41 protein-coding genes (1 of these 41 running past the window's edge) are annotated in these 57,671 nt (G+C 69.4%); 12 read left to right on the plus strand and 29 right to left on the minus strand.

The window, feature by feature from the left end; genetic code table 11:
* Positions 1 to 355 (minus strand): hypothetical protein (locus tag IT359_03040; protein MCC6927947.1); only part of this gene is annotated, 355 nt, incomplete at its 3' end.
* A gap of 132 nt (positions 356 to 487) precedes the next feature.
* Positions 488 to 1,759: a dicarboxylate/amino acid:cation symporter gene (locus IT359_03045; GenBank protein ID MCC6927948.1), complete on the minus strand. Its 1,272-nt coding sequence runs from the start codon at positions 1,757 to 1,759 to the stop codon at positions 488 to 490.
* Positions 1,760 to 1,981: 222 nt separating this feature from the next.
* Between IT359_03045 and IT359_03050 the strand changes: the two genes are divergently transcribed.
* The gene (locus IT359_03050) at positions 1,982 to 4,426 is read left to right on the plus strand and encodes an EAL domain-containing protein (protein MCC6927949.1); all 2,445 of its coding nucleotides are present in this window, start codon (positions 1,982 to 1,984) and stop codon (positions 4,424 to 4,426) included.
* A 116-nt stretch (positions 4,427 to 4,542) separates the two neighbouring features.
* Here IT359_03050 and IT359_03055 read toward each other — a convergent pair whose 3' ends face one another.
* The 3 genes from IT359_03055 to IT359_03065 all read right to left on the minus strand — a co-directional run bounded on the left by IT359_03055 (position 4,543) and on the right by IT359_03065 (position 9,989).
* Positions 4,543 to 7,758: a hypothetical protein gene (locus IT359_03055; GenBank protein ID MCC6927950.1), complete on the minus strand. Its 3,216-nt coding sequence runs from the start codon at positions 7,756 to 7,758 to the stop codon at positions 4,543 to 4,545.
* 165 nt (positions 7,759 to 7,923) lie between these two features.
* Positions 7,924 to 9,069, minus strand: coding sequence for an N-methyl-L-tryptophan oxidase (gene solA / locus IT359_03060; GenBank protein MCC6927951.1), 1,146 nt, complete (start codon positions 9,067 to 9,069; stop codon positions 7,924 to 7,926).
* A gap of 41 nt (positions 9,070 to 9,110) precedes the next feature.
* Positions 9,111 to 9,989, minus strand: coding sequence for a M55 family metallopeptidase (locus IT359_03065; protein ID MCC6927952.1), 879 nt, complete (start codon positions 9,987 to 9,989; stop codon positions 9,111 to 9,113).
* A gap of 293 nt (positions 9,990 to 10,282) precedes the next feature.
* On the opposite strand from IT359_03065, the gene IT359_03070 reads away from it, so the two are divergent.
* Positions 10,283 to 12,145 (plus strand): EAL domain-containing protein, encoded by a 1,863-nt coding sequence (locus tag IT359_03070; protein ID MCC6927953.1) that lies wholly within the window; start codon positions 10,283 to 10,285, stop codon positions 12,143 to 12,145.
* Between the two features lie 3 nt (positions 12,146 to 12,148).
* Here IT359_03070 and IT359_03075 read toward each other — a convergent pair whose 3' ends face one another.
* The 3 genes from IT359_03075 to IT359_03085 form a co-directional block, all read right to left on the minus strand.
* Entirely contained in the window at positions 12,149 to 15,277 is a 3,129-nt protein-coding gene (locus tag IT359_03075) for an efflux RND transporter permease subunit (GenBank protein ID MCC6927954.1), read from the minus strand.
* Entirely contained in the window at positions 15,274 to 16,410 is a 1,137-nt protein-coding gene (locus IT359_03080) for an efflux RND transporter periplasmic adaptor subunit (protein MCC6927955.1), read from the minus strand. The genes IT359_03075 and IT359_03080 overlap by 4 nt, the downstream gene beginning before the upstream one ends.
* A 113-nt stretch (positions 16,411 to 16,523) precedes the next feature.
* Positions 16,524 to 17,990: a TolC family protein gene (locus IT359_03085; GenBank protein MCC6927956.1), complete on the minus strand. Its 1,467-nt coding sequence runs from the start codon at positions 17,988 to 17,990 to the stop codon at positions 16,524 to 16,526.
* Positions 17,991 to 18,175: 185 nt separating this feature from the next.
* On the opposite strand from IT359_03085, the gene IT359_03090 reads away from it, so the two are divergent.
* Together IT359_03090 and IT359_03095 are read left to right on the plus strand one after the other, a co-directional pair.
* Positions 18,176 to 18,835: a TetR/AcrR family transcriptional regulator gene (locus IT359_03090; GenBank protein ID MCC6927957.1), complete on the plus strand. Its 660-nt coding sequence runs from the start codon at positions 18,176 to 18,178 to the stop codon at positions 18,833 to 18,835.
* An 85-nt stretch (positions 18,836 to 18,920) separates the two neighbouring features.
* Entirely contained in the window at positions 18,921 to 19,346 is a 426-nt protein-coding gene (locus tag IT359_03095; GenBank protein MCC6927958.1) for a hypothetical protein, read from the plus strand.
* Between the two features lie 37 nt (positions 19,347 to 19,383).
* On the opposite strand, the gene IT359_03100 is transcribed toward IT359_03095, so the two are convergent.
* The 4 genes from IT359_03100 to rfbB form a co-directional block, all read right to left on the minus strand.
* The gene (locus IT359_03100; protein ID MCC6927959.1) at positions 19,384 to 21,219 is read right to left on the minus strand and encodes a glycosyltransferase family 61 protein; all 1,836 of its coding nucleotides are present in this window, start codon (positions 21,217 to 21,219) and stop codon (positions 19,384 to 19,386) included.
* A 99-nt stretch (positions 21,220 to 21,318) separates the two neighbouring features.
* Positions 21,319 to 21,540, minus strand: a complete 222-nt coding sequence (locus tag IT359_03105) for a hypothetical protein (protein ID MCC6927960.1) — start codon at positions 21,538 to 21,540, stop codon at positions 21,319 to 21,321.
* 15 nt (positions 21,541 to 21,555) lie between these two features.
* Positions 21,556 to 22,695 carry a DegT/DnrJ/EryC1/StrS family aminotransferase gene (locus tag IT359_03110; protein ID MCC6927961.1) on the minus strand — a complete coding sequence of 380 codons (1,140 nt, stop codon included), beginning with the start codon at positions 22,693 to 22,695 and terminating at the stop codon, positions 21,556 to 21,558.
* Positions 22,692 to 23,777: a dTDP-glucose 4,6-dehydratase gene (gene rfbB / locus IT359_03115; protein ID MCC6927962.1), complete on the minus strand. Its 1,086-nt coding sequence runs from the start codon at positions 23,775 to 23,777 to the stop codon at positions 22,692 to 22,694. Before rfbB ends, IT359_03110 begins: the two co-directional genes overlap by 4 nt.
* A gap of 354 nt (positions 23,778 to 24,131) precedes the next feature.
* Here rfbB and IT359_03120 point away from each other — a divergent pair, with 354 nt between their 5' ends.
* Both IT359_03120 and IT359_03125 read left to right on the plus strand, forming a co-directional pair.
* A complete protein-coding gene (locus tag IT359_03120; protein MCC6927963.1) occupies positions 24,132 to 26,018 on the plus strand; it encodes a diguanylate cyclase in 1,887 nt (628 codons plus the stop codon).
* A gap of 123 nt (positions 26,019 to 26,141) precedes the next feature.
* Positions 26,142 to 28,202 (plus strand): S9 family peptidase, encoded by a 2,061-nt coding sequence (locus IT359_03125; GenBank protein ID MCC6927964.1) that lies wholly within the window; start codon positions 26,142 to 26,144, stop codon positions 28,200 to 28,202.
* Positions 28,203 to 28,238: 36 nt separating this feature from the next.
* Here IT359_03125 and IT359_03130 read toward each other — a convergent pair whose 3' ends face one another.
* From IT359_03130 to IT359_03180, 11 genes are all read right to left on the minus strand, one after another.
* Positions 28,239 to 29,495, minus strand: coding sequence for a hypothetical protein (locus IT359_03130; protein ID MCC6927965.1), 1,257 nt, complete (start codon positions 29,493 to 29,495; stop codon positions 28,239 to 28,241).
* Positions 29,492 to 30,967, minus strand: coding sequence for an AMP-binding protein (locus IT359_03135; GenBank protein MCC6927966.1), 1,476 nt, complete (start codon positions 30,965 to 30,967; stop codon positions 29,492 to 29,494). The genes IT359_03130 and IT359_03135 overlap by 4 nt, the downstream gene beginning before the upstream one ends.
* Positions 30,968 to 31,107: 140 nt before the next feature.
* Positions 31,108 to 32,436: a polyphosphate kinase 2 gene (gene ppk2, locus IT359_03140; GenBank protein MCC6927967.1), complete on the minus strand. Its 1,329-nt coding sequence runs from the start codon at positions 32,434 to 32,436 to the stop codon at positions 31,108 to 31,110.
* A 282-nt stretch (positions 32,437 to 32,718) separates the two neighbouring features.
* The gene (locus tag IT359_03145) at positions 32,719 to 33,573 is read right to left on the minus strand and encodes an ABC transporter permease (GenBank protein MCC6927968.1); all 855 of its coding nucleotides are present in this window, start codon (positions 33,571 to 33,573) and stop codon (positions 32,719 to 32,721) included.
* The gene (locus IT359_03150; protein MCC6927969.1) at positions 33,570 to 34,517 is read right to left on the minus strand and encodes an ABC transporter permease; all 948 of its coding nucleotides are present in this window, start codon (positions 34,515 to 34,517) and stop codon (positions 33,570 to 33,572) included. The genes IT359_03145 and IT359_03150 overlap by 4 nt, the downstream gene beginning before the upstream one ends.
* A 90-nt stretch (positions 34,518 to 34,607) precedes the next feature.
* A complete protein-coding gene (locus IT359_03155; protein ID MCC6927970.1) occupies positions 34,608 to 35,366 on the minus strand; it encodes a hypothetical protein in 759 nt (252 codons plus the stop codon).
* The gene (locus IT359_03160) at positions 35,363 to 37,144 is read right to left on the minus strand and encodes a B12-binding domain-containing radical SAM protein (GenBank protein ID MCC6927971.1); all 1,782 of its coding nucleotides are present in this window, start codon (positions 37,142 to 37,144) and stop codon (positions 35,363 to 35,365) included. The genes IT359_03155 and IT359_03160 overlap by 4 nt, the downstream gene beginning before the upstream one ends.
* A 160-nt stretch (positions 37,145 to 37,304) precedes the next feature.
* Positions 37,305 to 38,957, minus strand: coding sequence for a peptide ABC transporter substrate-binding protein (locus IT359_03165; GenBank protein MCC6927972.1), 1,653 nt, complete (start codon positions 38,955 to 38,957; stop codon positions 37,305 to 37,307).
* A gap of 111 nt (positions 38,958 to 39,068) precedes the next feature.
* A complete protein-coding gene (locus tag IT359_03170; protein MCC6927973.1) occupies positions 39,069 to 40,889 on the minus strand; it encodes a DUF885 family protein in 1,821 nt (606 codons plus the stop codon).
* Positions 40,862 to 42,001: a Gfo/Idh/MocA family oxidoreductase gene (locus tag IT359_03175; protein MCC6927974.1), complete on the minus strand. Its 1,140-nt coding sequence runs from the start codon at positions 41,999 to 42,001 to the stop codon at positions 40,862 to 40,864. The genes IT359_03170 and IT359_03175 overlap by 28 nt, the downstream gene beginning before the upstream one ends.
* 122 nt (positions 42,002 to 42,123) lie before the next feature.
* Positions 42,124 to 43,431, minus strand: a complete 1,308-nt coding sequence (locus tag IT359_03180; protein ID MCC6927975.1) for a VanZ family protein — start codon at positions 43,429 to 43,431, stop codon at positions 42,124 to 42,126.
* Between the two features lie 282 nt (positions 43,432 to 43,713).
* Here IT359_03180 and xrt point away from each other — a divergent pair, with 282 nt between their 5' ends.
* From xrt to IT359_03200, 4 genes are all read left to right on the plus strand, one after another.
* Positions 43,714 to 44,598 (plus strand): exosortase, encoded by an 885-nt coding sequence (xrt, locus tag IT359_03185; protein ID MCC6927976.1) that lies wholly within the window; start codon positions 43,714 to 43,716, stop codon positions 44,596 to 44,598.
* Positions 44,591 to 45,289 (plus strand): EpsI family protein, encoded by a 699-nt coding sequence (locus IT359_03190; GenBank protein ID MCC6927977.1) that lies wholly within the window; start codon positions 44,591 to 44,593, stop codon positions 45,287 to 45,289. The genes xrt and IT359_03190 overlap by 8 nt, the downstream gene beginning before the upstream one ends.
* A gap of 37 nt (positions 45,290 to 45,326) precedes the next feature.
* Entirely contained in the window at positions 45,327 to 46,004 is a 678-nt protein-coding gene (locus IT359_03195; protein ID MCC6927978.1) for a PEP-CTERM sorting domain-containing protein, read from the plus strand.
* 199 nt (positions 46,005 to 46,203) lie between these two features.
* On the plus strand, positions 46,204 to 46,926 hold the full coding sequence (locus tag IT359_03200; protein MCC6927979.1) for a hypothetical protein: 723 nt from the start codon (positions 46,204 to 46,206) through the stop codon (positions 46,924 to 46,926).
* Here IT359_03200 and IT359_03205 read toward each other — a convergent pair.
* Together IT359_03205 and IT359_03210 are read right to left on the minus strand one after the other, a co-directional pair.
* The gene (locus IT359_03205; protein ID MCC6927980.1) at positions 46,907 to 47,710 is read right to left on the minus strand and encodes a hypothetical protein; all 804 of its coding nucleotides are present in this window, start codon (positions 47,708 to 47,710) and stop codon (positions 46,907 to 46,909) included. The two genes, IT359_03200 and IT359_03205, sit on opposite strands and share 20 nt — an antisense overlap.
* Before the next feature lie 150 nt (positions 47,711 to 47,860).
* Positions 47,861 to 50,752, minus strand: a complete 2,892-nt coding sequence (locus IT359_03210; GenBank protein MCC6927981.1) for a TonB-dependent receptor — start codon at positions 50,750 to 50,752, stop codon at positions 47,861 to 47,863.
* Between the two features lie 244 nt (positions 50,753 to 50,996).
* Here IT359_03210 and IT359_03215 point away from each other — a divergent pair, with 244 nt between their 5' ends.
* Positions 50,997 to 51,617 (plus strand): hypothetical protein, encoded by a 621-nt coding sequence (locus IT359_03215; GenBank protein ID MCC6927982.1) that lies wholly within the window; start codon positions 50,997 to 50,999, stop codon positions 51,615 to 51,617.
* On the opposite strand, the gene IT359_03220 is transcribed toward IT359_03215, so the two are convergent.
* Together IT359_03220 and IT359_03225 are read right to left on the minus strand one after the other, a co-directional pair.
* Positions 51,586 to 54,060 (minus strand): tetratricopeptide repeat protein, encoded by a 2,475-nt coding sequence (locus IT359_03220; protein MCC6927983.1) that lies wholly within the window; start codon positions 54,058 to 54,060, stop codon positions 51,586 to 51,588. The genes IT359_03215 and IT359_03220 overlap by 32 nt on opposite strands.
* Positions 54,061 to 54,063: 3 nt before the next feature.
* Entirely contained in the window at positions 54,064 to 54,912 is an 849-nt protein-coding gene (locus tag IT359_03225) for a c-type cytochrome (GenBank protein MCC6927984.1), read from the minus strand.
* Positions 54,913 to 54,961: 49 nt separating this feature from the next.
* Here IT359_03225 and IT359_03230 point away from each other — a divergent pair, with 49 nt between their 5' ends.
* Positions 54,962 to 56,728, plus strand: a complete 1,767-nt coding sequence (locus IT359_03230; protein MCC6927985.1) for an HDOD domain-containing protein — start codon at positions 54,962 to 54,964, stop codon at positions 56,726 to 56,728.
* Here IT359_03230 and IT359_03235 read toward each other — a convergent pair.
* On the minus strand, positions 56,725 to 57,447 hold the full coding sequence (locus IT359_03235) for a hypothetical protein (protein ID MCC6927986.1): 723 nt from the start codon (positions 57,445 to 57,447) through the stop codon (positions 56,725 to 56,727). The two genes, IT359_03230 and IT359_03235, sit on opposite strands and share 4 nt — an antisense overlap.
* A gap of 10 nt (positions 57,448 to 57,457) precedes the next feature.
* Positions 57,458 to 57,671: the final stretch of a S9 family peptidase gene (locus IT359_03240; protein ID MCC6927987.1), read on the minus strand. The gene runs 1,862 nt beyond the window's last position; the window shows 214 of its 2,076 coding nt (coding positions 1,863-2,076); the start codon falls outside the window, past its right edge; it ends in the stop codon at positions 57,458 to 57,460.

Below are 57,671 nucleotides of genomic sequence, written 5' to 3' on the forward strand. Positions count from 1 at the left end.
GGCGGGGGTTCGCGTAGGCGGAGGCCCGCACGGTCGCCACCCCGTTGGCCCCGGTGGTGTCGTACACGATCGTGCTGTCGAGCGCGGGGAACGACCAGGCGCTCACGGTCTCGTAGGCGTTGACCGCCGCCGTGCTGCTGTAGGCCCCGCTGGAGAAGTAGTGCACCGAGATCCCGCGATAGCGCCGGGTGCTGGCGGTGTCCTCGGGGGCGTCGTCCTTGAAGGTGTACGCGGTGGCCTGGCGCTGCTGCAGCACCGCCGTGCTCGACATCGTGCTGGTCGACGTCCGCTGCCCGCGCTTGTACTCCCGGCTGGTGCGCTTGAACGACGGCCACTTGGTCAGTGGCGACGGCACCGGGTCGTCATCGGCCTCGGCGACGGTGCGGAAGGTGGTTGCCCAATCACGAGCTGACCCGCGCGGCGGCGTTACCTACAGGAGGTGTGCTGGATACTTGTCGGGTATCCCGCAGATCCGCATGTCACCCGCTCACGCCGCCAACCCCAAGCGCTCCAGATGCTGCCGCTCCAGCGCTTCCGCTCGTTTGGCATCGTCGAATGCCTTCTCGCTGCGCGAGATGACCAGCGTCGCCACCCCGTTCCCGATGAGATTCGTGATGGCGCGCGCCTCGGACATGAACCGGTCCACCCCCAGCAGCAGCGCCAGCCCTTCCAACGGCACCACCCGCATGGCCGAGAGCGTGGACGCCAGCACGATGAACCCCGAGCCCGTCACGCCGGCCGCTCCCTTCGACGTGAGCATGAGGATGAGGAGAATCCCCACCTGCTGCCCAATCGTGAGATCGACGCGGAACACCTGGGCGATGAAGATCAGCGCCATCGACAAGTAGATCGACGTCCCGTCGAGGTTGAACGAGTAGCCGGTCGGGATCACCAGGCGCACCACCGACTTGTCGCAGCCGTAGCGCTCGAGCTTCTCCAGCATGCGGGGGAGTGCGGCCTCGCTCGATGACGTCCCCAGCACCAGGAGAATCTCCTCCTTGATGTACTTGATGAACTCCCACAGCGAGAAGCCGTACAGGCGGCAGATGACGTTGAGGACGACGAAGACGAAGAGGAACATCGTCAGGTACACGTCGAGCATCAGGCGCCCCAGCGGGAGGAGCGTCTTGAGGCCGAACGAGCCGACGGTGAAGGCCATCGCCCCAAAGGCCCCCAGCGGCGCCACGTGCATGATGATGCCGACGAGCTTGAAGAAGACCTGCGCCAAACGCTCGCAGCCGTCGGTGATGTTGCGACCGATCTCCCCCGACAGCGTGAGCGCCACACCAAACAACACGGCGAAGAAGACGACCTGCAGGATCTCTCCCTTGGCAAAGGCGTCGACCACGCTCGAGGGGACGATGTGCACGAGGAAGTCGACGAACGTCATCTGCTCCCCCGCCTGCGCGTACCGCGAGATGTCGCCCTTGGCCATCGACGAGGCGTCGAGTCCGGCCCCCGGCTTCGTCAGGTTCACCACGAGGAGCCCGATGGCCAGCGCGAAGGTGGTGACGACCTCGAAGTAGAGAAACGCCTTCCCGCCCACGCGCCCCACGTGTCGCAAGTCACCAATCGTCGCGATCCCGGCCACGATGGTGAGGAAGATGATGGGCGCAATCACCATCCGGACGAGGTTCACGAAGGTGTCGCCCAGCGGCTTGAGCGACTTGCCCACGTCCGGCCAGAGAATCCCGACCACGACTCCGAGGGCGACGGCGGTCAGGACGCGAACGGTAAGGTTGTTCCAGAGGCGGGGCACGGGCGCGGTGCGAGGGGCGGGGGAATGGAGGACGGCAGGGGTCCCAGCGAGCGCATGAGGCTACCGCACGGGGAGGGGGGGCGCTAGGAGAACACGCTCACGCGCCGCCGGTCACGATGCGTGACGCACTCCGGGGCCGGACGTCTTCTATGTACGCGCAGATACATCTCTTGCGCGCAGGCAGGTGCACCGCGGCACCCGCCTCCGTCCGAGCCCGGCCGCATGAGCGATCGCGTCCCCGCATACCAACAGACGTTCGACGCCGAGACCAGCACCGTCCTCGCCCAGGGATTCGCCGAGGCGGAGCGGCTGGTCAACGGTGTTCGCATCGCCGTGCTCGGCGTCCTGGCGATCGCCGCGACCTTCTACGCGCCCTACCTCTCCACCGGGCTGACGCTGGTCAACGTCTGCGTCCTTGCGCCAATGCTGGCGTGGGCCATTGGCCAGCACCTGTTCGCGCACCGCAGCGGCCGGGCGAGCGACGCGCTCTTCCTGGCCAACCTGGTCCTCGACATCACGGCGACGACGCTGCTGTTGCTGGGCTACGGCGTCTTCGGCGACGCGAACCTGGCCGTCAAGTCGCCGGTCTTCAGCATGTACTTCGTGGTGCTGGCCACGCGCCCCTTCACGGGCTCGCCTAACCGTGCCGTGCTCGCGGGGGTGTTGTCGGCGCTGCAATACTCGGCGCTGGTCGCCTTCCTCGTCAGCACGGGGCGATTGGCCATGCTCGGCGATCCGCTGCAGTCATCGGTGACCGCCGGGACGTCGCTGCTGGATGAGGCGTCGAAGGTGGTGATGCTGACGGTTGCCGGCGTGGTGTCGATGTATGCGACCGGGTGGATCCAGCGGACGCTCAAGCAGGGCATAGCAGCGCGGCGCCACGCGGACGCGCGATTCCGCGCCGTCTTCGAGCAATCGGGCGTTGGGGTCGCGATCCTGGGGACTGGGGGGACGATCGTCGAGGCCAACGAGGCGCTGGCGGAGTTCCTGGGGCGCAACGCGGAGGAACTCAAGGGGGAGCCGCTGCACGGCTTCTGTGCCTCCGACGATGCGGAGCAGGTGGCGCAGATGGAGGAGGACGTCTCGGAGCGGCGGCGCCTCACGGTGTCGGCCGAGACACGCTACCAACGTGTAGAGGGCGACGTGGCGTGGGGGAGCCTGACGCTGACCGGCTCGCACGATGCCAGCGACACGCGCCTCATTGCCGTGGTGCAGGACGTGACGCACCGCAAGTCGCTGGAGAAGGAGCTGCTGCGGCAGGCGTTCTACGACCAGCTGACGGGGCTGGCCAACCGCGGCCTCTTCCGCGACCGCGTGCACCATGCGCTATCGCGGGCCTCGCGCGACAACGAGGGCGTGGCGGTGATGTTCCTCGACCTCGACAACTTCAAGGGGATCAACGACACGCTGGGCCATGCGGCGGGGGACGACCTGCTGGCCACCGTGGCGGCGCGCCTGCTGAATGCCACGCGCGGCTGCGACACCGTGGCGCGCCTTGGCGGGGACGAGTTCGCGGTGCTGCTGGAGCACGTGCGGAGCGACGACGACGCGGTGATCGTCGCCGACCGCATCACCAACGCGCTGAGCCTGTCCGTGCAGCTGTCGGCTGGGGCGACGGTGCGCGTGGGGGCGAGCATCGGGATTGCGCGCGCGGCGCCGAAGGACGGCGTGGAGGAGCTGCTGCGCAACGCCGATGTGGCGATGTACGCGGCCAAGAGCGGGAGCCGCGGCGGCTACGTCTTCTTCGACGCCTCGATGCACGCCGCCCTCGTGGACCGCGTGAGCCTGGAGAGCGACCTGCGCCGTGCCCTGGAGGAAGGGGAGTTCTGGGTCGCGTACCAGCCGATCGTGGCGCTCGAGTCGCACGAGGTGCTGGGGATCGAGGCGCTGCTGCGCTGGAACCATCCCACCAAGGGGCTGGTCCCGCCTAACGCCTTCATCGCGGTGGCTGAGGAGACGGGGTTGATCGTCCCCATCGGCAACTGGGTGCTGCGCGAGGCCTGCCGTCGCACCGCGCAGTGGAACGCACGGCGCCCGGAGGGTCACGCGTTCTCGGTGACGGTGAACCTGTCGGTCCGCCAGTTGCAATCCCCGGGGCTCCTCACGGACGTGCAGGCGGCGCTGGATGCGGCGGGGCTCCCGCCGTCGCAGCTCGTCCTCGAGATCACCGAGAACGCGCTCATGCACCGCACGGAGGCGACGCTCGAACGGCTGCACGAGCTCAAGGCGATCGGCGTGCGCCTGGCAATCGACGACTTCGGCACCGGCTACTCGTCGCTCTCGTACCTGCAGCAGTTCCCGGTGGACATCCTCAAGATCGACCGATCGTTCACCGATGGCCTGATGCGCGGCTCGCACGACGATGCCCTGGCGCGGACGATCATCGCACTCGGCGACCTTCTCACCCTGCGGACCATCGCCGAGGGGGTGGAGCACGCGCGCCAGCACGCGCGCCTGCGCGACCTGGGGTGCGACTACGGGCAGGGCTACCTGTTCAGCCGGCCGCTGGCGCCAGGCGACGTGGACGACCTGCTGGCGCGCGGCGTGTTGGAGCTGGCGGGCGAGGAGCCCATCGTGCTCAGCGTGGCCGGGGTGCGCGAGTCGCCGGATGGGGGCGTTGACGAGGGGCGCGGCGCGCCTGCGGACGATCGCGATGAGGCGCTCTGACGCTCGCACCCCGTGACCACGCAGGATGCATGCACCATGCACGTCGGGCGGCCCTTCGCGGAGCCGCCCGACGGTCGTTCGATACCTGACGTCCGCTGCAACGTCGAGGCGTCGCCTCACATCACCGTCTTCGGCGGGAGGACGATCGCGCCCAGGCCAAGCTTCCGCAGCAGCTCGTTGAACGCGGGGACGTCCTTGTCCAGCACGGTGCGCAGCCGAGCGGAGAGCGGCGCCCACTCCTTCGTGAGGTCGTTCACCCGTTCCAGCGCCCCCTTGGTGGGGCGTCCCTTGGGGCCGCCGTAGATGTACGAGTCGTCGCCGGCCACGTTGGTGTAGAGTTCGATGAGCTGGTTGTCGATCTGCCCGGGGTGGCGGATCGGGTCCTGCCCACTCTCGCTCTTGACCTGGTTGAGCCGGACCTCGATGCCGCCTAACGAAGCTTCCAGGGCATCGGCGGCGGGCTTCACCTCGCTGGACCGGTTGATGCGCCCGGCCTGTTCCACGGCGCGTGTCGCCTGCTCGCGCACGGCGCGAATGGTCTCCATGGCCGCGCTCACCGCGTTGATCGAGTCGCGCACGGCAATGGACACGCGGAACTGCTCGTCATAGTCGGCGGCGGTCACGCGGGGCAGGCGCGGGTCGGCCAGGAGGCGGAAGGTGCGCGACTGCGTTGCGCCTGCCGACGTGAGGCGCACGCTGTATGTCCCGGGGGGCGCCTTGACCCCGCCCGTGTATCCCCAGATGACCTGCCCCTTGAGGAGGCGCGGCCCCGGCCAGGTCGCGTCCCAGGTGATGCGCTGCGCCCCCGCGGTGGCCTTGAGCGCGGCCTGCCCTAACGAGCGGGCGCGGGCGGTGTCGGTCGTGAAGCGGCGTACCACCTGGCCGCGCGCGTCGACCACCTCCAGCGCGGTGGCGCTGTCCGGCGCGCTGGCAAACCAGGCGTGGAGCATGGCCCCGTCGGGCTTGGGGTCGGGGGAGTTCTCCACGCCGCCGGCGCCGCCGCCCCCCACCTGCACGCGATAGGCGTCGCGCGGCGTGTACAGGTGCATCGTGGCCCCCGCGGCGATGTCGGCCTGCTGGTGGAGCGGCGTAAGGTCGTCGAGGAGCCAGAGCGAGCGCCCCTGCGTGGCCACTACCAGGTCGTTCTGGTGCACCTTGAGGTCGGCCACCGGGGTCACCGGGAGGTTCAGCTGCAACGATTGCCAGCGCTTCCCGCCGTCGAACGAGACGAAGAGCCCGTGCTCGGTCCCGGCGTACACCACGCCGTCCTTCACGGGGTCCTCGCGCACGGCACGCACCGGCGAGGTGGCCGGAATGCCGTTGGTGCCGTCGGCCACGCGCGTCCACGTCCGGCCGTAGTCGTCGGTTCTGAAGATGTAGGGGGTGAAGTCGTCCATGCGGTAGCGCTGCACGCCGATGTACGCCCGGCCATCGCGGTGCGCCGAGAGGTCGATGTTCTCCACGGTGCCGAACTTCGGCATCCCCGGCGGCGTCACCTCCTGCCACGAGGCGCCGCCGTCGCGCGTGATGTGCACGCGCCCGTCGTCGCTCCCCGCCCACAGCGTCCTGGCATCGCGGGCGTCCTCGCTGAGGGAGAAGAGGGTGTTGTAGATCTCGACCCCGGTCACGTCATGGTTGATCGGGCCGCCCGACGCCTCCTGGTGCGCGGGCGTGTTGGTCGTCAGGTCGGGCGAGATGGTTTCCCACGTCATCCCGCCGTCGCGCGTGCGGTGCACGTACTGCGAGCCGTGGTACACGACGTTCGGGTCGTGCCGCGAGACGAGGATCGGGGCCACCCACTGGAAGCGGTACCGCAGGTCCTTCGCCGCCTGTCCCAGTTGCAGCTGCGGATAGAGGACCACGTTGCGCCGGTCGTCGGTGGTCACGTCGAGGCGGTTGATCGCCCCGCCATAGCACCCGCCCCACAGCACGTCGGGACGGTCGGGGTGCAGCGCCACCGGCCCGGTCTCGCACCCGGCGGCATACCGCCACTCTGCCGTCGGGTGCAAGACGTTGGGGCCGTACCACGACGTGACCGAGATCGTCGTGTTGTCCTGCTGCGCGGAGTAGACGCGATAGGGGAAGCCGTTGTCCACCGCGACGTCATACAGCTCGGCCGTGGCCTGGTTGTTCATCGTCGACCAGGAGCGCCCGCGATTGAGCGTCACCTGCGCGCCGCCGTCGTCGCCGATGATCATCAGGCGGTTGTCGCGCGGGTTGATCCAGAGGTCATGCGTGTCGCCGTGCGGGACGTCGATGGGGGTGAACGTCGTCCCGCCATCGATCGAGCGGTAGATCGACGTGTTGAGCGCGTACACGGTGTTCTCGTCGCGCGGATCGGCCTCGACGCGCGTGTAGTACCAGGCGCGCTGCCGCAGGTTGTTGTCCTTGTTCACCCGCGTCCACGACTTCCCCGCATCGTCGGAGCGATAGAGCCCGCCGTTAGGCTCGGCCTCCACCAGCGCCCAGACGCGGTCGGGGTTGGCCGGCGAGACCGTGACGCCCACCTTGCCCACGAGCCCCGAGGGAAGGCCGCCCGCCAGCTTGGTCCACGTGTCACCACCGTCCACGCTCTTGTAGACGCCTCCCTCCAGCCCCCCCGAGATCATCGTCCAGGGCTTGCGCTCCCCGCGCCACATCCCGGCGTACAGGACGCGCGGGTTCTTCACGTTCATGGCGAGGTCGCTCGCCCCCGTGGAGTCGTTGACAAAGAGCACCTGCTCCCAATGCTTCCCGCCGTCCCTGGAGCGATAGACGCCGCGCTCGCGATTGCGGCCGAACATGTGGCCGAAGGCGGTGACGTAGACGAGATCGGGGTTGGTCGGATGCACCACGACGCGACGAATCGCCCCCGACTCGGGAAGGCCGATGAACTGCCACGTGGCGCCGGCGTCGACCGACTTCCACATCCCGCGCCCTTGTGACGAATTGCCGCGCACGTCGGCCGAGCCAGTGCCGACGTAGATCACGTTCGGGTCGCTGTCGGCGATGTCGATCGCGCCGATACTCCCGCCAAAGAAGCCGTCGGAGATGTTCTTCCACGAGTTCCCCGCGTCGTCGCTGCGCCACACGCCGCCGCCCGTGCTTCCCATGTAGAAGGTGTGCGGTTCCTCGGCGATCCCGGTCACCGCGGTCGATCGCCCGCCGCGAAAGGGGCCAAGCTGTCGAAAGCGCAGCGAGGCGAAGCGCGCGCTGTCGTACGCGGGCGACGCCGGCGCCGCGAGGGCGGGCGCGGCCGCGCGCGTGCGTTGAGCCAGCGCGCGCGGCGCGGGAATGGCGGCCAGCGTCGCGCACGACGCCAGCAGCGCCGCGCGAAAGGTTGGTCTTCGCATCGTCGTGCTACTCCGGGAGAGGTGAAAGTGGTTGCTCGTGCTACGCACGGGGCCAGCGCGCCGCTGTCGCGTGGGCGACGTCATTGGGGCGCTCGCGGCGCTCTCGCGTGGCGCTTGCCCCAGCGGCGCGACCGAGGCTGGGCGTGCCCTCGCGCCTCGCCAGGCTCACAGCGTGACGGGATGCGTCGGGAAACGCGACAGCCGGTGCAGCGCGATGTCGTGCGCGGTGGCGCCGTCGAGTGCAAGGTCGGCCGCAATCTCGCCGATCACGCTGCTGAACTTGAAGCCGTGCCCGGAGCAGGCATGGGCAACGGTCACCTGCGGCGCGTCGGGGAGGCGGTCGAGGATGAAATGCTCGTCGGGAGTGTTGGTGAACAGGCACGTCCTCGTGAGGAGCACTTCGGCGCTCACCGCGGGGAAGCATCGCTCCACGAGGGCGCGCAGGAGTGCCACGTCACGCGACGAGACGGCGCCGCGATCCATGCGATCCGGGTCGGCCACCTCGCGCAGGTGGTGATAGCACCCCAGCTTGAACCCCGGGACCCCAAACTCCGGAAAGCCGTACCAGTGCTCGCCCCCGAGGTCGAGGTTGAAGACCGGGAAGCGGGAAGGGGCGAACAGGTCGCGATCGCCCACCTCGAACCACCCCAGCACCTGTCGCTCGGGGACCAGGAGGTCGTGCAGCGCAGGGACCAGCGCGCCACTCCAGGCACCGGCAGCGACAACCAGGCGCGCCGCGGCATGACGGCCATGCGTGGTGCGCACGACCACACCATCGTCGCGCGCCTCCCACGAGAGGACGCGTTCATCCGTGTGCACCACCGCGCCGCGTGCCCGCGCCCCTGCCACATGCGCCTCGATGCACGCCTCCGGCACCAGGAAGCCGCCGCGTGGCTGGAAGACCGCCATCACGTCGTTTGGGAGGCGATAGCCGGGAAAGCGCTGTGCGATGTCGGCCGACGTGAGCACCTCGTGCGGGAGCGCGTGCAGGCGGCAAGACTCCAGCGAACCGCTGAAGGTGCGCGACTCACGCGTGCCGGCGTCGAGCGAACCGGTGATGTGCAGCAGCGCGCGACCGCTCTCGCGCTCCAGCTCCTCCCACAACTCGTACGCCCTCGCCAGCAGCGGGACATACGACGGATGCTCGAAGTAGGCGAGGCGGATGATGCGCGTATAGCCGTGCGACGACCCCTGGTCGTGCCCGATCCCGAACTGCTCCAGCACCAGGACGCGCGCGCCCCGCCGCGCCAGGTGCAACGCGGTCGCGCTCCCCATCGCCCCCGCGCCCAGCACGATCACGTCGTACGACATTGGCGTCCCGCGCTCCCTGGCGTGATGGATGCGGCTGGCGATCAGTCGCGCGAAAGCGACATCGCCACGCGCGCCACCTTGTAGATCGTCAGCGGATCGGGCGAGGTGTAGCTGACGGTACGCCCGCTGCGCCGGATTCCCGGCACCAGCGCCACCTGGTCGGCGTGCGACAGCTCGTCCAGCTCGATCTCCAGCGTGATGGGCGAGGCGAGCCTCACGGGCTGCCGCGCAATGCGCTTCATCAACGCGGCGCGCACGCCGTCGCGGATGCGGTCACGCGCGTCGAGCGGGTTCATCGTCCGCGCGGCGAAGTATCCGATCCCTTCCTTCACCGCCAGTCCGTCCACGCCCGGGATGAAGTCCTGCGCCATCTCCACCGCCGCCTTGTCGCCGGAGATGAAGACCACCGGAACGCCCCAGTAGCCGGCAATCATCGCGTTGAGACCGTACTCGCCAATCTCCTTGCCGTTCAGCCGCACGACCTTGAGCGCCCCGGAGAAGGTGTGCCCATGCACCGCGTTGGCGGTCGACCCGGGCGCGTGATAGCCGATGTACACGGCGGCGTCGAAGGTCGAGTCGAGCCCCTGCGTCATGCCTAACGGCTTGGGCTGGCCGGTGATCATCGTCGCGCGCCGGTCGATCTCATCGGGGCGCAGGTTGGTCTGCGGCCCGTGCGAGTCGTTCACCAGCACCTCGGTCGCCCCCCCCGCAAACGCCCCCTCGATGGCCGCATTCGTCTCGGCGATCATCTGCCGGCGCGCCCACTCGTAGTTCTGCCCCGACGGCGACGTCTGCGTGCTGGCCACCACGCCGGTGATCCCCTCCAGGTCGACCGAGATGTAGACCTTCTTCTTCGGCGCCTGCTGCCCGTGGAGGGTGGCCGGTGCGGCGATGGCGAGGAGGAGCAGGGCGAGCGCCACGCGTCGAACGGCGCTCGACCGAGGGTGCGAGGGACGGGCGGGGCGGGGAGGGCGGGGCATTGGCGTCGGGGCGGTGGGGGGAAGGCGGAGCGCTCTCGCGGTGCGTGGCAGGTCCGCCAGTGATACGCCCCCGGGCGGCGACACGCTAGGGCTCTGGGCGCCCCCCGAATCGCCCCCCGCCCCCCATCCGCGGACGAGAATGAGACGCGATCCGCCGAGACTAAGAGACATCTCACCGAATCGCCGTGGCGCGCCAGAGGACGGCCCGGCGTGAGTGACTCCCAACAATCGGCATGCGTCCTCACTTCGTGGCGGCGTCTCTTCTCCCCACCGATCCCCCGTTCTCGTCACCGGCGAGCACCGCCGAGCGCACGCTGCTCAGCGGGACCTTGGCCGCATCCATGGAACGGGTGGCGCGGCTGGCGGTGACGGTGCTGGGCGTTCCCGCTGCCACGCTCGCCCTGCTGGGGGCCGACCGCCGGACCTTTCGCGCCGGCGGATTCGCCCGCCCCTGGGTCTCGCACGACTCGGGGGTCCTGGTGCGCACCGGGCTCGTCACGCGCGCGCTCGACAACGGCGGCGTCCTCTCGCTCGACGATGCCAGCGCCCCGGGCGCCGACAAGTCGATGCGCCTGGCGGCGAGCGAGATGCAGATCCGGAGCCTCGCGCTGGCAGCGCTCACGCGCCCCGACGGGACGGTGCTGGGCACGCTGGTGGCGATGAGCGACGAGGCGCGCACCTGGTGCCAGGAGCAGCTACGCCTCCTGTCCGAGCTGGCGGAGACGGCGTCGACGGAGTTGCAGCTGCGGCATGCGCTGGCCGAGCGCGACATGCGCGAGCAGCAACTGCGCCACGACTCGCTGCACGACGGGCTCACCGGGCTGCCCAACCGGGCGCTGTTCATGAAGCGCCTGACGGACGCCTCGCTGCGCGCGCGGCGCACCGGCGATGGGCTTTTCGCCGTCCTCTTCCTCGACCTCGACGACTTCAAGCTGGTGAACGACAGCATGGGTCACCAGGTGGGCGACGAGGTGCTGGTGACGGTGGCGCGCCGCCTGGAGGAGTGCGTGCGCGGCGGCGACATCGTGGCGCGCCTGGGGGGCGACGAGTTCGCCATCCTCCTCGAGCGCGTGACCGATGCACGCGACACCGCGCTGGTGGCCGATCGCGTACAGCAGGCGCTCAAGGCGCCGATGAACATCGGCGGCTACGAATGGATCACCTCGGCGAGCATCGGCATCGTTCTGTCGAGTTCGGCCAGCGAGCGCCCGGAGTACCTCCTGCGCAGCGCCGACATGGCGATGTACCGGGCCAAGCACCAGGGGCGCGCCCGCTTCGAGTTGTTTGACCGCGCGATGCACGCCGAGGCGCTGTCGCGGTTGCAGCTGGAGACCGACCTGCGGCGCGCCGTCGAGCGACAGGAGTTCCTGCTGCACTACCAGCCCATCGTCTCGCTGGCGGACGGGCGGGTGCATGGGGTGGAGGCGCTGGTGCGCTGGAAGCACGCCGAGCGCGGGCTCATCCCGCCGGCCGAGTTCATCCCCGTGGCGGAAGAGACGGGGGCGATCGTCCCGCTGGGGCGGTGGGCACTGCGCGAAGCCTGCGCCGCCGTCACGGCGCTGCAGTCGCGCATTCCCACCGCCGAGGGGTTGCGCCTGTCGGTGAACCTCTCGGTGCGCGAGTTCGCGCAGCTCGACCTGGTGCGCGCGGTCTCGGCGATCCTCGAAGAGACCGGGCTGGCGCCGCGGCAGTTGCAGCTGGAAATCACGGAGAGCGCGATCATTGGCCAGCAACACCCCGCGCTGCAGACCATCGCCGAGCTGCGCGGACTGGGGGTGCGCATCCACCTCGACGACTTCGGGACGGGCTACTCGTCGTTGAGCTACCTGCACCGCCTCCCGCTCGACGCCATCAAGATCGATCGTGCCTTCACGACCTCGATGGAGCAGGAGGACCGCCCGCGGCACGTGGTGCAGGCGATCCTCTCGCTGGTGGGGGCGATCGGCCTCGAGGTCATCGCCGAGGGGGTCGCCACGGCCGACCAGTTGGCCATGCTGCGCCGCATGGGGTGCCCCTACGGCCAGGGCTACTTCTTCTCGCGCCCCATGCCCCTGGCGGAGATGGAAGAACTCCTGCAGCGCGATCCGCGCTGGTAGCGCCTAGGTCATCGCACCTCCCGCCTCGCCCGTCGACACCCCGGGGGGCAGCACCGCCGGCACCGCGCGATGCTCGGCCGTGTCGGCGTCCATCGCCGAGCCTAACGCGGGCGGCAGGAGCATGTACATCACCGGCGTCACCAGGCGCGACAGCAGCGTCGAGCTGATCAACCCGCCAATGATGACCAGCGCCAGCGGCGAGTAGAGCGACGAGCCCTGCGCCGCCAGCGGGAGCAACCCGCCGATGGCCGTCAACGTGGTGAGGACGATGGGGAGGAACCGGATCTTTCCCGCGGTCTCGATCGCCTGGTACAACGCCATCCCCTCCTCGCGCAGCTGGTTGGTGAAGTCCACGAGCAGGATCGAGTTCTTGATCTCGATCCCGATGAGCGCCACGAAGCCGATGACGGCGGTGAAGGAAAGCGTGTAGCCGCTGAGCAGGAGCGCGCCGATGCCGCCGATGATGCCTAACGGGATGACCGACGCAACGATCACCATCCCCTTGAAGGTGCGGAACTCGAGGATGAGGATGGCGAGGATGCCGAACGTGGCGAGGATGATCGCCGTGCCCAATCCGCCAAAGCTCTCCTGCCGCGACTCCAGCTCGCCGGCGGGGACCAGGCGATAGCCGCTGGGGAGGTCGAGGTCGGGGATGCGCGCCAGGACGGCCTTGGTAACGCGGTCGGTGTTGAAGCCGGTCTCGGTGTACGCGGTCACGGTCACGGCGCGCTCGGCGTCCTGGTGCACGATGCGCGGGGGCGACGATTCGAAGCGGACCGTTGCCACCTGGGAGAGCGGGACCTGCGCCCCTGAGAGCGAGGCGACGTGCACCTGGTCGAGCGCCGAGAGCACCTGGTGCTCGCCGCGCGGGAGGCGCACGGTGATGTCGTACTCCTCGCCGTCGTGGTCGCGGAACGAGCCGGCGCGCAGCCCGGCAATGCCGAGGCGCACCGTGCGGTCGATCTCCACGGTGGGAATCGCGAGCAGCCCCGCCTTGGCGCGATCGATGTCGAGCTTGAGGTCGGTGCGGTTCACGCGGAGCGGGTTCACCACGTCGCGCGTCCCCGCGGTGGTCGCCATCACCTTCTCCAGCCGCTCGGCGAGGGTGCGCAGCGTGTCCAGGTTCTCGCCCGTCAGCCGCAAGGCTATGGGTGCCTCGATGGGCGGCCCGTTCTCGAACTCCTTGACGAGGATGCGCGCGTTGGGGATCTGGTCGAAGCGGCGGCGCAGCGAGTCGAGCATCACGGGGGTGTGGCGCCCGTCGTAGGCATCGAGGAGGACGAAGAGCGCGCCCACGTTGGGGCGCTCGCCCCCCGGCAGGACGTTGTAGTACACCTGCGGGTTGCCGCGCCCCACGTTGGCAAAGACCGAGCGCACGTCACGCCGCTGCAGGAGCTCCTTCTCGATTTGCTGCACGACACCGTTTGTCGCGCCGAGCGACCAGCCGTCCGGCGTCTCCACCGTGATCATGAACTGCGGCGTCCCGGCGGCCGGGAAGAGCGAGAAGCCGACCACCGGGATGGCGGCGAGCGACGCGACGAAGAGCAGCGCCGCCACGGCCAGCGTGGTGCGCGGCTTGCCAAGCGCCCGGTGCAGCAGGCGCGAGTACGTGGCGTCTATCACGCGGTTGAGCCCGCGCAGGAAGATGTTGCCGTGCGCGTCGCGCTCCTCCTTGAGCACCACCGACGAGAGGAACGGGATGATGGTGAGCGAGACGAGGAGCGAGGCGAGGATGGTGAAGGTGACGGCGAGCGGGAGCCCGCGGATGAACTGCCCCACCGCGCCGGGGAGCATGAGGAGCGGGAGGAAGGCGAACATGAGCGTCGCCGTCGTCCCCAGCACCGCCACCGTGATCTGCTGCGTGGCGAGGATCGCCGCGCGCGTACGCGTGTGCCCCTCGCGCAGGAAGCGGGCGATGTTCTCCACCACCACGATCGAGTCGTCGACCAGGAGCCCCAGTGCGATCACGAAGCCGACGATGCTCAGCTGGTTGATGGTGTAGCCGGCTGCCTTGAGGAGCGAGATGCCGATGGCGAGCGAGAGCGGGATCGAGATCATCGTCACCCCCGCGGCGCGGAGCCCGAGCGGCAGGAGCGTCACGAGGACGAGGAGGATCGCCAGCAGGAAGTCGCCCCCCAGCTTCTGCAGGCGCGCCTGCACGTTGCGCGACTGGTCAAAGCCGCGCGCCACCGTCATGGTGGGGGGGAGGTCGCGCTCGAACCGGTCCAGCACCTCGTAGATCTCGTCGCGCACCTGCGAGATGTTGCGAGCGTTCTTCATGTTCGCGGTGATGAACGCGGCGCGCTCACCGTTGTATCGCCCCAGGTGCTTGGCCTCGGCGTAGCGCCACTGCACGTCGGCCACGTCCTGCAGCCGCACCGTTGCGCCTGCCGCACCGGCCACCACCGTCTCCCGCACCTCCTCGAGCGTCTGGTAGCTCCCGCTCGTCTTCACGTTGAACTTGCGCTGCCCGGCATCGACGCTCCCGCCGGGAATGTTCGCGTCCTCGCTCTGGATGGCCTGCAGCACCTGCGACACCGGGATGCGCAGCTGCGCCATGCGCCCGAGGTCGAGCGAGACCGTGACCTCGCGCGCCGGGATGGCCCAGGTTTGCACCTGTCGGACGCCGTCGATGCGGGACAGGCGGTCCTTGAGGCGGCGTGCCTCGCGCTCCATCTCGGCAAACGGGGCGGTGGGCGACACCAGCGCCAGCTGCACGATGTTGACGCGCCCGGCGTCGAACTGTCGCGTCTCCAGGCGCAACAGGTCGTCCGGCAGGTCGGGGCGCAGCGCGTTGAGCTCGCGCAGCACCTCCTCGTACTTCGCGTCGGCATCCACCTCGGCGTCGAACTCCACCTCCACCGTCGCCAGCCCGTCCTCGATCGTCGTGCGGATCGCCTTGAGCCGGTCGAGCTCCTTGATGCGCTTCTCGATCGGGTCGGCCACCAGTTGCTCGAGGTCGACCGGGCTCGCCCCCGGGTAGACGGCGGCGATCACGTACGTCGGCATCGGGAAGGTCGGGTCCTCGGCGCGCGGGATGGTGCGCAGCGAGAAGATGCCTAACGCGATGAGCGCGACCAGGACCACCACCATGAAGGGGCGGTTCCGGACGGAGAAGCGGGCGACGTTCATTGCCTGTCACCGCTCCACCCGTTGCGCACCGCGATGCGCGTCTCGTCGTCCAGATAGGCCGCACCGCGCACTACCACCCACTCCCCGGCCTCCACGCCCGACGAGAGCGCCACGCGATCGCCCACGATGCGGGCGATGTGCACCGCGCGTCGCGTCCCGCGGTCGCTCCCGCGCGCGACGACAAAGACCGCCGCCGAGTCGCCGTCGGCCTCGACCAGTGCCTCGAGCGGGAGCGTTGGAAGCGATCCTTCGCCGCGCGTCCGGATCTCGACGCGCCCGATGAGCCCCGACGCCAGCGGCTCGGCGCGCGACTCCAGTGCCAGCTCCACCGCGTACGTCCCGGTCAAACTCGACGCAGCGGAGGCGCGCTGCGTGACGCGCCCGCGATACCGCTCGCCGGGGAGTGCGTCGAAGGTCACGACGGCCGAGTCGCCCAGGTGCACGCGCACGGCATCGCGATCGGGGAGGCCGGCGCGCAGCACCACGCCCCGCTGCGCCGTGCGTACGATGAGCACCGCCGTCCCGGCCCCCACCACCTGGTTGGGCTCGGCCAGCCGTCGCAGCACCACGCCGTTGGACGGGGCGCGCACCACGCTGTGATCCAGGGCAAAGCGCGCCGCCTTGAGGTTCTGCTCGGCGACGGCCAGCGCGGTCGTCGCATCTTGCAGCTGCTCGGTCGTGGCGATCGAGTCGCGATGGAGCGCTCGCACCCGCGCCAGGTCGCGCTCTGCCTTGCCGCGCCCCTGCTCGGCCTTGGCGACCTCCGCCGACACCGGGACAGGCGACAGCTCGGCCAGGAGCTCGCCGGCGCGCACCGCCCTCCCTTCCTCCACCAGGATGCGGGCGATGATGCCACCGGTGCTGAACGAGAGCGGGACCTCCTCCTTTCCGCCGAGCGTTCCCGTGGCGATGACCGGCGGCGCCAGCGACTGGCGTTGCACCTGCTCGACGTCGACCGGGATGGCACGCGGCGACGTGTCGGAGGTGGCGGCGTTTCCGCGCCCGCAGGCTGCCGCCAGCAGCAAGAGCAGCGGCCACGCCGGGGCCCGTGACGCGCGCCGGCGGCTGGGAGTGGCGCGCGCGGGGCGCGCTTGGGCGGGGGCGCTGGACCTTGGGTCGCGAGGGGCGAGCATGTGAGGGCCGGCGGAAGGGTGCATGGTGTGCCGAGATTGGTTCTGCGTCATGCGCGGTGGTTCCTGCGTGCGCGCCTGCGGGTGTGCGTTGGCGCGTGTCCACTGCGCCGGCTTCACGGTCGCCCCGCCGCATTGGTGGCCGCCGCGAGGTCGTAGCTCGCGGCGGCACGTTCCAGCGCCACGCGGCGCAGGTAGTAGTCGTACCGGGTGATGACGAGGTTGAGCGCCGCGGTGGTGAACGTGGTGCGCGCATCGAGGAACTCGAGTTGCGACGCGGCCCCTTCCTCCTGCTTGCGCCTGACGAGTTCGAAGGTCCGGCGCGCGCTCTGCAGACGGTCCTCGGCGGTGCGAACGCCGCTGCGCGCCACCGCCGCAGACTGCCAGGCCGTCGTCACGTCGAGCGCGATGAGCCGTTGCAGCTCCTCGCGCTGCACCGCGAGACGCCGGGCGTCGAGCGCCGCCTGCTCGATGCGCGCCGCGTCCTGCCCGCCGTTGAACAGGTTCCAGGTCACCACGAAGCTGAGGGCGCTGAAGTCACGCGACCGGTCGAAGCGATACTCCTTTCCCTGCACGCCGTAGTCGAGCGCCACCGAGACGCTGGGAAGGAACGACCCCTGGGCCAGCCGCTCCTGCGCCGACACCGCGCGCCGCGCATGATCGACCTGTCGCAGCTCCTCGCGGCCAGTCGCGGCAGCGCGGCGCAAACCGTCGAGTGCCGGCAGCGAGTCGAAGCCAAGGTCGTGCTCGGCAATGAACGCCACCTCGTCGGACAGCGGGCGGTTGAGGAGGAGGTTGAGCGCCTCGCGCGACGCATCCGCCAGCTGCACCGACTCGTCGCGCCGCTGCTGCACCTCGCTCCGCTCGGCGCGCGCGCGCAGGATCATGTCGGGCGTGGCCTTCCCCGCCTGCACCAGGCGCTCGCTCACGCGCACCTGCTCGTCGAGGAGGAGGAGCGTGCTGTCGTACAGCGTCACCACCTGTCGCACCTTGGCGTACGTGAGGTAGCCCGACTTGATGTCGGCGGCCAGTTGCCGGGCCTGCACGTCGCGTTGCGCCACCTGGGCGTCGGCCAGTGCCGACTGCGCGCGATGCGCCGCAAGGATCGCCGGCTGGAAGACCGCCTGCGACACCCGCACCGTCGTCTCCGTCCGCATGGGGAGCGACATATCGATGTTGGTGGGGAAGGCGGGGCGCTGCAGGAGCTGGTTCAGCGCATCGAACGCCGGGTTGATCAGCGTCCCCATGTTGATGGTGTTGCCGCTGTACCGCGAATAGCGCGAGTTGAACGTCGCCGAGGGGAGCCAGCGGCCGCGCGCCTCGCGCACGGCGGCCTCGGCGCGTTGCACCGCGATTACCTGCTGCCGTCGCCCCAGGTTCTGTCGCAGCCCGCTCTCCACCAGGGCGTCGAGCGGCGACTTACCGCTCTCACGATCGCTCGACGCGCCCTCCGCCCTGGACGCGGGCACACCGGGCGGGGGCTGACCGGGCACACTGGAGGCGCTGGCAGCGCTGGCGACGATGAAGGCGACGGCGGCCACGAGGGCGCGCCGGCGAGCGGGGGCGACTGGCGAGCACGACATTTTGGAGCAACTCCTCTACTTTGCCATCGAAAGTAGAGGAAGTGCTCTACTTGTCAATACTAGAGTTGAATCTCTAATTTCGTCACAGCCCGACGCAGGAGACGGCGTCGAGCCGATTATGGGGGGTGCGCGCGTCGAGGGAGTGCCGGGCGCCGTGACCAGGATCCAGTTCCAACGGAGGACCGATGTCGAAACCAGCGACCGAACCCACCGACGAGGCGGCACCGGTACGGGCGCCGCAGCAGGACCGCGGCCACCGCCGGGTGGAGCAGATCCTCGACGCTGCCGAGTCGGTCTTTGCCGAGGTGGGGGTCGACGCTGCCACGACCAACGCGATCGCCGAGCGTGCCGGCGCGTCGATGGGGTCGCTCTATCATTTCTTCCGCGACAGGGACGCCATCGTGCTGGCGGTCGCGCGTCGCTTCGCGGAACGGATTCGCGATCGCAACGCGACCGCCATGTCGCCCGACGCGCTGCACGCCGAGCTCCCCGAGCTCTTTGACCGGATCATCTCCACGCACGCCCGCTTCATCGAGGAGACGCCGGCCTTCGGGATCGTGGAGGCGGTGATGCACCGCAAGTTTGGGGAATGCACGGTCAAGTCGCAGCTGGACGAGGCGATCATCGACCAGGTGAAGCGTTTCCTCGAGTTGCGGCTGCCACGCATGGGGGCCGAGCAGCGGCTGGCGGCCACGCGCCTCTCGGTGATCGCCGTGGGCGAGGCGTGCGAGCGTGTGCAGGACCTCTCGCCCGCCGAGCGTGACAGCATGCTGCGGGAGTTGCGCGACATGCTGGTGCGCTACTTCGAGCCGCTCGACCGTGCGTACGGCACGCGCGGGGGGTAGCGCGGTCGTCGCCGTGCTGGTGTCGGGCGTCGGCAGGGGCTAGCTTCGCCGTCGTACGACAACCACCCCTTACCCACACATCTGCATGGCCAACGACTCGGTGTCCTGGGGCGGCGTCGCGCTACGCGTCGTCGCGGCGGCGGTCCTCGTCTTCGCCACCTACAATCCGGAAGGCGTCTCGTTCTATCACTGGGCGATTGCCCCGGCCTTCCGCGACTTTTCCTCGTTCGGGGCGATGCAGTTCCTGGCAGGAGCGCTGCTCGTCGCCGGGTGGGTGGTCTTCCTGCAGGCCACGCGGCGCTCGATCGGGTGGGCGGGGGCACTCCTCGTGACCGCGATCGCCGGCGGCGTGATCTGGCTCCTCATCGAGAAGAATGTCGTGAGCGCCTCGAGCAGCCGCGGCATTGCGCACGTCGTGCTCATCGCGGTGTCGATCGTGCTGGGCGTCGGGATGTCGTGGTCGCACTTCTCGCGCCGCCTCACGGGGCAGGCCGACACCGACATCGTGTGAACGACGCGGCGCCCGCGCGGCGTTCGCGCGGGCGCCGTCAGCTGCAGTCGGCCGGGGCGGCCGGCGGGCGCGCCGCCTGGGACAGCTCGGCGTCGAGCGCCTGTCGCAGCGTGACCGTATCGACGCTGTAGTCCCAGTGCGGGTACACGAAGCGCGACTGCTGCTCCGTGCCCAGCACATAGCGCACGGAATGTTCCAGCGCGTCGGCCAGTGCGTTGTAGCAGGGGACGATGTAGCCGCGCTGCCCGAACTGGATGGTGCGTGCACCTGACGGGGCAAAGACGAGGTTGGTGAGCGAGGCGCCCACGGGGGCCACCACCACGGCTGCCTGCGAGAACAGGTCGCGCTGCTCGACCACCGTCATGCGCCCGGTCTCGACGCTCTCGAAACCGTACTCGCGGCAGACGCCCTCCACCTCCGCCTCGTTCGCCAGGCGGCGCATCGCGGCCGCCGAACTGCGCCGCACGTAGAGCCGGCGCGTCGGCGTCGGCGCGTCGCCCAGCGCCGGGAGCGTGAGGTGCCCCCGCAGCCATTGCCAGGTGGACGCGTCGGTGCAGCCGCCATCCTTGCGGTGCTGGATGAGCGTGAGTTCGTCGAACTCCGCCACCTCGTCCGGCGCCACCTGCACCACGCGATCGAGCGAGACGCCGAGCCAGCCGAGCGTCTCGACCTGGAACGGCTGCAACGGGGCAGGGATGACGAAGCGCACGTCGGGATCGGTCAGCAGCTCGGGAGCCGCGGCAAGGCGCCCCAGGCAGTCGGCAATCCAGTGGTAGTAGTTGGCGGCGAAGTTGGTCGCCAGGAGCACGGCGCGCCCCCCGCGCACTCGCTCGGCTGTCGGCGAGTGCAGGAGGATGCGTTGATCGGTGCTGGACCACAGGACGCAGTTGCGCCCGTGCGAGAGGACGGTCGGGATGTCGTGGCAGCGGGGGATCCCGAACTGCACGTCGGGTTCGTCGACCACCCCGTGGATATATGCCCGGTCGTGGCGATCGATGGCGAAGAACAGGTCGCCCACCACGCGCGCCTGGCGCAGCACGCGCACCTCCGAGCTCCCCGTGCGCACGGTCACCGAGCGGTCGTACTCGCGCCCCTCGTGGTGCACCCGATAGGGGATTCGCCAGTCGCGTCGCGCGCCGTCGGCCGCAACGGTGGACGGTGCCAGGGCGCCATCCACCCGGTACACTCCCTGTCGCCCGGCGCCGAGCGCCGGGACGAGCTCCGTCAGTTGCGGCTGGCGGAGCAGCTCGAGGGCGCGCTCCTCGTGATGGTCGGCAAAGGTGGCCAGTGCTCGCATCAGCAGCGTCCCCGCGGTCCCCTCGCAGGCGACAGCGCGCTCGGCGTTGGTGCGCGCCGCCGTCTCGAAGCCGGCGCGCAACTCGCACTCGGCGAGCGTTGCCAGCGCGATGGCGTCGTGCGGGGCCAGCGCGGCCGCCGCCTGCGCGAGGGCCTGTGAGCGCTTGAGGAACTCCGGCGCCAGCACCATCGGCGCGACATCGGGAACGCCGATGGCCCGGAAGTCGAGGCGTACCGGTTCCGCCTGGCGCGCGACGAGCGTGGCGTGGCGGATGTGCAGGAAGAGAAGGAGCTCCGCCGCCAGGCGCATCGTCTCCGCGTCGGGGCGACCGGCGCGCGAGAGCATCGTGGCGCAGGTGGCGAAGGCCTCGAGGTCGCGGTAGTCGTTTGCCTGGAGGAGGGCGAGCGCCCGGTACGCCGCGAGGTTGTCGGGGGCGATCGTGATCGCATCGCGCAGCGCTGCCTCGGCCTCGGGCAGTCGGTTGGCGCCCTTCAGCGCCTCGGCGTGTGCCACGAGGGCGTCGGCGGGGGCAACGGGGGCACTCTGCGGCGTCGGATAGCGGGTGGCGGCAGTCATGCGGAGCGCGCGGCTGGAAGTGTCGTCGAACCTGTCGTGGCGGGGGTTGCCGGGCAAGGCTCGAGGGAGGCGGGGGGCAGGTCCATGGATGGCGTCTCGTCAGGCAGCGAAGGCCGACGTCACATCGGCGCTGTTGGCGGGCGGGTGCACGCAGACGCTGGATTCGGCCACGAGGCGCGCCGCCTTGAGCCCCTGCATGTACGACCGCACGTCGCCCAGCCGAGGCGTGGGCGTCACGAGGGGAACGGAGTGGCCCGCTGCCACCAGTTGGTCTGCGGCCACGAGGGCCGAGAGCGAACCGCCGTAGATGATCGTCGTCACGGGGCGACCTCGTGTTCAGGCATGCGCGTAGTGTCCAACGACTGACAGCACCCCGTCGATCACGCGGTCGACGTCCGACGCTGTCATGGTGGGGGAGAGGGGGAGGCTGAGCACCGTCTCGCTGAGCCGCTCGGTGACCGGGAGCTCGAGGCGCTCGAGCGATGTCCCCGCCCAGGCGAGCTGCCGGTGCGGGGGGATGGGGTAGTGGACCAGGCACTCGATCCCGCAGCGGGCGAGGGCATCGCGCACGCCGTCACGCGCATCGCACCGCACCACGAAGAGGTGCCAGGCGTGCGTGATGTTGTCGGCGGCGACCGGAAGGATCAGCTCCGTCCCGTCGAAGGCAGCGCGATAGCGCTGCACGATGGAGCGGCGCGCCGCGTTCCAGATGGGGAGGTGCGGGAGCTTGGTGCGCAACACCGCCGCCTGCAGCGCGTCCAGGCGCGAGTGCACCCCCAGTTCGTCGTGGACGTACTTCATGGCGCTCCCGTAGTTGCGAAGCGAGCGCACACGCGCGGCGAGTTGCGCATCGTTCGTCGTGATCGCGCCGCCATCGCCTAACGCACCGAGGTTCCTGCCCGGGTAGAACGACCACGCGGCGGCGTCGCCGAACGAGCCGACGGGGCGGCCCCCGATCGCTGCACCGTGTGCATGGGCCGCGTCCTCGACGAGGGCGAGGCGAAAGCGGGTGGCCAGCGCCCGCAGCGCCGCCATCGGCGCCGGGTGCCCGTACAGGTGCACGGGGAGGATGGCCCGCGTGCGCCCAGTGATGGCGGCGCGCACGGCACCCGGGTCGATCGTGTACGCCGTGGCGTCGACGTCGACCGGCACCACCCTGGCACCTACCGCCGTCCCGGCGAGCCAGGTGGCAATGAAGGCCCAGCCGGGGACGATCACCTCGTCGCCGGGCCCGATCCCCAGCGCGCGCAGGGCGAGCGTGATGGCGTCGAGCCCGTTGCCGACGGTCACGCAGTGACGTGTCCCGGTCACACGGGCAAACTCCGCCTCGAACCGCTCCACCTCCTCGCCCAGGACAAACGTCCCGCGGTCGAGGACGCGCGCGAGTGCCTGGTCCAGCTCCCCGCGGATCGACGCGTGCAGGCGCCCCAGGTCGTAGAAGGGGACGTTAGGCGATGCCGGACGCGCGTCCGTCATGCGGCCGCCCCCACGCCAACCCCGACTCCAACGCCCGGATGCATTCCGGGACCCAGGCGCCGGCTGTCGCACCCCTCGCCCAGCACCTGCGTGGCCCAGCGCTCGTTGGCTACGTACCACGCCACCGTCTCGCGCAATCCCTCCTCGAAACTGCGCCGCGCCGACCAGCCAAGTTCCGCCGACGTGTGCGACGGATCGATGGCGTAGCGGGAGTCGTGTCCCGGTCGATCGGTGACGTGCGTGATGAGCGAGCGGCGGGGCGCGCCGGCAGGTGCAAGCGCGTCCACCGCGTCGCAGATGGCGCTCACGACCTCCTGGTTGGTCCGCTCCGCCCCCCCGCCAAAGACGTACGTGCGCCCCACGCGTCCGCGCTCGAGCGCCGCCACCAGGCCGCGGGCGTGATCGTCGACGTGCAGCCAGTCCCGCCCCTGGCGCCCGCTTTCATAGACGGGAATCGCTTCGAGCGCCAACGCCTTGCGCACCGCCACCGGAACCAGCTTCCCCTGAGATTGGTAGGGGCCATACTGGTTGGAACAGTTGGTGACGATGACCGGGAGGTCGTAAGTGTGATGCCAGGCGCGCGCGAAGTGAACGCTCGCCGACTTGGATGCGGCATAGGGCGAACTGGGACGGCAGGGCGACTCGAGCGAGAAGCTCCCCGTGTCGTCCAGCGCGCCGAACACCTCATCGGTCGAGACGTGCAGGAAGCGGAAGGCGCTGCGTCGCTCCGGCGGCGACGCATTCCAGTAGCGCGTGGCCTGTTCCAGCAGCGTGAAGGTTCCCACCACGTTGTTGTGCACGAGGGCCGCCGGGCCATTGATCGAGCAATCGACGTGCGACTCCGCCGCCAGGTGCATGATCGCGCGCGGCCGGTGCCGGCGCAGCACCGCCTCGACCTGCGCGGCATTCGCGACGTCGGCACGCTCGAACGCGTGCAACGGTGAGGTCGCGGCCTCACCCAACGAAGGAATGTGCCCCGCGTGGGTCAGCGCATCGACCGTGACCACCGGGAGCCCACGCTCCAGCACCAGATGGCGCACGAGCGCCGATCCGATGAAGCCTGCCCCGCCGGTGACGAGAATGGGTGCGTCGCGCACGAAGTGCCCCTGATGATTGTCAGTCGCCGACCGCCTGTGCGGAGGTCGCAACGACGCGGAAAAGGCAATCCGGGGGCCAAGGGGCGGGATGCCGGGCCCTGCAGCAGCTCCGTGTGCGCTAAGTGCTTGGGTCGTTGGTTGTTAGGCGTGGACCGAGTGTCCTGCCGTGGCCGTGTAGTGTGCCTCTTCACGACCGTCGCGGAGGAGGTGCCCGGGAATTTCCTGCCGGGATACAGAGCACTCCAGGCCCCTGGCGGTCAATTGTGCCGACGCGCACCGGCGCCGCCCGCCCAGCCGTGACTCGATTCGTCACCGGACCGTCTATTGAGCAGCGTCCCCATGACCATCCCGTACCGCTCCACCAACCCCGAGGCGTCAGCCGCCATCGGTGACCACTTGGCGTACCCGCCCGGGAGGCGGCACGCCTGGGGGGCGCGCCTCGCGTCGGTCATCGCCGCGGGAATCGGCATGGTCGTGCTGGCGGGGTGGACGCTGGATGTCGCGGCACTTCGCGCCGTTGCGCCGGCGGGCGCCGCGTCCGTGAATCCCGCCGCGGCATTCTGCTTTGTCGCGTTAGGCCTGGCGCTGTGGTGGTTCGTCACCCGTGAGTCGTCGTCTACCGAGTGGCAGGCCGCCCGCCTCCTCGCCGCCGTGGTCGGCGTCGTCGGCGCGCTGCGCATCGTTGGTGCCCTCGCCGGGCACTCGGTGGGGATCGACACGCTCCTCTTTCACGATGCCATGAGCGCCACGCTCGACGGCCGCGGGAACCGGATGGCACTCGCTCCCGCCGTCAACTTCCTCTTCCTGGGCGTGGCGCTCCTGCTCGTGGCGCGGCGTGAGTCGGGGAGCGAGGCGCTGGCGCAGGTCCTGGCCACGCTGGTGCTGGCCTGCTCGCAGGTGGCCTTGCTGGCGCACGCCTACCGCAGCGGATGGTTTGAGACGATCGGTCACTTCAACCGCATGGCGGCGCCAACGGCGATCGCCTTCTCGGCGGCCGCCGTCGGCGTCCTCGCACTGCGCCCCCAGTCGGGGATTCTCGCCGTCACCCTGAGCGACGGCCCCGGCGGTGCCATGGCGCGCGGGCTCCTCCCCGCCGGCTTCATCGCCCCCGCGCTCTTTGGCTGGGTCGCCATCTGGGGGCTGCGCGCGTCGGATCGGCAGGACCAACCGGCGCTCATGGTGATGCTCTTCGTGGTGGCGATGATCCTCGTCTTCGTTGGACTCATCGCCTGGAACGCCACGCAGCTGCATCGCACGCACGTGGAGCGCGTGCACGCCGAGGCGGCGCTGCGCGACAGCGAACTCCGCTTCCGGCTGTTGGCGGAGAACGGGAGTGACGTGGTCTCGCTGCACGATCCTTCGGGGCGCGTGGTGTACATCTCGCCCTCGTGCGAGCGCGTGCTGGGTTTTGCGCCGGAAGAGGTCATGCGCATGAGCCCCTTCGCGCTGGCCCACCCCGACGATCGTGAACGCCTGCGCCGCCACTTCGATGACCTGCTGCGTGGCGCGCGCGTGGCCGCCCTCTCGTGCCGCATGCTGCACAAGACGGGGCAGCACCTGTGGCTCGAGATGATGTGGCGCGCCATCGTGGACGAGGACGGACGCGTGTCGCGCCTGCAAGCCTCCTCGCGCGACGTCACCGAGCGCAAGGACTACGAGCGACAGCTGGAGGAGACACGGCGCAAGTTGCAGGTGCACCAGGAATCGCTCCTCGAGGCCAACGCGCGCCTGGCGGCACTGGCCTCGCATGACGCGCTCACCGGGCTCAAGAACCGCCGCGCCTTCGAGGAACGGATGGTGGAGGAACTGGCGCGCATCCGGCGCACGGGACAGCCGGTCACGCTCCTCCTCCTCGACATCGATCACTTCAAGTCGTTCAACGACTCGTTCGGGCATCCGCGCGGCGATGTCGTGCTGCGCGACGTGGCGCGCCTGCTCAGCCGCGCCATCCGCGACACCGATGTGGCGGCGCGCTATGGCGGCGAGGAGTTCGCCATCGTGCTCCCCAACACCGGGATCGACGGCGCGTACGAGATGGGTGAGCGGTTGCGCCTCGCGATCGAGGGGGCGCCGTGGGCGGAGCGGTCGATCACGATCAGCGTGGGGGCGGCGACGGCCGAGCATCAGGGGGCGAACCTGGCCGAGCTGCTGGAACAGGCCGACCGCGCCCTGTACCGCTCCAAGCAGGGCGGGCGGAACTGCGTGACGCTGGCCGACGCGGCGTAGGACGCGCCGGCGTGCCCTTGCCGCACCGGTAGCAGGCGATAATCTCCGCGCACCCCCGTGCGTGGCGCGCCGAATCCGGTGTGTGCGCGGCGCTCGGCGCTCTCCACTTCATCGGCTCCCCGCATGTCTCCTCGCTCCGGCCCGCGCCATGGCCTCGTCGCGCCCGCGCTCCTCGTCGCGCTCGCGCTCCTCGACGCGCTCGCGCTCCTCGTCGCCCTCCCCGTGGCCGCGCAGCCCAGGCGGCCGTTGCAGCCGACGGATTTCTACCGCATCAAGGACGTCGGTGCCCCGCGCATCTCCCCCGATGGCGCCTGGGTCGCGTACACCGTCACCACCACCGACTCGGCCAAGGACAAGAGCGACAGCGACGTCTGGATGGTGAGCTGGGACGGGACGCGTACCCTGCGCATGACGTCGTCGCCCGAGGGAGAAGGGAACCCGCGCTGGTCGCCCGACAATCGTTACCTGTCGTTTGTCTCCGGGCGATTCGAGAGCAAGGGCGGGCAGATCTGGCTCCTCGACCGGGCCGGTGGCGAGGCGGTGCGGCTGACCGACCTCAAGGGGGGCGTCGCCGACTACCAGTGGTCGCCCGACGGGGCGCGCATCGCCGTCGTCTCGCACGACCCGGACCCCGAGGAGGGAAAGCCCGACTCGGCCAGGAGCAAGAGCCCCAAGCCGATCGTCATCGATCGCTACGCCTTCAAGCGCGACTATGCGGGCTACCTCGATCGCCTGCGCGACCACATCTGGATCGTCGACGTGGCGACGAAGAAGGCGGTGCAGCTGACGACCGGCGACTTCGACGATCGCACCCCGCGCTGGTCGCCGGACGGCAAGCGGATCGCCTTTGTCTCGTCGAGGGAAGGGAAGGACCCGGACCGGGAGAACAACTCCGACCTCTACGTCATCGACGCCAACCCGGGGGTCACGCCACCCCCGGCGCCATTGCGCCTGACGAGCTGGAATGGCGATGACTCGGGTCCCGCCTGGAGCCCCGACGGGCAGTCGATCGCGTACCTGCAGTCGAGCGAGCCGCGCCTCTCGGCCTACTCGCAGGACCAGGTCGCCGTCATCCCGGCAGCGGGCGGCGCGCCGCGCTACCTGGCGCCCACCCTCGATCGCGACGTCAGCGACCTGGCCTGGTCGGCCGACGGTGCAACGATTCGCTTCCTCCTCGGCGACGATCGCGCTGTGCACCTGGCGGCGATCCCGGCAGCCGGCGGCGCCGTCACGCGGGAGCTTGCCGGGCGCCGGGTGATCGGCACCTTCGACATTGCACCCGGCGGGAGAACCGTCGCCCGCGCCGGGACGGCCACCACCGCCAGCGAACTCTTCGCCGTGGAGAACGGCACGCTGCGCGCCCTCACGCACGTCAACGATTCCCTCTTCGCGCAGCTCGCCCTGGGCAGCACCGAGGACATCGACTTCAAGAACAAGGATGGACTCACCGTCGGTGCGCTCCTCGTGAAGCCGGCCGGCTTCCAGGCGGGGAAGAAGTACCCGATGATCCTCTGGATCCACGGCGGCCCCAACGGGCAGGACCAGCACTCCTTTGCCTTCCAGCGCGAGCTGTACGCCGCCAACGGCTATCTCGTGCTGGCGGTGAACTACCGCGGGAGCAGCGGGCGCGGGCAGGAGTGGAAGAAGGCGATCTTTGCCGACTGGGGGAACAAGGAGGTGCAGGACCTGCTGGCGGGCGTCGACCACGTCGTCGCGTTAGGCGTTGCCGATCCCGAGCGCCTTGCACTCGGCGGGTGGAGCTATGGCGGGATCCTCACCGACTACACCATTGCCACCACCCCGCGCTTCAAGGCCGCCACCAGCGGCGCGGGGAGCGCACTCCAGACCACGATGTACGGCACCGATCAGTACATCTACCAGTACGAGAACGAGCTGGGGACGCCGTGGAAGAACCCGCGGCTCTGGGAGAAGCTCTCGTATGCCTTCTACAAGGCCGACCGCATCAAGACGCCGACGCTCTTCATGGGGGGCGAGAAGGACTTCAACGTGCCCATCACCGGCGGCGAGCAGATGTACATGGCGCTCAAGTCGCAGGGGATCGACACGCAGCTCGTCGTCTACCCGGGGCAGTTCCACGGCATTGCGCGCCCCTCGTTCGTCCTCGATCGCTACCAGCGCTACCTCGCCTGGTACGACAAGTACCTGCGACCGGTGACGCCGTGACGCGGGGACGCCCTGACGCGGTGAACGCGATGCTCGTTATGCGCGCGCCAGCAGGCCGGCAAAGAGCTGGCAGAGGATGGCGCCGACCACCGTCATTGCCACCCCCCACGCGAGGAGCTGGTTGAAGAGCTGCTTCGACTCCGCCGCCCCCGAGACCGCCGCGATGCACAGCGCACCTAGCGTCGACAGCGGCGACACATCGACCAGCGCCGAGCCGACGTTGATCGAGAGCGCCACCGCCAGCGGGTCGCCACCCCCCACCTTCTCCACCAGCGTCGCCGCGGTGGGGAGGAAGGCGGGGAGCACCACCCCCGACGTGCTGCTGTACGTCGAGATGGCGCCGGTCACGAAGGCAATCATCCCGTTGAGCGTCTGCGGCGTGGCCATGCGGGCCAGGAGCGTCGTGAAGAGGTCCATCCCACCGGTCTTCTCGAGGAGGGCGATGAGGAGCGAAACGCCGCTCACCATCAGGATCACCCCCCACGGGACCTTCCGGATCGCCGCCGACTCGTCCGCGCACCGCGCGAAGAGGAGGATCGCCGTCGCCCCAAAGGCCGAGAGCCCCAGGTTGAGCTTGAAGCCGACCACGCCAACGATCCAGGCGACGATGACGAATGCGGTCAGGCGCTGCCCGGACGTCAGCGCGTCATCGGCCGCGGGGATCGCATCGCCGCCGGCAATTGCAGCTGGCGTGCGCGCCCTCCCGGCAAGCGCGAGGTAGGCCGCGGCCGCCACGAGCGCGTGCGCGGCGAAGTTGGCGAGCCACACGCGCCACTCGTGCCCGCCCAGCCCCCCCTTCGCCATGGCGTTGTTGGCAATGACGCCCACCGACGAAATGGGCGACAGGTTCCCGGCGTTTGCCCCGTTGGCCACCATGAGCGCGGTGAGGAAGCGCGAGATTCCCGTGCGCTCGCTGATCGCCATGGCGAGCGGGATGACCAGCGCCACGCTGGAAATCGCCCCCGGACCCACCGTCGAGATGAGGCAGGCGATGGCGAAGAAGAGGAGCGGGAGCACGCGCGCGTTGCCGCGCGCCAGGCGCACGGCGTGATGCGCCAGCCGCGCCAGCGTCTCGTTGGTGTCGGCAATCGAGAACAGGAGCGTGACGCCGGCCAGCGTGAGGAACAGCGTGACGGGGAAGCCGGCCATCACCGCATCGGGCTTGAGGCCGGCCACGTAGGTGCCGATGAGCCACGCCAGCGCGATGGCCAGCAGCCCGACATTGATGCGCGACGTCATCGAAAGGACGATCGCCACCACCAGCGCGAGGAGCGAGACGAGGGCCGGACTCATGTCCACGGCGGAAGGAGGTGCCGCTGCACCTTGCCTAACGCCGTGCGCGGGAGCGCGGCAACACGCACGTAGCCTCGCGGCACCTTGAAGCTTGCCAGGAGCCGCCGGCACGTCGCGTCCAGCGCCGCCACCGCGGCGTCGTCGTCGGCCACGACATAGGCCACCGGGAGTTCGCCGCGCCGCTCGTCAGGCACCCCCACCACCACCGCCTCCCTTATTCCCGCGCTCTCCAGCAACACCTCCTCGATCTCCCGCGGGTAGATGTTGAATCCCCCCGAGATGATGAGGTCCGATCGGCGCCCGCACAGCGTGTAGTAGCCGTCGGCCGAGCGCATCGCCAGGTCGCCCGTGCGGAACCAGCCGTCCGTGAACGCCTCGGCGTCGGCGTCGAGGCGGCGCCAGTAATGGCGAATCACGTTGGGGCCGCGCACCAGCAACTCCCCCACCTCGTCCACACCGACCGAGGCGCCGTCGGGGCGCACGATGCGCGTCGAGACGCCGGGAAAGGGGAGCCCCACCGAACCGGGGCGTCGCTCCATCGCGTACGGGTTGCCAATGTTCATCAGCGTCTCGCTCATCCCGTAGCGCTCGAGGATCGTGTGACCGAAGCGCGCGCGGAATGCATCCAGCGTCGCCGCCGGGAGCGGCGCCGAGCCGCAGACGAAGAGGCGCATCGCCCCCCCGATGCGCGCCGCCACGTCGGGGGAGAGCTCGAGGAGACGCACGTACACCGTCGGGACACCAAAGAAGAGCGTCGGCCGGAACGCGTCGAAAAGCTCGGCGGCGCGCGACACGTCGAAGCGCTCCGCCAGCCGCATCCGGCACCCGGTGATGAGCCAGGTGATGACGCCATTCCCCAGCCCGTGCACGTGGAAGAGCGGGAGGACGGCGAGGTAGCGGTCCTCACTCGTTATGCGCCAGCACGCCGCGAGGTTCACCCCGTTGGCGAGGAAGTTGTTGTGCGAGAGGACCGCGCCCTTGGAACGTCCCGTCGTTCCCGATGTGTAGACGATCGCTGCCGCGTCGTCACCGTCGATCACGCGGCGCACGGCGGCGCCCGACGACTCCCCCGCGTGCCGCGCCAGCACGTCCACGTCCCATACCGCGGTCGGCGCGGGGAACAGCGCGGCGCTCTCGCTCCCCGCGACCACCACGGCTGCGGGCTCCGCATCGGCGACGATGTGCGCGATCTCGCGCTCGCGGTACAGGATGTTGATCGGGACGACGATCACCCCAAGCTTCGCGCACGCCACGAAGAGATCGATGAACTCGACGCGATTGGCGAGATACAGCGCCAGCCGGTCGCCCTGCCGGAGGCCGCGACGCTCCAGTTCGCGCGCCATCCGGTTGCTTCGCGCGTCGAGTTCGCCGAAAGTCAGCGTCTCGACGGAACCATCCGGGCGCTCGTGCTCCAGCGCCGGCACGTCGCGGCGCCCCTGGAAGGAGAGGTCGAACAAGTCGAGGAGTTGCATCGCGGCGCTAACCTACCGCCCGAGCGACGCGACGCTAGGCGAACGTTCACCCTCCCGAACGACTCGATGCCCCGGAGGATCGCTCCCCCGGGGCAGCCTTGCAGCAAACGCGCGAGCAGGCCCCGCGATCAGGGCGCCGGTCAGAGCACCGGGACGGTCACGTTGTGCTCGCCGCGTTCGTACACCACGCTCGCCCGTCCCACCAGGAGCGGGTCCAGCGGACCGATCGCGTCCAGGTCCTTCTTGGCGTATGGCAGCTTGAGGAGGACGTAGCGCATGGCGTTGAGGCGCGCGCGCTTCTTACAGTCCGACTTGAGGACGGTCCACGGCGAGTCGGTGGTGTCCGTGTAGAAGAACATCGCTTCCTTCGCCTTGGTGTACTCGCTCCACTTGTCGATCGAGGCCATGTCGACCGGCGACAGCTTCCACTGCTTGAGCGGATGCGACTTGCGCTCGCGGAAACGGCGCTTTTGCTCCTCGCGGCTCACCGAGAACCAGAACTTGATGAGGTGCACCCCGCTGCGCACCAGGTTGCGCTCGAACTCGGGACACTGCCGCATGAACTCCGTGTACTCGTCAGGCGTGCAGAAGCCCATCACGCGTTCCACCCCCGCCCGGTTGTACCACGACCGGTCGAACATCACGATCTCGCCAGCGGTGGGAAGGTGCTGCACATATCGCTGGAAGTACCACTGCCCTCGCTCCACCTCGCTCGGCTTCTCCAGCGCCACCACGCGCGCGCCGCGGGGATTGAGGTGCTCGGTGAAGCGCTTGATCGATCCCCCCTTGCCGGCGGCGTCGCGCCCCTCGAACAGGATCATCACCTTCTGCCCGGTCGACTTGACCCACGACTGCAGCTTGAGCAGCTCGACCTGCAGCCCGTACTTCTGCTTCTCGTAGTTCTTGCGCGACATCAGGTTCTTGTACGGATAGCCGCCGGATCGCCAATCCTCCGACAGCTCCGCGTCCGCGCGCGCCGAGCGGGTCTTCTCCGCCTGGCGCCCGTAGCTCATGATCGATTCGCGCAGCGCCTCGACGTCGTCGATCGATGCCCCCTTCATGATCGCGTCGAGCCCGTCGATCAGCTCCGTGATGTTCCCGGGCGCGGTGTGCGAGATGATGTCGGTCACCGCCGTCGCCTTCGAACTCCGCGCGGCCTCCACCGCCTCCCCTACGGCATACTCCGCAATGCGGGAGCGGGAGAGCGATGGCGCGATGTCGCCGGTTTCAACCTTGCGCGTGCTGCCTGGGCGAATGGGGCGTCGCGCACCCTTGCCGCCGGCGCCATGCTTCGCGCCGTTGCGTCGCTTCGCACTCGCCTTGGATTCGACCTTGCCCGGCTCTTGCTGGCCAACCGTCATCTTCGCCTTCACGGCGGCGCCTGCGCGGTCGGTCGCGTCGGTCCTGGCGCCCTTCGCGCTGGCGGCTGGCACAGCCTTCGAGGCGGGCCGCTTGCCGTTGGTGCTCATGAGTTCACGTAAGGAATGGGAGACAGGAACAGACACGACCCCGGCGTCCTTGTGCTCGGCGCGGGTGGCATCCCGATGGGGGACGAAACGCCTCCATCATCCGCAACCTTCACCCTCCGCGCGGGGACAGGTAGCCGTTATCCCCCTGACACTCGGGAGAGGTGAAGCCTGACACGGGGAGGGGCGAGCGCTGCTACGCTCCAGGCCGCCGGGAACGCGCCAGAGGATGGACACCCCAACCGTCCGAAGCACCGGAAAACCTTCCACCGCTCCCCTCGCCCTTCAGGCGCGCTGGCCCGCATCGCCCTCCGCCAGCTGCTCGCCCACCACGTTCACGCACAGCACCGTCACGAAGATCGCCATCCCCGGGAAGATGGCGAGCCACGGCTCCGACGTGAGCGTGGTCTGCGCCTGGTACAGCATGTTCCCCCAGCTTGCGGCTGGCGGCTGCACCCCCACCCCAAAGAACGACAGCGCCGACTCCATCAGGATCCCGCGCCCCACGGCCAGCGTCGCCGAGACGGCGATCGTCCCCAGCACGTTGGGGAGGATGTGCCCGGCCAGGACGCGCCACGCCCCCACGCCGGTCGCCTGCGCGGCCTCCACGAAGCCGCGAGCGGCAAGGGAGAGCACCTCCGCGCGCACCACGCGCGCCGTCTCCATCCACCCCGCCGCTCCCACCAGGACGATCAGCAGCGGGATCGACGGCTGCAGGATGGCCGCCACGATCATCAGGAAGGGGAGGCGCGGGATGGCGAGCATGGCGTCGGTCAGGCGCATCAACGCCGCATCCACCCACCCTCCCACGAAGCCACCAATGGTGCCGACCGCCGAGCCTAACGCGACGGCGAGGAGCGCCGAGAGGAAGCCGATGGCGAGCGAGACGCGCGCCCCCGACAGGACGCGCGCCAGGACGTCGCGCCCCAACTCGTCGGTGCCGAACCAGTGCGCCAGCGACGGCGCCGCCCGACGCGCCGTGAGGTCCATCGCCTCGCTCGCGGACCCCGCCACCAGCGGCACCACGATCGCCGCCATCGTGAGGAGCGCCAGTGTCGCCAGCGCCCATTGCACGCCACGCGGCAGCGCTCCCCAGCGCGAAGGCGGCGCAGCTGCAACACCGAGCGCCGGTGCGGTCACGCGCGCACCCGTGGGTCGAGCAGGCGGTAGCTCAGGTCGGCCACGAGATTCAGCACGATCACCGCGGTCGACGCGACCATCAGGAACGCCATCAGCACGGTGTAGTCGCGCCGCGCCAGCGCCTCGGTGAACAACCCGCCCAGCCCGGGCCAGGCAAAGACGCTCTCCGTCACCACCGCGCCCGAGACCATGATCGCCGCGTCGAGGAGCATGATCGTCACGAACGGCAGCAGCGCGTTGCGCAGGGCATGCACGAAGGTGACGCGACGATCGGGAACGCCGCGCCCGTGCGCCGAGAGGATGAAGCGCTGCGCCAGGACCGAGAGCATCGACGAACGCAGGTAGCGCGTCCAGACGGCGGCGTGCACGGTGGCCAGCACGGTGGCGGGGAGGATGAGGTGTTGCAGCCGGTCGGCCACACCGCCCCCCAGGATCGACGTCCGCCCGGACGAGGGGAGCCACCCTGACGAGACGGCGAACAGGAGCTGCAACAGGAGCCCGAACCAGAACGTCGGGAGCGAGATCCCCGCCAGCGACAACGCGCTCACGCCACGATCGAAGCGCGATCTCCGGCGCGCGGCCGCGAGGACGCCAGCGGGAACCGCGGCCACCAGGGCCAGTACCAGCGAGGCCACGATCAGCTCCAGCGTGGCCGGGATGCGTTCCGCCATACGCACCGTCACCGGACGCCCGTCGGAGAAGGAGAAGCCCCAGTCGCCCACCACGAATCCCTTGAGCCACGCGACGTACTGCACCGGAAGCGGGCGGTCGAGCCCTAACGAGCGCCGGAGCCGCTCGATGTCCTCGGGGCGGACGTTCGGGTTCTCCAGGTAGATCGCCAGCGGTCCACCAGGCGCCGCGTGCAGCAGCGCGAAGACGAGGACCGAGATGACGAGGAGGAGCGGGAGCGCCTGGGCCAGGCGTCGGGCAGCGACGGTGAGCACGCGGGGATTGTACCGCCGCGGCTCGGCAGGGCGCGAGTGGCGTTCAGTGAATCACCGTGATGCCGCGTCGATGCACGGGCGCCGCCGCGGTCACGCCGGCTCGTCGGGGAGCACCTCGAGCATGAGCGCGTCGAACGCCATTCCGTCGTCTCCGTAATCGAGCGCCAGTTCCGCCGCGTAGATCCCCGGTGCGTCGGGGAGCATCCACGTGACCGCGTCGCTCGTCGTGTCGGAGAGCGTCCCGGCGCTTACGTCCCAGGTGCGCAGGTGCGCGCCGCGATACGGCGTCTGCGCACGCAGCACGACGCGTCGCCCCACCTGCTCGGCGAGGATGATCTCCGCGCGCTGGCGCGCGGGGAGCGGCAGTGCATCGAGCGTGACCTGGGCCACCGTCGCCGAGTTGCGCGTGGCGGTCACGATGAAGTTGCGCCTGAAGGTGCACGACTCGCCACCGCCACTCGTGAGCGCCCCCTCGAAGGTGAAGGTGATGCTCAGCGTGGAAGCGCCGCCGAACGGGAAGGCGACAACGAATGGGGCGGCCGAGCCATCGGGAGGCGTGGTGATGCGCCCGATGGCGCCGCCGCTCACCGCGGTGATGCGCGGCGTGAGCCACACCCCGTTTGGTGTCACGTTGCGGATCTCGACGATCACGGAGTCTGGCGTGAGCGAGGCTGTGGCTTGCATCGTCTGCCCGCCGCTGACCGAGTTGCACTGCAGCGGTGGCGGGGCGGGGTCCACCGCGCCCAGCCCGCCGCCGTTGCCGTTCTTGCAGCTGCTGAGCCCCGCTGTCGCCATGGCCACGCCAGCGGCGCCGGCCGCCGCCTTGCGCAGCCCGTCGCCCACGTTCATGTCACACCTCGCTCGGCGCGAGCGGCGTCGGTGGTGATGCCCAGCGGCATCGGGAGCCGCTCGGTCGCAATGTCCAGCCCTGCCGAGGACCGCAAGGCACCCAGGCGCAACGTCTCGGCGGCCCATGGGAGCCTGCCGCCCTCGAGGGCGTTGGCCACGTCGCCAGATGCAACGCGATGCGTGGCGCCGCGCGCCGCGGCGACGCGTCGCTCCATCTCGCGGCGAAGCGCCTTGCACTCCGTGAGAAAGGCAAGGTCGGCGCGCGCCACGCGCCGGCTCAGTGCCAGGGTGAACGCCTTCACCTGTGCATGGTCGTCGAGTGCGACCGTCCGGGCAAAGTCGTACGCCGTTCGCATCGCCGCCACCGAGTCTTCCCCCACGCGGCGCGAGAAGTCGCGCACGCGTTCGTGCCACGCGGTGTCCCACGCGTCGGGATGGAAGTGACGCACCATCTCGTTGTCCACGCGGATCCCCATGTTGAGGTTGGCCACGCCGTCTGCCTTGAAGTTGCGCGAGGCGAACGCCGTCACCGAGATGCGAAAGAGCAGTTCCACGCGCGCGTCGCGCATCTGGTAACCCCAGGCGAAGTAGTCGCCCACCAGCCGAGCGTCGTGCTCGAGGATCTGCTTGAGCGGCGTCCCCGCGTAGACTTCGGCGCGGCAGAAGTTGAACGGGACGTCGGCGAACTCCGCCATGAAGTCGAGGTTCCGCGCGATCCCGCCCATCGTGGCCTCGGGATCGAAGATCAGGACATTGAACGAGTGATAGATGTCGAGTTCGCGGAACAGCTGCAACGCGCGCCGGTTGTCGGCCGACGTGATGCGCCGGTTGAGCGAGACGATCCCCTCGTCGGAGTTGGTCTCGATCCCGACATAGGTGCGGATGAGCCCCATCGACTTGAGGAGTTCGAACAGGTCGCGGTGCACGTCGTTGGGGCGACACTTGATGACGAGGGCGATCCCCGTCATCCCCGCCTCGCCGATCAGCGCCTTGAGCCGGCGGTAGCGCGCCAGGTTCTGCTCGCGCGAGGGGACGAAGAAGTTGTCGTCGTGGAAGACGAACAGGCGCACGCCGCGCCGGTCGTACTCTTCCTTCATCTCGGCAACGATGTTCTCCGGCGAGCGGCGGCGATAGCGCGCGCCGTCGGCATTCTCCGCGTAGGCATAGATGCAGCAGAAGGCGCAGTCCGCATAGCAGCCGCGGCTCCCCAGGATCGGGGCGACGTTGATCCCCATCACCTGCAGTGCCGGGCCGCGCCGATCGGGGAAGGGGAGGGTGTCGAGCGCCGGGATGCGCCGCTTGCCGCCGTCCACGATGCCGTCCGACGTGTCGCCCGTCGAGTCGCCCGTCGAGCGGATCACTGCGCCTTCGAGCGGGGCGAGCGGGGCGCCGGTTTGCAGCCGACGGCACAATTCGCGCAGCGTCTCCTCTCCCTCGTGTCGTACGACCGAGTCGATCGCCGGGTAGTCGCGCATGATGTGGCCGTACTCGAACGTGGCGAAGTGCCCGCCGACGGTGATGTGCGCCGTGCAGCCTGCTTCGCGCAGTCGCGTGGCGAGTGCCAGGGCGTGCGGGGCGTTCATCTGGAAGGGGACCGAGATCCCGACCAGCAACGGACGGAGCGCGACGACCTCGCGGACCACCCGCTCCACGTCGCCCGGTTCGTTCACCGGGCATATCTCGGAGCGAAGGCCGTCAGCCGCAACAGCGGCGGCCAGGTAGCGGAGCGACAGGTTCTCCTCGTGCTCGCTCCCGATGAGGGCGATCGTTGGGGGCACGGTGCCTCGCGTCGACGGGTCGTGAGTCAAGCGCGTCCGGATCGTGCGCGCGCCGCAGGTGGCGCGCGCGACGACGTACCATCCAGGCGCATCGGCTCCTGGCTATGACGCACCAGCCGAGCACAGCTAGCAGGTGCGGGATCCACCGGCGACGTGGCGATTACCGTCTGGCGTCGCTCGCCATCTCCCACTCCCACACGTTCCAGAAGATCCCGGTGTTGGTGGGGTTCCCCTTGAAGTTCCGCAACCCCGCGGGGACGGCATCCAGTCGCGTCACGTTGTACAACGGGATCTCGGGCGCCAACTCGGCCAGGCGTTGCTGCGCCGCGACCAGCAGCGCGCGTCGCGGACCCTGCGCCACGGTGCGGTCCGAGGCGTAGAGCAGCGTGTCCAGCGAGTCGTCGGCGATGTAGTTGATGTTGCGCCCGGCGGGAGGCGTGCGGTCCGAGGCGAAGAAGAGCGTGATCTCAGGATCGCTTGGCATGTGCCACCAGTGGAGCATCGCGTCGAACTTTCCCTCGAACCAGAGCGAGGAGATCGACGTTCCGTCCACCAGCTGGATCTTCACGTCCACGCCGACGTCCTTGAGCTGACGCTGCACCGCCTGGGCGATGTTCTCGCGGATCGCGAACCCTGCCTGTGTCATCAGCGTGAAGGCGAGCGGCTTTCCTCCGTTGTCCCTGATGCCGTCGCCATTCGAGTCCTTCCAGCCGGCGTCGTCCAGGAGCGCCTTGGCCGTCGTCACGTCGAACGGGTACTTCCGTACGCTGTCGGTGTAGGCCCACGACAGCGGCTGGATCGCGCCGTCGATCACCGGCGCCAGCCCGTCGAGCACCGTCTGCGTGAGGAGTTCGCGGTCGATGGCATGGATCAGGGCGCGTCGCACGCGCACGTCACGGAACGCCTCCACCGAGCGCTCGTTGAGCGTGATGTGCTCGTAGGAGTTGCCCATCATTTGGTGAATGGTGAGACCGGGGACGTCCTTGAGTTCGCGGTACTTGTCCCACGGCACCAGGGCGGCCACGTGTGCCTCGCCGCTCTTGAGCTGGTTGATGCGCGTGGTGGTGTTGGGGATGAACTTGAAGAGGATGCGCTTGATCTTCGGGTACTCCGCGCCGCGCCAGTAGTGTTCGACCTTGTCGAGGAGGATGTACTCGCCCGTCTTCCACTCCGTGACCCGGTACGGACCCGTGCCTAACGGGTTGCGGTTGTACTCGGTGGCGTTGTCGATGTCCTTCCCTTCCAGCACGTGCCTGGGGAGTGCGCCACGCACGAACTGGATCTCGTAGGGGGCGTAGGGCTCCTTGTAGTGCACGATGGCCGTGAGCGAGTCGGGCGTGTCCACCGACGTGATCCGGTCGAAGCCATCGGTGCTTTCCGGGTTGTAGTCGGGCGAGTTGATGGCATCGACGGTGAACTTCACGTCGGAAGAGGTGAACGGGACGCCATCGTGCCAGGTCACGCCGGGGCGAAGCTTCCAAGTCACGTCCATGCCACCGTCCGGACGCATCACCACCCCGCCGTTCTCCGGCGTTGGCACCTCGGTGGCCAGCAACGGGACGACGTTCATCTTCTCATCGGTCGTCACCAGCCCTTCCACCACGCAGGTCTGCACGTCCTCGAGGATGTGCGTGCTGAAGCGGTTGAGCGTATCGGGCTCGCGGTCGTAGGCGATGATGAGGACGTCGTTCGACGCCACCACGTCCCCCCGAGCGCCCTCACGGGCGCACGCGGCGAGGGCGAAGGCGAGCGTGGCGAGCGCCAGGGCGGCCGAGCGCCGGCGCCAGGGGCGGTTAGGGGAGGAGAGCTTCACGGTCTCGCGTGATTTCGGTACGAACGCTGCGATTATGATTCAAGGGGTCAGAGTCACCGAACCAAATTCTCGCTGACTCTGACCCCGTGTAAGTGGCAGGAGGGCAACAGCTTACTCCCCGCCCATCAGCCGCCCGGCGAGCGCGACCGGTATCGAGCCGAACGACAATAACCGATCGTGGAACGCCTGCAGCGAGCCTCCCCCTCCCCCCCGCTCCCGCGCGCGCAGCGCATGGATCTGCGACGTCCCCAACCAGTACATGAGCGCCGTCCCCGGGAACATCGAGTTCTTCACCGCTTCGGCGTGCGCCGCCGCAGCGCTCATCCCCACCTCGCGCGCGTACAACCCCACCGCATCGTCGAACGAGCGGCGCCCGGTGTGGAACTCCAGGTCGACCAGCGCGCGCGCCAGCATGCGCACGCGCGTCTGCTGCTCCGTCACGCGCTCCTCGCTCGTCAGGAAGCTGCACTCCTCCATCAGGTCGGTCGCGTAGCATGCCCACCCCTCCGCCATCGTCCCGCCCAGGAACATCCCGATGCGCGACGCGCAGTCGACGGCGGCAATGCGACCCAGCTGCAACGGCGCGCGCGACGCATGCCAGTTCTGCACGTGGTGCCCCAGTGCGCCATGATGGACCACGTGGTTGAGCTTGATGACGCTGTCGTTCCACGCCCGGAGGTGGCGCTCCAGCGCCTCGGCGGCGAGCCCCTCGATGGGCGGCACGACATAGTCGTGCAACGCCGGCCACTCCAGCGGCGCCGGCGACCGATAGTAGAGGTAGTACAGCTGCGGCGCCGCCTCGCGCGTGGCCTCGGGAAACGGGACGTAGCGAATGGGCGCCTCGGGCCACGTGACCAGCGCGTGCGCTGCCGCCATGTCGTGGCACGACGCCCACACGCGCTGGAACGACGCGTAGTACTCGTCAGGCGCCGGGTGCGCAGCCGCGAGTCGTTCCTGCACGCCGGCGACGCCGCGCGCATCCACGCCCCGCGCCATTTCGTCCAGGCGCGCACGCTCGGCACCGAACGCCTCGCGCACCTCGGCCAGCAGGTCGTCCACGCTTCGCTCGCACCAGTGCCCGCGCCGCACGAGCAACGCCAGCATCTCCTCACCGCACCGCCGCGCCCCCTCCTCGTCGCGCGCCAGGCGCGCCACCTCGGCGGCGAAGCCCTCCAGCGCGCCTAACGCCGCGTCGCCCTCGCGCCGCAGCGCGTCGTCCAGCTCGGCGGGAATCCCCGGCGACGCGCGCCAGCGATCGAGCCCGGCACCCAACAACGCCCGCCCCCCATCGCACTCCCGCAGCGCCTTCTCCGCCCACGGCGCCGGCACCGGCGCCCCGGCGACCGCGGCCAGCGCCGAGGCGAGAAAGCGCGGCAGTTGCGCCAGGCGGGCGCGCATCATTCGCGCGCGCTGGTCGACAGGTGCAAAGTCGCGGATCATCAGCGAGATGATCGCGAATAGCGCCTCCCCGATAACCAACGACGGATTGCCGCGCTGGAAGTGCCGCCCCTCGAGCTCCGCGAGCTGGATCTCGAGAAACGAATCGGCCAGCGCGAGGTCGATCGCGACCCAGTCGCGTTTGGCGATGGCGTCACCGAGCGGCGCCGTCAGCTGCTGCGCCACCTGCGCGCGCAGCCCCCGCATCTCCCCCGTGATTCGTTCCACCCCCGCCGCCGACCAGTCCGGGAGCCGATGATCGTGCGCGTGCATCCCCGTGAACGTCGCATTCACCGGCCGCGCCGCGTAGTAGTGCTCGAGAAACGCATTCAGCGTCGGCTCTCGCTCGTCCATTCGCTGCTGCTCCCCCCCCACCTCCGCCCCCCCAATCACCCCGTGCACGACGCCGCGCGCGCCCCCGGGGCGCGCACTCCCGTCCCCCGTCCCCCGTCTCCCGTCCCGCACCCCTACCTCGGCAACGGCAACGCCACCCACCGCCGCTCGCGAAACGAGTGCTCCACCGCGTTGATCACCTCCTGCACCCGCGCCCCCTCGATGAAGCTCCCCTCGTTCTCGTCCCCGTCAGACAGGATCTCGCCAATGAACGACGAGACCAGGTTCGCATAGAACAGCGTCCGCCACGACTCCTCCCGGCTCCCTCCCGGGGGATAGAACTCCGCCGGCACCGGAATCTCCTTGAACTCCACGTCGTCTGGCCGCGCTGCCTTGAGCGTTTCGCACACGCCGAACTCCTCCACCAGTCGGCAGATCAGTGCCCCATGGCTCCCGTAGATGCGCGCCTCGATTCCCGGGTAGTTGCCGACGGTGACGAACGACGTCTGGATGCTGCCTAACGCGCCGTTGGCAAACTCGCCGATGAAGATGTCACCGTCGTCGATGTTCATGCGCATCACGCGCCCCGTCGCGCGCACCATCCGCTCGGGGATGAAGTTGCGCATCGTCCCCACGACGTGCGCGTAGTCCGCCCCCACCGCCCACGCCCCGATGTCGATGATGGGCGCCCCGTACCCCTCGAGCGACGACACCTGCAGCACCGACTGGTCGGCGTTCACGTCCACCTGGCGCAACGGGTTCATCGGGTCGAGCCACTGCGAGTTCTGCTCGTAGCCGTTGAAGATGAAGGGCGTCCCGATGAAGCCGGTGTCGATGAGGTGCTTCATGTACCGCATCGACGGCGCGTACCGGAAGGTGAAGCCAAGCTTCGTCTTCAATCCCCTGGCCCTCGCCAGCTCGGCGGCGCGGATCGTGTCGCGGAAGTCGAACGCCACCGGCTTCTCGCACAACACGTGCTTCCCCGCCTCCAGCGCCGCCCATGACAGCTCGAAGTGCGTGGCCGACGGCGTGCACACGTCGACCAGGTCGATGTCCTCGCGTGCCAGCACCTCGCGATGGTCGCTGTACACGTCCGGAATCCCGAACTCGGCGGCCAGTGACTCGGCCATTCCTCGCTGCGGGTCGCAGATCGCCACGACCTCGCAACGCGTGTCGCGCTTGAAGCCTGGAACATGCGCCAGGCGCGCCCAGGCGCCGGCGCCAAGGACCGCCACGCGCACCCTGCGCGCGCGATCGGAGGTTGGTGCAACCATCGATGTGGAGTGGACCGTTCGGAAGGGAGGAGCTGCAGGCGAACGGCGGCGAATGTACCTGGCGTCACGGGGGCGAGCCAGCGGTGCGATGCGCCCGACACGTCGGGCGCATCACGCGATCGCTACGCGGCGTCCACCCGACGCTCGCGCGGCGCGAGCGCAGCCGCGTCATGCTCGCCCGTCACCGTGCCCGGTGACGCCGGCACCTGCCCAAGCAATCGCACCACATGTGCGCGCTGCAGGTAGTACAGCCACCCGCCGTACAGCGCTGCCGTCAGCAACACGATCCCGCGCGCGACCGACGCGCCGTGGCCGGCATGAAAGCCGCGCACCCCCTCGCCCAGCAGCGCCGCTGTCGCTCCCCAGCGCGCCAGACGTGGCAACGCCGAGCCGTACGCGGTCACCGCGCGCCCGCGAAACTCGGCCACCATGTAACCCAGCAGCGTGAACGCCGCGACCTGTTCCAGGAAGCGCAGGATCTCGACCTTGGTCCACTCGATGGCGACACCGGGAAAGCCGAGTCCGACCTGCCACGCGTCCACGCCCCCGAGCAGCGGGGCAACGGTCAGCGCCGCCAGATAGGTGGCGTATGCGGGGGCCGCCGACTCGAGGAGCGGAACCTCGAACCGGCGATTGGCCGGCGTCGGCGTGTACTCACGCAGCCCGTTCGAGAGCGCGAAGAGCGCGACCAGGACCACGCCCAGCGCCAGCATCCACGGTCGCATGGGGATGGACGGGAAGGCCCCTGCCACGAACCAGACGACGGCAGCCAACCCGGTCATCCACGGGCTCAGCGCGCGGTTCGGGCCGAAGTGAAAGCGCTGGATTCCGCCCAGCAGCACGGCACCGAATACGCCGAGCAGGATGACCATCCACCCCCGGAACGGATCGCTCCCCGACGCCAGCGAGTTGAGCCAGAGCAGCGGGACGAGGAGGTAGATGAGCCCCATGAGCGGGAGTTCGAGCGAAAGTCGCCCGATCAGCGCGCCGTCCACACGGGCGCGCGGCGCCAGCCGTTCGAAGGCGATGGCGCCCAGCCAGGCGCCCCCCGCGTTCGTCGCCACATCGAGAACCGAGGTGTAGCGCTCGGCCTCGAACAGCTGCGCCGACTCGATCGCCATGCTCAGGAGTGCCGCCACCCAGAGCACGGTGAACGTCGAGTGCCGGAAGCCCTCCCGTCGCGCGAGCTGGAAGAGGAAGCCGAGGGGGAGGAAGAGCAGGACGTTGGCGACCACGTCGATCACCCCGCCGGTGAACATCACGCGCCAGCGGGTGGGCCAGTCGAAATGAAAGGGGAGGAGGGTGATGATCAGCGTCACCCCCATCATGTATGCGAGAAGGGCGAGCCCGAGCCTCGCACCGGTGTCGCGACCGGGTCCGGGCCCCTCTGCGGCGGGTGACGTGGCTTCGACCGCACACGGCGCGTCCATGCAGGGACTCGCCGAGGTGGACGCGGGGGCGTTCGGGGGAGACGCGGCGGAACGGGGTATGCTCACAACGGACAGGCGAGAGGACGGCTGCGAGTATCGGCAGGAATCTCCTCGAAACTGTTGCGTGAGCGCGCCGGCCTGAGCCGCGAGCGGTCACCAGGTGCAACGATTCTAAGCGGGCTCGAGCGACTAAGTCGTTAAATGGTGGGAGTTTTCAGGTGGTTTTCGGGCAGATTTTTCCGTTTGTGGGCCATTACGTTTGGCACTAAGATGAGCGTGGACATGAACGGATCGACGTCGGTAGGCGGCACGGTTTCGGAGCTGCCGGGAAGGGAGAGACTCTCGATCGCGCTGGCGACGGGGGCGACGTTCCTGGTGCTTTTCGCCGAGCCGCTGGTGAACACGGCGCGGACGTGGTGGAGCGATCCGGAGTCTGGACACGGGCTGCTGCTGGCGCCAATCGCGATCTGGCTCGCCTGGCAGCGCGGCCAGGCGAAGGACACGAGGGCGCAACCGGTGCTCGGCTTGGCGATGGTCGCCATGGCGGTGCTGTTCCGATACGTGGCGGTGCTGGCGGCGGAGGCGTTTGTGGGTCGGGCGTCGATGTTCCTGGCGCTGGCCGGCCTGGTGGTGTGGGGGTGGGGGATGAGGCAGCTCCTCCATTGGTGGCTCCCGGTGGCGCTGCTGGCGCTGTCGGTGCCGCTACCGGAGATGGTGATGGGGGCGCTCGCGCTCCCGCTGCAGTTCAAGGCGTCCCAGTTGGGGGCGGCGATGCTGGCCACGCGCGGCATCCCGGTCCACCTGGACGGCAACGTGATTCGGCTTCCCGGGCACGACCTGTTCGTGACGGAGGCATGCAGTGGTTTGCGTTCGCTCACGGCGCTCCTGAGCCTGGGAGTGTTGTTAGGCGGCGTGATGTTGAAGCGACCGGCGTTGCGCCTCGCGATTCTGGCGTTGTCGATACCGGTGGCGGTGCTGGTGAACGGCGTTCGCGTCTTCATGACGGGGTTCCTGGTCGCCTTCGTGGATCCGAAGCTGGCCGAGGGGTTCTCGCACATGACGGAGGGGTGGCTGCTCTTCCTGGTCGCTTTCGCGATTCTGGGGGGGCTGACGTGGGGGGCGATGGCCATCGAGGGGCGCCGGGCGGGGACGGTGCAGCATGCCTAACGCGTTTCGCGGCTGGGCGGCGTACCTCCCGGCGATGATTCTCGCGGTTGGCTCGGTGCTGCTGGCGGGCGCCCGGCGTCAGGAAATCGTGAAGTTGCCGCATTCGCTGCGCGATGCGCGCTTCGAGTTCACGGGATTTGCAGTAGAGAGCAGGACCATCAGCGAGAACGAGCAACGGGTTGCCGGCATGTCGGACTATGCGTTTCGCATTTTCCGCTCGCCGACGGACTCCACGCAGATGTTCTCGACGTACGTCGGCTACTACGAATCGCAGGCCACCGGGCGCACGATCCACTCGCCCAGGAACTGCCTTCCGGGAGCCGGGTGGCAGACGGTGGAATCTGGAACGCGGACGTTGCAGGTGGCCGGGCAACCGGTGACGGTCAACCGGTATATCCTGGCAAACGGTCCGTTGCAGGCGATGGTGTACTACTGGTACCAGGGGCGCGGGCGCGTGGCCTGGAACGAGTATGCGGTCAAGTGGGATCTGTTGCGCGACGCGGCCACGCGCGGGCGCACGGAGGAAGCGCTGGTGCGGATCATGGTCCCGATCCCACCGTCGCGGCAGTTCAATGCAACGGAATGGCAGGAACGGCTGGCTCGTGCGGACGACCTCGCGTCCCGCGCGGCGATCGGACTGGTCTCCTCGGTGGAGCAGCTGCTCCCCCGGTGGACGCCGCCGGTCACATGAAACGAGGCACCACTTCCCGAATGGGAGATTGAAGCAGATGTCGATGCACCGAATCGCGTACGTCCCGCTCGTGCTGGCATCCGTGGTTGCCGCTCTCGCCGCGCATCCGGCAGATGCCGCCGCTCAGGCGAAGCCGGGGCCGCAGAAGAGCACGACGGTCACGGTGGGCGGGACGGGGCGGCAAGTCATCACCGTCTCGGTGCTCGGCGCCCTGCGCGCCGTGAACGGGACGCAGCTGTACTACTTCCCCGATCCGTTCGATCCACTCACCGGGCAGTTCTCCCCCAACCGCAAGGTCGCCATCGGCCCCGCGGCGTCGCTCCCCACGCGTTCGCAGTGGGTCGCGCCGCAGAACAGCACGGTGATCGGCACCTTCCTGCCGGGACAGACGCTGGTCTTCGGGCTCGAACTCCCCGGAAATGTCTGGTACTACTCCGGCGCGGTGAACGTGGCAAACGCCACTGGGCTCTCGGCGGTGAACGGTTCCATCGCGTCGATCTTCAGCGGCAGCTGGGTGAACGGCGCCGTCACCGGCGCGGGGACCACGGTCTACAACTGGAACACGATCCAGGGGACGCGCAGCCCGGTCGAAGGGCTCCAGTTCGTCACCACGCAGGCGGTCGCGACCCCGGAACCCGCGACGCTGTCGCTCATCGGCCTCGGGCTGGCTGGGCTGGGCGGTGTCGGCCTTCGCCGGCGTCGCAAGTCCTCGTAGCAGCACACCCTCGGATGTATGGACGGGCGCGGCCTCAGGGTCGCGCCCGTCGTCTTGTTCCGGGGCACCGCCACTCCAGCGGGAGCCGGGACTCAGGGTCCAGTTCGTCGCGCCGATACTCCTTCATGGAGAACCCGTCCTGGGGGGGCGCATCGTGTGCCTGCCGGGACGCGGGCGCATACCTCTCACTGGACCTGCGATGCGTTCACGAGACACCCGGCGAAGTGGCAGTGCAAGCGTTCGCGCTTCGCGCCTTGCCCTGATTCTGCTGACGGCGCTCGCCCCGCTGGCGCTTGGCGCGTGCGGGAAGAAGGCCGCGACCGATCCCCCTTTGCCAGGATCGCTCGTCCTCGTCCAGGGGAACAACCAGCAGGTGCAAGGGGGATACGAACTCCCCAACCCGATCATCCTTCGCGTCCTTGCAGCCGACGGAACACCACTGGAGAAGATTCCGATCGGCTTCGCCGTGGTGCAGGGGGGTGGATCGGTCTCGCCGGGGAGCGCACCCAGCGACGAGAACGGCGAGGTGAAGGTCAAGTGGACCATGGGGCCCAACGATGCTGCCCAGATGTTGCGGGCCTCGGTTCCCGGCGTCGAGGCGGTCAACGTCACCGCCATTGCCCTCCTCCCGTCCGACATCATCATTGCCCAGGGCAACAACCAGGTCGCCAAGGCCGGGGCTGCTCTCCCCAACCCGATCGTCATTCGCATCGTCGGGCCGGGCAACGTTCCCATGAAGAACGTCGCGGTCGCCTTTCAGGTGATCGGCGGCGGCGGGCTCATCTCCCCGCAGTCCGGGCTCACCAACGCGTTAGGCGAGGTGACGGCACGCTGGACGCTGGGCGGGACTGCAGGGGTCAACACGCTGGCCGTGTCCAGCGGTTCGCTGCAGCCCCTGTCGCTCATGGCCGTCGGGCAGTAAGCCAGCGGTCGCGCGCCTCGAGAATTGCCCCGGGGTCGTCGGAGAGAATGCCGCACACCCCCTTGTCCCACAGCCGGCACGCCCGGTCGGCATCGTTCACCGTCCAGACGTGCAGCGGGACTCCCGCCGGGCGCACCGCGCGGGCCAGCGCGCCTAACGGGACGGGGATCCCCCGATACACCTCGGGGAGCGACATCACCTGGAACGGGAGCGACGTGTAGCGCCGCCCGGCGAGGGCGGGGAGGCAGCGCCACGCGATATCACGCGTCCCGGCCCCGGTCGCGATGCGGCTCCCGCGGAATGTAAGCATGGGCTCCGCCGCGAACGAGGCGACGATGCACCGCTCCTCTCCCCCCACGCGCTCGATGACGTCGCGCGTCCCGGCCGCGGCCTCGGCCACCTTGATCTCGATCAGCACCGGCATGTCGGGCAGCGCGAGCAGCACCTCCTCCAGCGTGGCGATCCCGATGCCGCGATCGCGGTAGGGAAAGCGATTCCCGCCGTCCTGCGTGAACATCGCCCCTGCATCGAGCAATCGCAGGTCGGCCAACGTCATCTCCGCCACCGCGCCGCTGGCGCCCGTGGTGCGCATGACGGTCGCGTCGTGGAAGACGACGATCTCCCCGTCGCGCGTGCGGCGCACGTCGAACTCGAGCGCATCTACGCCGAGCGAACGCGCCTGCTGGAACGACTCCAGCGTGTTCTCCGGTGCGTGCGCGCAGTTGCCGCGGTGCCCGATCACGGGGTTCGCCGCGAGGTCGAGTAAGGGATGCAGGGGCGGCACTGGGGCGCGGGAGGAGTGTTGGCTAGGAAACTACTGGATGCCCAACGGCGCGGGAGTGCCTGCCGAGCGACGCCACCTCGTCATCGCGAGCAATAAGAAATCGCCGCCCGGGGAAGACCCCCGAGCGGCGACTCGTGATGCAGTGGCCCGCTAGAAGTTGTACTGCAGGCGCGTGACGACCTGGCGCCCGATCTGTGGCGAGCCGGGGAACGAGCGGACCTTCTTGTCGAGCACGTTGGTCCCGTTGAGCGACCACATCACTTCCTGTGCGCCAAACGGGAGGCGGTAGTTGAAGCCGAGGTCGATCAGGGAGCTGGTCGGGACGCCGTCGTAGATGTAGTACTGCGTCGACCCGGGGCGCTGGAAGCGCATCGGCTTGCCGTTGACGTCCGGCCCCGCGGCATACACGCCCGAGTTGACCGGATACTCCGACATGTAGCGCCAGCGGAACTCGGCGCCGTAGCGGCGCGGCTCGTTGCGGTACTTCACCGTGAACGACGCCTTCCCATCGGGCGCGTTGAGCATCAGCGGCGACGAGTTGGACGAGACGATGTCCGAGAAGATCAGGTCGCTCACCCAGCTATAGGTGCCGGCGAAGGTGAAGTACTCGTTGGCCACGAAGTCCACGGCCATGTCGACCCCCTTCACCGTGATCTCCTTGTTGCTCGACGACGTGTACGTGGCGTAGACGTCGGTGCCGTTGGCGAACGTATCGTTGTTGAACTGCACGATGCCGAGCGGCAACTGCGCGGCGGCGGTGGCGATGGCCGGGGCAATCTGCGCCGCCGCCTGTACGGCCTGCGCCTGCGGCATGCCGGCGCCCATCAGGATCTGGACAATGTTGGGGCCGAGGTACGCGCCCAGCGTCTGTCCGTTGAAGAAGACGTTCGGCGTGGCAAGGCCGGCGGGGTTGCCGACGTCGCCGCGCTTCTGCACCCAGCCGTCGATCGCCAGGCGCAACTTGTTGCCGATGATCCCCTTGTAGCCGAGCTCGTACGTCTTGTTGTACGACGCATCGAGCGGCCCGATGTCGGCCAGCGCGCCGTTCTGGATGTCGCGTGCCGGGTTGGTGGCCTGGTTGAGGTAGGCGACGCGCGTCCCGACCTGCGCATCCGTCGGCTGCAGGTTTCCGAGCGCGCCGACCAGCGCGGTCGCGTTGGCGGCGCCGAGCGACGGCGTGAGAAGGGCAATGAGGTTGGCACGCAGCCCGGTGATCACGCCGCGGTACACGCCGGCGGCCGACGACGCCACCCAGTTGTTGCCGCCGGAGAAGCGCGACTTCATGCACAGCCCGCCGTTGAGCGTGCCGCAGGTGCGGTTGAACGACCATCCCGCCTTGGGCGGGTTGCCCAGCGCGCGGATGTTGTAGCCCGAGTTGCCGATGTTGCGCGCCTGGATCAGGTCCAGGAAGTACGAGAAGTTGGCCGGCGTCGAGAAGGCGCGGTTGTACGTGACGCGGAAGTTGTGCGTCTCGGTGGGCTTGAAGACGAGCGCCAGGCGCGGCGACGTCTGGTACCCGTCAATGAGCGAGTTGTGGTCGACGCGCAGCGCGGCGATGAAGTCGAGCTTCGAGGTGAGGTTGGTCGTCGACTGGAGGTAGCCGCCGACTTCCGTCACGTCGTCGATGGACTCGTTGCGGCCGTTGATCGTCCCGCCGGTGCGCGGGTTGGTCTTGATGAGGTCGAGGCCATAGACGAAGTCCTGCTTGCTGCCCAGTCCCAGCCCGTGTTGCAGCTGCGCGGCAAAGACGCGCGACTGGTCCACGATCGGCTGCCCCGAGCGCAGGAGGTATGTCCCCGACGTCGACAGCGAGTCGTCGTTGCCGGCATCGCTCAGGTTGAGGAAGACCTGCCCGAAGAGGCGCCCAATGCGGGCGCGCTGCTGCAGGCTCTTGTATGTCCAGTTCTTGATCTGCGCGGTGCCGTTGGCACCGGTCAGTTCGAGCCCGCTCCCCACGTCGGTGTAGCCGAGCGTGGTGACAAACTCGGAGTTGTCGCTGGGGCGGATGTCGAGGCGCGCCTCGGAGGTGAAGCGGCGCAGGCCGAAGTCGCGGATGTTCGCCTTGCCGCGGCGCGATGCCGGTGCCTCGGCGGGGAAGACGTCCGGTTCACCCGGGTCGGAGTTCGGGAGAACGTTGCCCAGCGTGTCGTGCGCCGAGGGGCTGCTCCAGTCGGTCGCGCTGAAGTACTCGCCCGACAGCTTGTAGCCGACCTTCGGGGTGATGAGCCCCGCGTGGCGCAGCGAACCGCGAATCAGGCTGCGGTTGCCACCGTCGACGGTGAGCGTGGTCCCCTGCGACGAGAACGGTGACTTGGTGATGACATGCAACACGCCGTTTGCCGAGTTGGGGCCGTAGAGCGCCGAGGCGGGGCCGAGGAGCACCTCGATGCGCTCCACATCCTCGTTGGTCCCCGTCATCAGGAAGGGGACGTTCACACGCAACGACGGGACGCCCGCGAAGCGGTAGTCCTGCAGCATCAGGATCGAGCCCGAGAACGCGTTGTTGAAGCCGCGCGCCACGACGTTGGACTGGGCAATGCCGCCCTGGTTCACGTCGACGCCGGCGATGCCGCGCACATGATCGGTCACCGTGACCGAGGGGCGCTCCTGGATGTCGCGCACGTCGACCACCGAGACCGAGGCCGGCGCGGCGAGCGCCTTCTCCGGGCGGCGCGACGCCGTGGTCACCACCGGGTTCAGCTCCGTGGCGATCTCCTTCATCGTGAAGTTGACCGTCGCGGCGCCGCCAGCCGTGACACTCACCCCTTCGGTCCGCATCTGCGTGTAACCGATGCGCGAGGCGACGACGGTGTACGTCCCCGCCGCGACGTTGGCCACGCGATACGTACCGTCATCCCGCGAAAGGACCGACGCTGCCATCTGCCCGGACGCGTTGATGGCCTGCACGCGGACGCCATTCAATGGCGTGCCGCCCTCCGTGGTGACCTTGCCGCCAATGGAGCCCCCCTGCGCAAGCGCGGGACGCGCCGCAAGCGCGAGGACACACAGGACGGCAAATCGACGAACTCGTGAAGCGAACATCAACACCTCGTGGGAAGTGGTGTAAATGGGGTGTCAAGGCAGAGCGAAGATACGGCGCCGCCTCGGCTGTACGCCATACTGGAGCGGCGGGGCGCGACCGTTCGTGCAGGAGGTGCAGGGCGCCGCCTTGCGCGCCGTCGCCACCGGGGCGAGACATGAATGAGATCCAACTCCGGGGTGCCTCTACTCGCCCCTGCCGGACACCGTCGTCCGGCGGACCCGTTCTCCCTGCGATTCCCGAGCCATGCGATACCCGGTCCAGATTGCTGCAATTCTGCTCGCGCTTTCTCGCGTTGCGTTGGGGCAGGAGGTGCCGTCAGGTGCGACCGGGGGTACACCGATCCGGACGCTGGTGGGCGACGTTGCCCTCGTGGTGCGCGATCAGGGCGACGGGACGCTGGCCATTGGGGCGGCCGGTGCGGCGCGCAGCGTTCTCTTGCGGGTGCGAACCAGCGACGCGCGTCGTTGGGCCGACTCGGCGCTACGCCTGCTGGCGGCGCCGATCCCCCGTGCGGGGCGGCGCGCGTTGGCGCGCGCGGGGAAGCGAGCGGCGCCAACGCCGGAGCCTAACGACACTACGGCGTCGGTGCGGGCACGTGCCGTGCTGGAGGAGCCGGGCGTGGGAGCGGGGACGCTCGACCTCACGCGCCTGGACAGCGCCGGGAGCCGGCGCTGGATCCTCTTCATCGACGACGCCGAACTTTCACCGTTGCGCTCCGCGCTGGAGCGCGACGAGGCGCGGGCGCTGGCGCGTCTGGTGCGGCGCGCCTCGTCGCCGCCGGCGCGTGGTCCAGCTGCAAAGCAGCGCCGGCCGTCCGCGGCGGCCAATGGTGCTAGCGCCCCCCGGGTCCCCCGCGCCCCGTAAGCCCACGCTCGGCCATGGCGCGCCGCAGCGTCTCGCGCGCGGCGAGGGCGTCGGCGTTGCCGGGGGCAAACTCGAGCCCCGCGTTGGTTTCCTCGAGCGCGCGCGCCAGCTCGCCGCGCGACGCGAGGATGCGCGCCAGGTAGAAGTGCGCCACCGGGAGCGACGGGTCGTTTGCCACGGCCTGTTCGTACCCGCGCAGTGCCTCGTCCATGCGCTGCTGCTCGTAGTGGATGTTGGCGAGGTTGAACCAGGCCAGCGGCTCGTGCGCGTTGAGCGCGAGGGCTTTCCGATATGCCGACTCGGCGCCCCCCTTGTCCCCCGCAGATGAGAGCGCGATGCCGAGGTTCACGAGCGCCAGCGGTTGCTGCGGGTCGAGCGTGAGGCTTTGGCGGATGCTCGCCGCGGCCTCGGCAAAGGCGCCGGCTTGCGACTGCGCTACCCCCATGTTGTGGTGGATGCGCGGGTCGTCTGGTGCGATCTCGAGGGCCTTGCGATAGACGCGGACGGCTTCGTCGTTGCGCCCGTCGTTGCGGGACCGGTCGGCGAAGTAGCCCAGCACGAGCGCCCATCGCGCGCGCACGCGCGGTTCGTCTTCGCCAAGGGAGCGCAGGTGTGCGGCGAGCCTGGCGCGCACCGGGCCGCGGTTCCCCGCCGCCAGATGCAAGGCCCCCAGGGCGAGCGCGCGCACGTCGGGATCCGGGTGCGCCCCGAGCTGGTCGAGACGATTGGTGACGTCCCGCTCGATGTCGGGCATGTCGGCCGACAGGAAGGTCTCGGCAAACTGCGCCATGCCGGCAAAGAGCGCGGCGGTGTGCGGTTCGCGCGCGTTGAGCACCAGGCGCGCCGCCGCGACGCGATCGGTCAGGGCGGCGGCGCGCTGTACCGCGGCGATGCCCGGCGCCACCGGCTTGAGTTCACCGTACCAGGCGCGCACCTGCTGGTCCAGCGCTCGCTCGCCCTTGTCGGCATGGCACGTCTTGCACGCGCTCATCACGCCCGACGCCGAGTCGGTCACGGGGCGCGGGACGGGGATCGCGTGGTCGGAGCGCGCGTAGCGGAGCCGCGTCCCCACCTCGGGTTCCTGCAGGTAGGGCATGTGGCAGCCCACGCAGCGGCTCCCCTCCGAGTTGGCGGCGTGGTGTGTGTGCAGCGTCGGCGCCGCGGCCTTGGCCTGGTGGCACGACGTGCACTGGCGGTCGTCGAAGCGCCCGGGGATGGCGGTGCCATCCACGGTGCGGTAGCCCTGCGAGTGCGGGTCGTGGCACGAGGTGCACGTCATCCCGCCGTTGACGTAGCAGTCCGACCAGAGGTGCCCCTGCTGGTAGGCGAAGGTGCGTACGCGACCGTCGGCCAGGTGCGCGCGATCGCCCAACTGCGGCGTGCGCAACGCATAGAAGTCCTCCAGCCGCTCGCCGGCGATGTAGCCGCCGCGCAGGCGATCCTTGAGGGCGTGGCAGCTCCAGCACGTCCCCAGCGACCCGTCCTTGGAGAGCGTGGCCAGCGCCGCCATCCCCACGTCGCCAGCCGCAACGGCGCGGGGGTCCTTCACCAGCGCCAGGTGACGGCGCCCCGGTCCGTGGCACGACTCGCAGTTGACCTGCAGCGTGGTGAGGCGCGTGCGCTGCCGGGCCTGCGCCGTGTCGAGCGAAACGACGATCTGGCTCCCGTGACACGACTGGCAGTTCGTGTAGCGCACCTCGTCGCCCAGCACGCGAATCGGCGGCCAGTCGCCGCAATCGGCGAGCAGCATCTCGGGGGAGACCGGTTGCCACCCCTTGTCGGCACGCGCCTCCGTATTGCAGAACCAGCGCCCCTCGATGCGATGGAAGTCGAAGGGGAGGAAGCGCCAGGTGCCATCCGGGAACTTCGACACGAAGCCCTGCGTCCCGCCCCCCACCATGTGCCCCCGCCCAATCACGCCGTCCACCGCGAAGACGCGCTCGGCACGACCCTGCTGGCGCACGATGAATCGATAGTTGCCGCCAGCCGCAGTGGGGATCACCACGGCATCCCTGAATCGCATCGGCGTCCCGTCGAACGGCGCGATGATCGTTGCGGCTGACGGCACGCCGCCCGCCGTCCCGTGCGTCGAGCGGCGCCACGTGGCGAACTCGGTGGCATGGCACGACGCGCACGCGTCCGAGCCCACGAAGTCGTCGTTGGTGATGGAGGGCGCCGCCAGCCGCACCATGGGTGCCGGCAATGGCTCCAGCGACGCCGCGTCCGACGCGCCCTCGTTGCCCCACGGGCGCAATACGGTGAGCACCGCGGCGACGGCGAGAAGCACGATCATGCCGAGGAGGAGCCAGAGGCGCGAGGCACGAAAGCGCGGCGGGAGCGGGGTGACAGGTGTGCCCCCATGCCGAGCAGCCGCCCTGCGCGACGACTCGCCCTTTCCCTCGCCGCCAGCCGGCGGCGCGCCTCCCTTCATCTTGCGCGCCATGGCCTACGGCGTCCTCGCGTCGTCGCGCGACCAGGCGGGCCCCTGGCAGCCGCATAGCGAGCGAATGTGCGCCACGAGGGCGCGGATCTCCGTCGTCGAGAGCGAGCCGCCAAAGGCAGGCATGCGCGGGCTCCGGTTCATGATCTCTCCGCCGCCGGCGATCGTGTCATACAGCGAGTCGTCCGGGCGGCGCGCCATCGCCTCCCGGTCGCTGTGCGCCGTTGGCTTGACCGGGAGCGACGATGCATTGGGGCCGTCACCCTTGCCGCTGGCGCCATGGCAGGCAGCGCACCACTTGGCGTACAGCGCCTTCCCATCGACCGTGGCGGTGGGTGGCGCCGGCGCCGGCACGGGGAGCGCCCCCGTCGCGTTACCCGGGCGTGTCGCGAGGTAGCGCACCAGCAGGTCGCGCGTGCCTGCAGGAATCAACGGGCGCGGCATTGCGGCTGACGGCACCACGCGCTGCGGGTCGGCGAGCATCGCCGCGATGTACTCGCTCGATCGCCGCGTGCGCACGCTCGACAGGTCGGGGCCAATCTTCCCCCCGCTCCCGTTCACGGTGTGGCAGCCGAGGCAGGGGAGGTGGTCGCGCAGCAGCGCCTCGACCTTGCGCGTGGCGGCCGGCGTGAGCGGTTCCGGGTCCATCACGGCAGCCACCGCCGCCACGGCCGCCGGCCCCGGGCGTATCGCGCCCGGTGATCGGGGAGTCGCGGCGCCGCGCGCCTCCGGGTGGGCGCGCCACCGGGAGTTGGTGTGCGCCGTCACCGCGGCGCGAGGGAGCGGAGCGGGGGTGGGGGAGACGCTCGGCGCTGCCGGGGGGACCAGCAGGAGAAGCGAAAGGAACCGCTTCACCCGGCCGATACTCCAAGCGATGGTCCTGCCTTCATCGACGCGTCCTATCGTGCAGAATCACGCCAAAGAATACCCGGGCAAGCGAGAGCCGCACAATACGGACGACCGGTCGCCGCTCGAGATCAAGATGCGGATGATCCTGTCCGAGGCCGACTTCCCGGCGATTTCGAAGGACGCCCTCGATGCATTGAAGCACATGCCCGAGGACGACGCGTCGATACAGCGCCTGGCCAACATCGTCCTGCGCGAGTATGCGCTCACGCTCAAGGTGCTGCGCACCGCGAACAGCGCCTACTACAAGCGGTCGGACAAGACCATCCAGAGCGCGACGCACGCCATGCTCCTCCTCGGGGCGCGCACCGTGCGCCACCTGGCGGCCTCGCTCCTCGTCTTCGAGCACTATCGCAAGCGCTCGCCCGGGCTCAAGGAGCTGATGCTCCTCTCGCTCCTGACGGCAAACCACGCGCGCGAGATCGCGATGCGGCGCAACCTCCCCGATCCCGAGGAAGCGCACCTGTGCGGGATGTTCCGCAACCTGGGCGAAGTCCTCATCGCCGGCTACTTCCCCAAGGAGTACGCGAGGATCCTGCAACACCTCGAGACCAGGGCCCGCGGTGAGGCGATTGCCGCCTTCGAGGTGCTCGGCTTCCGCTTCGAGGAGCTGGGCGAGGCGATGGCCAAGCACTGGGGGATGCCGGAGACCGTGTTGATGGGGATTCGCGCCGATGGTCCGCTTGCCACGTCGGAGGTGGGGGTGATCACGGCGTTCGCGCATGAGCTGACCGCCGCGGTGTACCGTCGCGAGTCCGATCCCAAGCGCGACAACGTCGCCGAGGTCATCTCGCGCTATGCGCGCCGCCTGAGCCTGTCGCGCGAAGAGGTGGCGGGGGTTCTCGAGTCGGCGCTCTCCGAGACCAAGGAGGTCTTCGCCAGCGCCAAGGTGTCGCTCGACGACCTCAAGCTGCGGCGACTGCAGAAGGTGGCGATGGCGCAGCTGGGAACTCCCGGCACACCGGCCAACGCGCTCGTATCACCGCCCCGAGCGGCGACCGTTGCACCGGTCAACCAGGCGGCCGAGCTGGAAGCGGCGATTGCGTTGGCGCGCGTGCGCGAGGAGCTCATCACCGAGGTGGCGCGCATCGCGCACCCGTCGTCGGGGGAGGATCTCAATCGGGTGATCCTGATGGTGCTGGAGGGTGTCCTGCGCGGCGGGCCGTTCGATCGCGTCGTCTTTTGCATGATCACCGCGGATCGGAGCGGGGTGAAGGCGCGATATGGACTGGGGACCGGGGTGGAGCAGTTGCTCGAGAAGTTCACCTTCGAGCTGAGCCCGCGCGAGGGGCCGGTAGCGGTGGCCATGCTGCGGCGCCAGAGCGTCTTCGTCCCGGTGGAGCGCGATTTCACGGCGCAGGAGCTGCGCTTCGCGCAGTCGTTAGGCGCGTCGAGCTTCGGCGTCTTCCCCGTGGTGGTGGGCGCGCGCCTGGTGGGGTGCGTGTACTGCGACCGTCCGTGGAACGCGCGCCACCCCGATCGTGCCACGCTGGCGTACGTGCGCAAGCTGTGCGACGGCGCGGTGCGGGGGATCGAGGCGCGCCAGGCGGCGTCGACCCCGGGGCGGCAGGGGACCGGCGTGCAGGCGGTGCTGCGCTCCACGCCGTCCTACTCCGCCACCTTCAAAAGCGACACCGTCCTGCGCCTGTTGCGTGGCGAGGACCTCGCGACCGTCTCGTCGGAGCTCGGGATCGCGTCGCCGGTGCTGGAGAAGTGGAAGGGCGAGTTCCTCGCCGGCGCCCTGGCGGGAATGAAGGCCGGCTAACCGGCCGCTGCGCCCTGGCGGGCGTCGAGCAGCGTGATCTTCTGCCAGATCTTGCGCGACAGTCCGTTGGTCAGGTCCTCCACCTCGTTCACCGCCTGCAGCACGACCGCGTCGTCGAGGCGCTGCACGAACAGCGCACCGATCTTGGCCGTCAGCGACAACAGCTCGCTGCAGTAGTCCAGGTAGCGACCCAGCTCGGCGCGTGTCATCGTGCGCACCGGCGAGCTGGCGGTGTCCTCGCGCGGGATCAGGAGGCGCTCGGGGTCCTTGGTGAGCTGGTGCATGTCCACGATGTGGGCAATGCTGCGCAGCTGGTGGATGCGGCGCAGCACGGCGCGGCGCTTGAGCCGCGTCTCGATCGACAGCAGGAAGTAGATCGCGATGCCGAGGAAGACCACGTCGTTGACCGCCGCCTCGACTCCCTGCGCAAACTCGGCGAAGCCGGACACGTGCGTGGGGGCATGCAGGCGCTGGACGACTCCCGCCACGGCGGCAACGACGGCGACCACCATCAGCGCGATGGCCGTTCCCACGCCGGCGCGAATGGGCCAGTGCGGCTTCCCTAACGAGTCGGCCTCGCGCGCACAGTCACGCGCGAGGCCCAGCAGGTCGCGCCCGACGCCGGAGAGCCCGGCGCCGGGAAAGCGTTCCTCGATGCGTTGTCCCAGTCGTTCGATCGTCGCGATGATGTGCGTCGCGTCGAGCGTGCGAAAGCTCATCGCCCCCGGCTCACTGCGCCGCCAACTTCTGCGGCCAGCGCTCGAACCAGCTGCGCAGGTACAGCTGCGTGCGCAGGAAGTTCGACGGCGTCGACGACGTCCCGTGCCACTCGTTGTTGAAGCGGATCATCGCCGTGGGCACCTTCCGGTACTTGAGCGCCATGTAGTACTCCTCCGTCTGCGGCATCGGCGTGCGCAGGTCGAGGACCCCCGTCATCAGGATC

It is taken from the genome of Gemmatimonadaceae bacterium (assembly GCA_020852815.1).
In the GTDB taxonomy this organism is placed as follows: domain Bacteria; phylum Gemmatimonadota; class Gemmatimonadetes; order Gemmatimonadales; family Gemmatimonadaceae; genus SCN-70-22.

What these genes read in the sequence shown, in the direction of transcription:
- IT359_03095 (MCC6927958.1), top strand. Translation starts at nt 18,921, where the DNA reads ATGGCCAACGACTCGGTGTCCTGGGGCGGCGTCGCGCTACGCGTCGTC.
- IT359_03135 (MCC6927966.1), bottom strand. Translation starts at nt 30,967, where the DNA reads ATGCAACTCCTCGACTTGTTCGACCTCTCCTTCCAGGGGCGCCGCGAC.
- IT359_03235 (MCC6927986.1), bottom strand. Translation starts at nt 57,447, where the DNA reads ATGAGCTTTCGCACGCTCGACGCGACGCACATCATCGCGACGATCGAA.
- IT359_03125 (MCC6927964.1), top strand. Translation starts at nt 26,142, where the DNA reads ATGTCTCCTCGCTCCGGCCCGCGCCATGGCCTCGTCGCGCCCGCGCTC.
- IT359_03085 (MCC6927956.1), bottom strand. Translation starts at nt 17,990, where the DNA reads ATGTCGTGCTCGCCAGTCGCCCCCGCTCGCCGGCGCGCCCTCGTGGCC.
- IT359_03215 (MCC6927982.1), top strand. Translation starts at nt 50,997, where the DNA reads ATGCGATACCCGGTCCAGATTGCTGCAATTCTGCTCGCGCTTTCTCGC.
- solA (MCC6927951.1), bottom strand. Translation starts at nt 9,069, where the DNA reads ATGTCGTACGACGTGATCGTGCTGGGCGCGGGGGCGATGGGGAGCGCG.
- IT359_03050 (MCC6927949.1), top strand. Translation starts at nt 1,982, where the DNA reads ATGAGCGATCGCGTCCCCGCATACCAACAGACGTTCGACGCCGAGACC.
- ppk2 (MCC6927967.1), bottom strand. Translation starts at nt 32,436, where the DNA reads ATGAGCACCAACGGCAAGCGGCCCGCCTCGAAGGCTGTGCCAGCCGCC.
- IT359_03070 (MCC6927953.1), top strand. Translation starts at nt 10,283, where the DNA reads ATGCGTCCTCACTTCGTGGCGGCGTCTCTTCTCCCCACCGATCCCCCG.
- IT359_03180 (MCC6927975.1), bottom strand. Translation starts at nt 43,431, where the DNA reads ATGGACGCGCCGTGTGCGGTCGAAGCCACGTCACCCGCCGCAGAGGGG.
- IT359_03055 (MCC6927950.1), bottom strand. Translation starts at nt 7,758, where the DNA reads ATGCGAAGACCAACCTTTCGCGCGGCGCTGCTGGCGTCGTGCGCGACG.
- IT359_03210 (MCC6927981.1), bottom strand. Translation starts at nt 50,752, where the DNA reads ATGTTCGCTTCACGAGTTCGTCGATTTGCCGTCCTGTGTGTCCTCGCG.
- IT359_03195 (MCC6927978.1), top strand. Translation starts at nt 45,327, where the DNA reads ATGTCGATGCACCGAATCGCGTACGTCCCGCTCGTGCTGGCATCCGTG.
- IT359_03075 (MCC6927954.1), bottom strand. Translation starts at nt 15,277, where the DNA reads ATGAACGTCGCCCGCTTCTCCGTCCGGAACCGCCCCTTCATGGTGGTG.
- IT359_03100 (MCC6927959.1), bottom strand. Translation starts at nt 21,219, where the DNA reads ATGACTGCCGCCACCCGCTATCCGACGCCGCAGAGTGCCCCCGTTGCC.
- IT359_03220 (MCC6927983.1), bottom strand. Translation starts at nt 54,060, where the DNA reads ATGGCGCGCAAGATGAAGGGAGGCGCGCCGCCGGCTGGCGGCGAGGGA.
- xrt (MCC6927976.1), top strand. Translation starts at nt 43,714, where the DNA reads ATGAACGGATCGACGTCGGTAGGCGGCACGGTTTCGGAGCTGCCGGGA.
- IT359_03200 (MCC6927979.1), top strand. Translation starts at nt 46,204, where the DNA reads ATGCGTTCACGAGACACCCGGCGAAGTGGCAGTGCAAGCGTTCGCGCT.
- IT359_03130 (MCC6927965.1), bottom strand. Translation starts at nt 29,495, where the DNA reads ATGAGTCCGGCCCTCGTCTCGCTCCTCGCGCTGGTGGTGGCGATCGTC.
- IT359_03190 (MCC6927977.1), top strand. Translation starts at nt 44,591, where the DNA reads ATGCCTAACGCGTTTCGCGGCTGGGCGGCGTACCTCCCGGCGATGATT.
- IT359_03090 (MCC6927957.1), top strand. Translation starts at nt 18,176, where the DNA reads ATGTCGAAACCAGCGACCGAACCCACCGACGAGGCGGCACCGGTACGG.
- IT359_03080 (MCC6927955.1), bottom strand. Translation starts at nt 16,410, where the DNA reads ATGCTCGCCCCTCGCGACCCAAGGTCCAGCGCCCCCGCCCAAGCGCGC.
- IT359_03175 (MCC6927974.1), bottom strand. Translation starts at nt 42,001, where the DNA reads ATGGTTGCACCAACCTCCGATCGCGCGCGCAGGGTGCGCGTGGCGGTC.
- IT359_03120 (MCC6927963.1), top strand. Translation starts at nt 24,132, where the DNA reads ATGACCATCCCGTACCGCTCCACCAACCCCGAGGCGTCAGCCGCCATC.
- IT359_03110 (MCC6927961.1), bottom strand. Translation starts at nt 22,695, where the DNA reads ATGACGGACGCGCGTCCGGCATCGCCTAACGTCCCCTTCTACGACCTG.
- IT359_03155 (MCC6927970.1), bottom strand. Translation starts at nt 35,366, where the DNA reads ATGAACGTGGGCGACGGGCTGCGCAAGGCGGCGGCCGGCGCCGCTGGC.